Origin of the sequence: Cognatishimia sp. SS12 (assembly GCF_028369055.1) — a bacterium.
Taxonomy (GTDB): domain Bacteria; phylum Pseudomonadota; class Alphaproteobacteria; order Rhodobacterales; family Rhodobacteraceae; genus Cognatishimia.
Window position 1 is genome coordinate 788163 of the sequence record NZ_JAQNCZ010000001.1, and the last position, 56203, is coordinate 844365.

Here is a 56203-nt window from a genome sequence, read left to right on the forward strand (position 1 = left end):
GACCAGCCCAGATCCAACATCGGTTAGACCTTGTCTTTTTCATCGGCTGGCGTGACGTCTTTGGCGCCTGCGGCCATGTCGTCTTCCAGCTCTTTTGAGCCATCATCCACGCCTTTTTTGAATGCGGTGATGCCTTTGCCAACTTCGCCCATGAGCGAGCTGATTTTGCCGCGACCAAACAGCACCAGAACCACAACTGCAATCAAGAGAAGGCCCGGCAGGCCGATATTGTTAAACATGGTAGTCTCCCATCTTTGGGGCCAAAGCGGCCCGTAAATCGCATTTGGGCAAAGACTATGCCTTTGTGCGCCGGGCCGAAAGCAGCAAAGGGCGACCGTCACGGGGTTATCCATGCTTGTGCGAGTTCGTTACTGACATTAAACTGTCAGGAGTGAGTTGGCCGCCGCGCCCCGCCCCAAGTCAGAGATTCGAAATGCCGCAAAACCGACGTGCTGACCGCCAAAGCCGGCTCAGGTCCTTGATGGCCCTGCTGCAAGATGGCACATGCCACCGCGCCGAAGATCTGGCGGCGGTCAGCGGCGTGTCCGTGCGCACCATCTATCGCGATATGGAGCTGATGATGGCCAATGGCCTGCCGATCTCTGGCACGCCGGGCGAAGGCTACCGCGCCGCTGCGCGCGTGACGCTGCCGCCGATCCATCTGACCGAGCGCGAGCATGAGGCCTTACACATGGGTCTTGCGGCGATTGCCGCCAGCATGGAGGGACCGCTGGCGGCCGCGGCAGAAACATTGGCACAAAAACTCGACGATGCGCTGCCCGACAGCGCCGCAGGGCCGGCCGACGGGCTGTATGCCACCTATCCCTTTGCCGACACCGCAACCGGGTTTGCGCATCTGGCGTCGCTGCGCACGGCGCTGCGCGCCCGCCAACGGCTGCGCATCAGGGTTGCAGGCGATGCGCAATATGATGTCCGCCCACTCAAGCTTAGTTATTGGGGGCGGCTGTGGACGGTGATCTGCTATTGCGACACGCGCGAAGATTTTGTGGATCTGCGTGTGGATCAGATTGCGGATATCTCGATCCTGCCCGGCCTGTTTGTCGAAGAGCCGGGCAAGGATCTCGCAACTTATCAGCGCTCAAAAAGATGACTGAAGAGAGCGCCACAAAAGACTGAATTTCTTTGAAAAATCGCTCTGCCCTAAGGCGTTTTGAGCGACGCGATCTGGTTGTTTTTGCACCTGCGCCAAAAGCGGCGCGGCCTGCCATGTCAGCCGCAGCACCGCCGCCACATCCGGGCCCGCGCTGCGCAGGGTCTTGCGCGCCTGCATAAGGCCGCGCTGCGCCTCTGCCGCCATTTCTGCCAATCGTGCAGCGCGCCCATCCACCAGGGGAATGCGCTGCATCTCTTCCAGTTTCGGGATCGCCAGAAACCAGCGCGCCAAACCATCGGCATAGGCCATCTGGCGCAGGGCTGTTTCATCAGCGCCGCCCACCAGCGCCGTGGCCACCACCAAAAGATGCCCGGCCGTCTGATCAATATAACGTTTGAAATCGGCCTCATCTTCAAACGGGTCTTTGTAGATATCCCAACGCCGCGCCGCGACGCTTTCATCCAGCATCTGCGCTTGCGCTGGCGACAACAGCGCGGCGAGCGGCGTCACAACCTCATGGCGGCGCGGCTGTCGGCCCTCGGCAATCTCTTCGAGCGCATCGCGCCACCACTGCAGACGCATTTCGGCAATCATGCTTTCCTGCGTCACCCAGGGCGCGCGTGCCACTTCGACGTTGAAGGCGAGCAGCGGGAACAGTTTTTCCCGGATCGACACCGGGGCGGACATCACCGCCAAAAAGCGATCCGCATCCCCCCGCTCCACCAACCCAGCGCAGGCGGCGATATCGTCGTTCATCTTCAAATCCTTCAGCAGGGCGTCACGCCGTCATGCACCAGTTTCCACAGGGTCGCGTCCACCAGCGCCTCAAAGGACGCATCGACAATATTGGGCGACACGCCGACCGTCGACCAACGCCGCCCCTGGCTGTCCTCGCTGTCGATAATGACGCGGGTCACGGCCTCGGTGCCGCCTTGGGTGATGCGCACCTTGAAGTCCACCAGGCGCATGTCATCAATCACCTCTTGATAAGGGCCAAGATCCTTGGCCAGCGCTTTGGACAGGGCATTGACCGGCCCGCGATCTGAGCCACTGGCATCGACAGATTCACTGACCGACATGCGTTTTTCGCCGCCGACCTTCACGACAACCACAGCTTCGGACAGGCTGACCATCTTGTTACGCTTGTTCTTGCGCCGCTCCACCGTGACTTTGTAGCGCTTGACCTCAAAATAGCTCGGCAGCTGTCCCAACTCTTTGCGGGCCAGCAGCTCAAAGCTGGCCTGCGCCGTGTCAAAACTATAGCCCTCAGCCTCTTTTTCTTTGATCTTCTCAAGAATTCTGGCCAAGGCCGGATCGCCCTTTTCCACCGAAATACCCGCCTCAGACAGGCGGCGGCGCAGGTTGGATTGCCCGGCCTGATTGGACATGGGTATGATCCGCTCATTGCCCACGGTGGCCGGATCCACATGTTCATAGGTGCTTGGATCTTTTAAGATCGCGCTGGCGTGCAGCCCAGCTTTGTGGGCAAAGGCGCTGGCCCCGACAAAGGCGGCCTGTTTGGTGGGCACCCGGTTCAGAATGTCATCCAGCATCCGGCTCACGCGGGTCATCCCGGCCAGGGCCTCGGCATCAACGCCAATCTCAAACCGGCTGGCATAAGGTTCCTTAAGGGCCAGCATCGGGATCAGCGTTGTCAGATTGGCGTTGCCGCAGCGTTCGCCCAGCCCATTCAGGGTGCCCTGGATCTGCCGCGCCCCGGCGTCCACCGCCGCCAGCGAATTGGCCACGGCGTGTTCGGTGTCATTATGGGTGTGAATGCCGATGTGATCGCCCGGCACCCCGGCCGCAATCACCGCCTTGGTGGCGTCAAAGACTTCGCTGGGCAGCGCGCCGCCATTGGTATCACAGAGCACAACCCAACGCGCGCCCGCATCATAGGCGGCTTTGACCGCTTCAAGCGCATAGGCGGGATTGGATTTATAGCCGTCAAAGAAATGTTCCGCGTCAAACAGCGCCTCGCGCCCCTGCGCCACAAGATGCGAGATGGATTTGGCTATATTGTCGGTGTTTTCCGCAAGGCTGATGCCAAGCGCGGTTTCTACATGGAAATCATGGCTTTTGCCGACCAGACAGACCGCAGGCGTGCCCGCGTTCATCACGGCAGCTAGCACATCGTCGTTTTCCGCCGATAGCCCGGCGCGTTTGGTCATGCCAAAGGCGGTGAAGCGCGCTTTGGTGTCGGGCCGGTTTTCGAAAAACTCGCTGTCTGTTGGGTTTGCACCGGGCCAGCCGCCTTCGATGTAATCCAGCCCCAAAGCATCGAGCGTCTTGGCGATCTGGATTTTCTCCGCTGTTGCGAATTGCACGCCCTGGGTCTGCTGCCCGTCGCGCAGGGTGGTGTCGTAAAGGTATAGCCGCTCTTTGGTCATTTAAATGCCCCCCTTTGCCCGGCATCGCCGGGCCGCGCCCGACCCTCCCCACGGGAGGGCGCTTCGCCCCCTCCCAGGGTCAGACGCCGCCCTGAGGTTAGATCGTTTTTCATTGCAGCGCCTCCAGCTTGGCCGCATCAAAACCCGGCCCTGGCAAAAGCTCAACGCCCGCTTTGCTCATCCGCACCTCAACGCCCGCATTCAGCAGCGCTGTCTTGAGCCGGTCCACCTCGGAAAAATCTTTGGTTTCCATAGCGCGAGAGCGCGCATCGGCCAGCAAAACGGCATAGTGCGACAGATCCACATCCGGCGCGGCGGCCCATTCTGGCGCGACATCGCCCAACAAGCCCAACACCCGCAAGCCCGACGCCAAGGCTGCGCTGCTGCCTTCTGCCGCCAACTTGTGCAATGCGGTCAACGCCTTTGAGGTGTTCAGATCATCCGCCAAGGCCATCAGCACCGACGCTGGCACCTCTGCCGCCTCTGCGCCCACGGCCAGATGGTACCACTTGCGCAGCGTCGCTTCGGCCTCTTTCGCCTTTTTCTCGGTCCAATCCATCGGCTTGCCATAATGCGTGGACAGGAACACAAAGCGGATCACCTCGCCCGGCACGCCCTTGTCCAAAAGATCGCGCACGGTAAAGAAATTGCCCAAAGACTTGGACATTTTCTTGCCTTCAACCTGCAGCATTTCATTGTGCATCCAGACCTTGGCAAACTGCCCCTCGGGATGGGCGCAGCAGCTTTGGGCGATTTCATTTTCATGGTGCGGGAACATCAAATCATTGCCGCCGCCGTGAATATCAAAACTTGCGCCCAGAATGTCATGCGCCATGGCCGAGCATTCGATATGCCAGCCCGGACGCCCCCGGCCCCAAGGGCTCTCCCAACCGGGCAGATCATCGGTTGACGGTTTCCACAGCACAAAATCCATCGGGTCGCGTTTGTTATCTGCCACCTCAACCCGCGCACCGGCGATCATATCATCGACCGACCGCCCCGACAGCGCGCCATAGTTCTCATAGCTTTTCACCGAAAACAGCACATGGCCTGCCCCATCAGGATAGGCATGGCCTTTTTCAATCAGCACCTCAATCATCGCGATCATCTGCGCGATATAGGCGGTGGCGCGCGGCATATGATCGGGGCGCAAAGCCCCAAGCGCGCCCATGTCTTTGAGATACCAATCAATGGTCTCTTCGGTGCGCTCCTGCACCAAATCTTCCAGCGTGCCGGGTGCCCCGGCCTCTTTGCGCGCCAGCGCAGTCGCGTTGATTTTATCGTCAACGTCGGTGAAGTTGCGCACATATGTGACGTGATTTGGCCCATAGACATGGCGCAACAGACGGTTGAGAATGTCAAACACCACAACCGGGCGCGCATTGCCCAGATGTGCCCGATCATAGACCGTTGGCCCACAGACATACATGCGCACATTCTGTGGATCGATCGGCGCAAACAGCTCTTTTTTGCGGGTTTTTGAGTTATACAGCTTGATCTCGGTCATGGCTCGTCCCTACGCGGCGCTTTGGCAGCGGGCTTAGCAACTTCGCACATGATATGGAATAGAAGATCGGCCCGCGTGATGTCTCAGCAGGTAATGCAGCAAATAATAATGGTGCGTGTTGTCTTCATGGGGGCGACCATAGAAAGCCGCCCCCAATGGGTCAAGACCAGACAGAAGGACCTAAACCCGCAATTGACGCAAAGAGACCTTGGATTGCGCCAATATCGTCAGGGCGATGCCAACAAAAACCAGCGCGGCCCCCGCCCATGTCTGAAGCGCATAACGTTCGCCCATGAACAGTGTCACCGAAAACAGGCTGGTCGCTGCCGCCACATAGCCCGTCTGGCTGAGCAGCAATGGCCCGCCCAGATGCTGCAGCCGGAAATACGCTGGAAAGATCAGCGCCGCAGCGACAAGTTGAACCAGCGCGACAATGGGCACATCGCCAAGCGAGACCACCGGCAGGCTGCCGGTCAGCGAGAGCTGCACCAGGATCAACGCCAGCAGCGCGGCCCCCTGACTCCAGAAGGCAAGCGTCGCCGGATGAACCCCCTCGGGCCAATCAAGCGTGCGGTAGATATTGCCAACGGCCAACACCATCGGCAGCACGATGCCAAGCGCCGCCCAAGCGCTAAACCCTGCCAGCCCGCCATCGCGCCCCAAGGCCACGATGCAGGCCCCCAGCAGGCCAAATCCGATACCGATCACGCCCAATGGCGTCACGCCCTTTAGCCGGAAGGCCGCCGAAAGCGCCAGGGTGAACACCGGTGACAAGGCAAACATCAGCCCCACATGCCCCGCGCCGAGCTTTGGGATCAGCACAAAGATCAGCACATTCACCAACGCAAAGGACAGCAGCCCGGAAATCACGACATAGCGCAGCACCCGTCCCCGCGGCAGGGCAAAGTCGCGCCGCCGCCAAAGATCGGGGGCGATAAAAATCACCGCCCCTAGCGAAATCACCATCGCCCAGACAATCGGCGCAATCCCCGCCTGCGCCGCCAACTTGCCCAGGGGAAATGTCAGTCCAAACAGCCCACCTGTGTAGAGCAGCAGCAATCCGGGGCTGCCGTAGATCCGATCAAGCATAGCTGACCACCTCAAATTCGATGCCTTCGGGGCCATCAAAATAGAACCTTACACCGGGTTCATAATCCGCGTGGTTATGCGGTGTGTAACCGCTGTTGACCACACGCGCCTCGGTCGCTTTGATATCTGGGACAACCACGCCAATGTGGTTAAGTCCCGCTTGCGTGACATATGAACTTTCTAGTGATTTCAGATCCTTGCGCGGCGAATATAACGCAAGATACCCGTCATCATCGCCAACGTGCACGGTATAGCCGTTGTCCTTGGCGCTGCCTTCCCAGCGGATTTTCCAGTCAAATAGATCCATCAGGATCTGCGCCATATCCTTGGGGTCGTTCACGGTGATATTAACATGCTCCAGGTGCATAGTGATGCCTCATTACTGGTTGATCTACTTACCCATTCTTTCTAATTCTTGAAGTTAACTTTAACTCAAGCGAATAAAATCAATGCAAAACAAGGCAATACATCATCGCGGCCTGACCATCGGCCAGATTGCAACCCGCACAGGCCTCGCCCCCTCCGCCATTCGATTCTACGAAAGCGAAGGTCTGGTGCATCCGTTTCGTACCGATGGCGGTCAGCGGCAGTATCAGCGCGGCGACATTCGCCGCCTAAGCTTTGTGATGATTGCGCAAGGCTTGGGATTTGCGATCAAAGACATCAAAGCGGTGCTGGATCGTCTGCCGGAAAACCGCACCCCGACGCCCGCCGACTGGGCACGGATATCGCGCGATTTTCGCAAAACGCTGGAGGCGCGGATTGACCAGATGACTGCGCTGCGCGATCGGCTGGATGGCTGCATTGGCTGCGGCTGCCTGTCTTTGAAGACCTGCAAGCTCTATAACCCGGCTGATCGCATCAATCGCAACGGGGCTGGTCCGCGTTACCTGATGGGCGATCGCATAATCGAGGACGAATAAGCCAAAGAAAAAGGGGGCCGAGGCCCCCGAGGTTCGTTTCTCAAACTCACTTTAGTTTACTGCTCGTCATTTTATGCCTGCGGTCTGAGACCCGTTCAAAGGGGCGCACCCCTCTGGAAATCGTGGCGGGATATACCCCCCGCCGGGGGTGTCAGGCAGGCGATCAGACCGCCTGCCTCCCTTGGTTATTAACTGCAGCCAGAGGTTGCGCCGCAGGTGTTACACTTCATGCAGGTGCCATTGCGCACCAAGGTATAGTTGCCGCAATCGCCGCAGGGGTCGCCCTCATAGCCTTGCATCTTTGCTTTGACACGGGCGTCCATCTTGACGGTGCCGCTGGCCACCGCGGTGGTGGCTGCTACAGCCAGCCCGCCCTCGCCGGTTTCCGGCACCAAGGTGCGCAGCGCCATTTCAGGATCAGCGCCGCCGTTCAACACCAAGAGCTCCTGCGGCATACGTTTGCGCAGATAGCCGGTCGAGGAAATCTGCTTCAGCACTTCAAGCGATTTGCTGGCGGCATTTTCGCTCAGCTCCTTGACGTTGGACACGCCCTCAGCCTCGCCCTGCCCCAGATCATCAAAGGCGGCACCCTCTGGCTTCACATGGGCCAAATCTGTTCGATCCAGATAAGACACCGCCAGTTCCCGGAAGATATAATCCAGGATGGATGTTGCATTTTTGATAGAGTCATTACCCTGCACCATGCCCGCAGGCTCAAATTTGGTGAAGGTAAAGGCGTCGACGAACTCTTCCAGCGGCACGCCATATTGCAAGCCGACCGAGACCGCGATGGCGAAATTGTTCATCATCGCGCGGAAGCCAGCGCCTTCCTTGTGCATGTCGATGAAGATCTCGCCCAGCGACCCATCGGCATATTCGCCGGTCCGCAGATAAACCTTGTGCCCGCCAACAACGGCTTTTTGGGTATAGCCCTTGCGCCGCTCCGGCATTTTTTCGCGGTGCGATTTCACCAGCTCTTTGACGACAACTTTTTCGACGATCTTTTCGGCCAGCACCTGCGCTTTTTGCTGCGGTGTGCCGCTTTCAAAGATTTCTTCGGCCTCTTCGTCATCTTCGATCAGTGCCGCAGCCAGAGGTTGCGACAGCTTGGACCCATCACGATAAAGCGCATTGGCTTTGACGCCCAGCGACCAGCTGAGTTCATAGGCCTTCTGACAATCCTCAATCGTGGCATCGTTCGGCATGTTGATGGTCTTGGAGATCGCGCCGGAAATAAACGACTGCGCGGCTGCCATCATGGTGATGTGGCTGTCGACCGACAGATAGCGTTTGCCCTTCTTGCCGCAGGGGTTGGCGCAATCAAAGATCGGCAGGTGCGCCTCTTTCAGATGCGGGGCCCCTTCCAGGGTCATGGTGCCACAGACGTGATCATTGGCCGCGTCGATATCCGCCTTGGTAAAGCCCAGATGCGCCAGAAGGTTAAACTCCGGGTCATTCAGCTTCGCTGCTGGGATGCCCAGTGGCCCGGTGCAGAAAGCTTCGCCCAGCGTGAACTGGTTGAAAACAAACCGAATATCAAAGGCGGTTTCCAGCGCGGCTTCAATCTTGGTCAGCTCGGCCTCGGTAAAGCCATGCTGGATCAGCGTGGTGGGGTTAATCGCCGGCGCATTGCCCAGCGTGCCGTGGCCCACCGCGTAGGAAATGATCTCTTCGATCTGCGAAGATGGATAGCCCAGTTTTTCCAGCGCTGCCGGTACAGAACGGTTGATGATCTTGAAATATCCGCCGCCCGCGAGCTTTTTGAACTTCACCAGCGCAAAGTCCGGTTCAATCCCGGTGGTGTCACAATCCATCACCAGACCAATGGTGCCGGTTGGCGCAATCACCGAAACCTGCGCATTGCGATAGCCGTGTTTTTCGCCCAGCTCCAGCGCCTCGTCCCAAGCGGATTTGGCCAGCGCCACAAGGGTTTGATCCGGCACATTTGTCAGGTCCAGCGGCACGGGTTTCACCGCAAGCGCTTCGTATCCTTCGGTTTTTCCATAAGCGGCCGTGCGGTGGTTTCGGATCACACGCAGCATATGGTCAGCGTTTTTGGCATGGCCCGGGAAAGCGCCCAGTTCTGCCGCCATTTCGGCAGAAGTCGCATAAGACACGCCAGTCAGGATCGCGGTCAGCGCCGCGCCAAGCGCCCGACCCTCGTCGCTGTCATAGCTGTAACCCATGTTCATCAATAGGCCACCGATATTGGCGTACCCCAGACCCAGCGTGCGGAAATCACACGACCGCTGCGCAATTTCCTTGGAGGGGAACTGCGCCATCATGACCGAAATTTCCAGCGTGACGGTCCAAACGCGGATCGCATGCACGTAATCATCCGCCTGAAACACCCCGTCTTTGAGGAAAGTCAGCAGGTTCATGGACGCAAGGTTGCAGGCCGTATCATCCAGGAACATATATTCCGAACATGGGTTAGATCCGCGAATCTCGCCATCTTCCGGGCAGGTGTGCCAGGCATTGACGGTGTCGTGGAATTGAATCCCCGGGTCCGCGCAAGCCCAAGCCGCGTGGCCCACCTGTTCCCACAGATCGCGTGCCTTGATCGTCTTTGCGACCTTGCCATCGGTGCGCCGGATCAGTTCCCAATCTTTGTCCTCGCGCACCGCTTTTAGAAAGCTGTCGGTCACACGAATGGAGTTGTTGGAATTCTGACCCGACACCGAGGCATAGGCTTCACTGTCCCAGTCTGTGTTGTAGGTGGGGAATTCGATGCTGGTATACCCTTGTTTGGCGTAATCCAGCACGCGCTTGACGTAGGTCTCTGGAATAGCTGATTTTTTTGCGCCGCGAATGGCCGCTTTCAGCTGTGCATTGACCTTGGGATCCACCGCATCTTCGGTGCTGCCATCCCAGACACGAATGGCGCTGAAAATATCGTTCAGCTTCTCTTCGTGCATCTTAGAGCCCGCGACGATGGACGCCACTTTCTGCTCTTCCTTCACTTTCCAATTGATGAATTCTTCGATGTCCGGGTGGTCGGCATCACAGATCACCATCTTGGCTGCTCGACGGGTTGTCCCGCCTGATTTGATCGCGCCGGCGGCGCGATCCCCGATTTTCAGAAAGCCCATCAGGCCCGACGATTTGCCGCCGCCTGACAGCGCCTCGCCCTCAGCGCGCAGAGAGCTGAAATTGGTGCCCGTACCGGAGCCATATTTGAACAGCCGCGCTTCGCGCACCCAAAGATCCATGATGCCGCCGTCATTCACCAGATCGTCGGACACGGATTGAATAAAGCAGGCGTGCGGCTGCGGGTGTTCATAAGAGGATTTGGAGGCGGTCAGCTTGCCGGTTTTATAGTCGACATAATGGTGGCCCTGCGCCGGCCCGTCGATGCCATAGGCCCAGTGCAGGCCAGTGTTGAACCATTGCGGCGAATTGGGCGCGGCACGCTGCGTGGCCAGCATGTGGCGCATTTCGTCATAATAGGCGCGCGCATCTTCTTCGCTGCTGAAATAGCCGCCCTTCCAGCCCCAATAGGTCCAGGCCCCGGCCAGACGATCAAACACCTGCTTGGCGCTGATCTCGCCGCCCATGTCGGCCCCTTCGGCAGGCACCGAGCGGCAGAGAAACTCTGGCACGCCCTTTTCCTTGACCTTCTTCAGCGCGCTTGGCACCCCCGCCTTGCGAAAATATTTCTGCGCGATCACGTCAGAGGCGACCTGACTCCAGCTGGCGGGCACCTCAACGTTATCAAGCTTAAAGACAATCGACCCATCAGGGTTTCTGATTTCGGAGGTGGTGTGGACAAAATCCAGCGCCGCATAGGCGTCTTGTCCGGCTTTGGTAAATTTGCGCTCGATCTTCATTTTTGCCCCTGAAGCTTCGTCGTCCAAAATGTCGTGCGGATCGAGAGCCAGACTGCATGTACGCCAAAGCAAATCTTCCCCGCAGGGCTGCGGAAACCGCAGCCAATCATTCAGGCCAAGCCTGACGTAGGATGAAGATATTTTGTCCCTTTAGCGACCCGACACACAATATATGGTAGCTCATCAGATCCGCCTACACAATCTGGCGTATGCTGCCCGGGTTGGTCAACGAATTTTTTTTGTGTTTCCCCCGAGATAGAGGTTGACCGAACCTCTTGTGAAACACCGGCCCGGTGCACACGCGATTCCCCGAAACCTGGCCTTAATTTTCGTCCACAGCAGCGCAATTGAGCCTTGGGAGGGAAATGCCTCATTTATAATGAAAATTCTGTGTTCATCCCCACAGCCCGGAAGTTTTCCACAAGATATAGGTGTTAACAAAGGGTTAATAGGCCACATATGGTTAAATTTTGATCACTGCGATTTTTTTTAAGAAAATCCCTGCCCCCTAGAGATCCGGCAGCACATGGGGGCCAATCACGGCACAAAACGCAAACGCCGCAGCAGGGCAAACCATGCTGCGGCGTTTATGCGTTCACTTAGGTGAAATGGTCGGGGCGGCGAGATTCGAACTCACGACCCCCTGTACCCAAAACAGGTGCGCTACCAGACTGCGCTACGCCCCGGACCGTGCGCACCGTTTAACCATCACGCGCCGGAATGGAAAGAGGCAATCGTTAGATTTTTGTTCCGCTTGTCCGATTTTTCGACCGCGCAGATTTTGCACGGAACGCGCATCACACATGCACACCCTATCCGCCGGTCCGTCGACAAGTGATGAGCGACATGAAGGGTCTGCACAGAAGACCCGGTCATCGCGTTAACTATGTCAAAGGAAAATGGTCGGGGCGGCGAGATTCGAACTCACGACCCCCTGTACCCAAAACAGGTGCGCTACCAGACTGCGCTACGCCCCGGACCGTGGAACGCTGTTTAGTGCGCGCATCTGAAAATGAAAAGAGAAAAATCGCGCGTTAGAGCGCTTTTTCACGGCACGGCCAGGCCGCTGCCGTTTGCACCACGGACGGGTGGCGCAGCTCGGTGCCCACCGTGATCCCCAAGGCCTTGGCCAGCCCGCCGTTAACCTCAAGCACATAGCGCGCAGGGGCCCGGCTTGGCAGCGGTGTTTCGTCAAACGGCCGGGCGGAATGGTGGATATTCACCACAATGCCGTTCTGATCGAGAAAAATAATATCCAGCGGAATCAGGGTGTTCTTCATCCAAAAGGCCAGATCACCCGTACGATGATAGACAAAGAACATACCCGCGCTTTGCGGCATGGAGGGGCGTCCCATCAGCCCCTTGCTGCGCGCGGGGGCATTGTCGGCCACTTCGACGGTAAACCGCGCCTCGCCCCATTCGCCGCGCAGATGCACGGTATCGCGGCGGCACTCGGCCCAGGCTGGCAGCGCAAGACCAATCGCCAAAACGGCCGCTGCACCCCAAGTCAGATACCGGCCGATCCTGCGCATGGCTTACTCCTCGTTCAGGGCGGATTCCCAACTACAGACCTGGGTCGCCATCAGGCCGCGACGGCCATCAATGACACGCATAGCAAGCGCCTCACCGGGCTGCAACTCGGCCAGGCCACAGCGGCGCAGCACCTCGACATGCACAAAGACATCGTCCGGCTTGCCAAACACATTGGCAAAACCAAAGCCCTTGGCCTTGTCGAACCATTTCACCCGGCCCGGCAACAGCGGCAGCTGTGCCAGCTCTTCGCTATTGAGATCCTGAAAATCGGCCAAAGCCGCGGTGCTCTGGGTTTCCGGCGCTTCAATCGCCAGAACTTCGACAGCTTGTACACCCCGATCCGTGCTCTGCGCCAAAAGTTCAATATTGGCCCCATCCGCCACCGAACTCTGCCCAAAGTTGCGCAACACATTCGCGTGCAGCAGGATATCGGGTCCGCCATCAGATGAGACGACAAAACCGAATCCCTTGATCGGGTCAAACCACTTCACCTGCCCTTCGATTCTCTGGGCAGTATTCTTATCCATCAATTTTGCCTTACCTAACGTAACCCCATCCCCGAGGTCTGACATGTATTGCGATATATTATGCACAACGGCAAGAAATTTATAGTAGTTTTTTCATACACTTGCATTTTACGTCGCGCGAATGTCATGGGTTCAGGCGGGTAGTTTCCCAGTTTTCAGAAGGGGTTGCGCGCCGCCAGACAAAGCGATCATGCAGCCGGTAGGCCCCATCCGCCCAAAATTCAATTTCCGTCGGAATGATGCGAAAGCCGCCCCAGAACGGCGGCCGAGTCGGGGCCGTGCCATGCTGCGCCGTCACCTTGGCGACCTTGGCCATCAAGGCCCCGCGCGAAGACAGGGGCTGCGATTGATCACTCGCCCACGCGCCGAGCCGGCTTTTGAGGGACCGCGAGGCGTAATAAGCATCCGCCTGCGGCCCATCCTCGCGGCTGACGTGGCCCCGCACGCGCACTTGGCGGCGCAGGGATTTCCAATGCATGACAAAGGCGGCCTTTTGGCCTTGATCCAACTCCTGCGCCTTGGCCGACCCGTAGTTGGTGTAAAACACGAACCCCGCGTCCTCGATATCTTTCAGCAGCACCATGCGTGCATTTGGCATGCCGCTGGCGTCAACCGTCGCCAACGCAATGGCGTTGGGGTCGTTGGGTTCGCTTTTTTCAGCCTCTGCCAACCAGCTGCGGGCGATCACAAACGGATCATCCCCTGCAAATATTCCGTCGCGTTCTGCCATGTCGTCTCTCCAAAGCCATAGTTGTGGCATCAGGGGCGCTGTGGTCTTGAAGCAGAAACAGTGATCGCCTAAAGGTGCCTATAAAGGGAATTAGGGACGGAGTCCTCCGAATGTCAAATAATCTGATGGCTGGCAAACGCGGCCTGATCATGGGCCTAGCAAACGACAAATCCATTGCTTGGGGTATTGCCAAAGCTTGCGCCGATGCCGGTGCGGAGCTGGCGTTTTCCTATATGGGGGATGCGTTCAAGAAACGTGTGATCCCGCTGGCCGAGCAACTGAATGTCGATACGCTGATTGACTGCGACGTCTCCGACCCTGCCTCTGTTGATGCCGCCTTTGCCGCCATCGAAGAGAAATGGGGCAAGCTTGACTTCATCGTGCACGCCATTGGTTTTTCAGATAAAAACGAACTGCGTGGCCGCTATGTCGACACCAGCCGCGACAACTTCCTGATGACGATGGATATCTCCTGCTACAGCTTCACGGCTGTGATGCAGCGCGCCGAAAAACTGATGAAAGACGGCGGTTCGGCCCTGACGCTGACCTATTATGGCGCAGAGCAGGTCATGCCGCATTACAACGTCATGGGCGTGGCCAAAGCCGCGCTGGAAGCCTCGGTAAAATACTTGGCAGAAGATTTGGGCAAGGACGGTATTCGCGTTAACGCGATCTCGGCGGGCCCGATCAAGACGCTGGCCGCCTCGGGCATCGGCGATTTCCGCTATATCATGAAGTGGAACGAGCTGAACTCGCCGCTGCGCCGCAATGTCACCATCGAAGATGTGGGCAATTCTGCACTCTACCTGCTCTCTGATCTTGGCTCAGGTGTCACTGGCGAAAACCTGCACGTAGATGCCGGGTATCATGTGGTTGGCATGAAGGCTGTGGACGCGCCTGACATTGATGTTGTCACCGGCAAGAAATGACCCTGACCGCATTCTTGGCGTCCTGGCTTTTGTGTCTGGCCGCCGCAATGACCCCCGGGCCGGCTGTTCTTATGTCGGCCCGCATTGGTTTGCGCGAAGGTTTGGCAACCGGCACCGCGTTGGCGGCGGGGATTGGCGCGGGCGCGGTCTTTTGGGCCAGCACTGCACTGTTTGGCCTTTCCATCTTATTTGACTATGCGCCCTCGCTGTTGATCGCCCTCAAAGGCCTTGGGGCCGCTTATCTGTGTTATCTGGCCTACAAAAAGTGGCGTCACGCGGATGAGCCGATGCAAGCCGCGGACACATCTATCAAAGCGCGCAGCAAATGGGCGGCGTTTAAGCTGGGGGTTTTGACCCAGCTCTCCAACCCAAAAGGGCCCATTTTCTTTGGCGCAGTCTTTGCGGGCACCATCCCTGACAGCGCGCCGCTTTGGGTGCTGGCCTGCCTGCTGGGCCTGATCTTCACCGGGGAAACCCTGTGGAATATCGCTGTCGTGCGCATTTTCTCTTTTGAGAAAACCCGCAAGGGCTATACCAATCTAAAAGGCGTGTTTGATCGCGTCTTTGGGGGCGCGCTGGCAATACTGGGTCTGAAAATCGCCGCCACTTAAAACTGCGGGGGTTTATGGAACTGACACATATCATTGCATTTAACCTGACGTTGCTGGCGGCGATCGCCAGCCCCGGCCCTGCAATGCTGGTGTCAATCAAAGCCAGCCTGACCGGCGGGTTTCGCCAAGGCGTGATCACCGGCGCGGGCCTTGGGCTGATGGCCGCCGTTTGGACATCGCTGGCGCTATTGGGGCTTGGGGGGCTGCTTGCGCTCTTTCCTTGGGCCTATCTTGCGATGAAAATCGCGGGCGCGATCTATTTGATCTGGATTGCCGTTGGCATGTGGCGCACGGCGCGCGCGCCGCTGGCAACGACCAACGCTCAGGTGGCCGGGCGGCAAGCTTTTGTCACCGGACTTTCGGTCAACTTGGCCAATCCAAAATCGGTTTTGTTCGCCTCAGCCGTGCTATTGGTGATCTTTCCGCAGGATATTTCGCTCAGCGAAAAAGCCTTTGTTGTCGCAAATCATCTTGCAGTCGAACTGATTTGCTATACAGGTTTCGCCCTCTTACTTTCCACAGCCCCCGCGCGGGATGGCTATCTGCGACTCAAGCCGATCTTTGATCGCATCGCTGCGGCTGTCTTAGGGGCGCTGGGGTTACGTTTACTGCTTGACCGTTCTTAAGAAAGGACATCCGATGAATGATCGTTTGCCCCATGAAAAGGGATTTCACATCAGCTGGGATCAAATCCACCGCGATTCCCGTGCCTTGGCGTGGCGGCTGGACGGTCAGGGCCCCAATGATGGTGCATGGTCTGCGATTGTTGCGATCACACGCGGCGGCATGGCCCCGGCGATGATCATTGCGCGCGAATTGGACGTGCGCGTTGTCGACACCATCAGCGTCAAATCCTATCACAACCAAGATCGCGGTGAAGCGCAGGTGCTCAAAGCCCCAGATGCTGAGATCATGGGCAAAGATGGCGAAGGTGTTCTGATCATCGATGATCTGGTGGACAGCGGCAAAACGTTGGAACTGGTACGCGAGATGTATCCCAAGGCGCATTTCGCCACGGTCTACGCCAAGCCAAAGGGCCGCGCGCAGGTCGACAGCTTTATCACCGAAGTGTCGCAAGACACATGGATCTTTTTCCCATGGGATATGGCGCTGCAATATGTGCAGCCCTATCGCGGGTCCGACTGATACCTTTCCCCAAACGCCCCGAATTTCAGGCCATTTATGACATCTCATTCGCGCACAGCTGCCACGTTCCTGCCCCCCGTGATGGAGGCACGTCGTTGGATCGAGGGTGTGGCTTTCACCGATGACAAACCCCTGATCAACGTCAGCCAGGCCGCCCCGGTCGCCGCCCCGCCCGAAGGGCTGCGGCAGGCGATTGCCGAGGCGGCGCTGAACGATGTCAGCGCACATCTCTATGGTGCGGTTCTGGGGCTTGGGGCATTGCGCGCCGAGATCGCGGCGCAATGGTCGGCCAGCTATGGGGGCACCATAGTGCCTGAGCAGGTCGCCATCACCTCTGGCTGCAATCAAGCCTTTGCTGCAACATTGGCGGCCATCGCAGGCGAAGGCGATGAGTTGATCCTGCCAACCCCATGGTATTTCAATCATAAAATGTGGCTCGACATGCAAGGCGTCACAGCTGTGGCGCTGAAAACCGGCGCGGATCTTTTGCCAGATCCGACCAAAGCCGAGGCGCTGATCACGCCCCGCACCCGCGCAATCGCGCTGGTGACGCCCAATAATCCCGGCGGCGTTGAATACCCCGATCATCTGGTTGCGGACTTCTACGCGCTTGCGCGCAAACATGGGATCAAATTGATCCTGGATGAAACCTACCGCGACTTTGACTCCCGCAGCGGCGCGCCCCATGCGCTTTTTGCCGATCCGAACTGGGCGGACACGCTGATCCAGCTTTATTCTTTCTCCAAGGCCTACCGTCTGACGGGCCATCGTGTGGGCGCGATTATTTCCAGCGCCGCGCATCTGTCAGAGGCAGAAAAATTCCTCGACACCGTGACCATCTGCCCCAACCAACTGGGCCAGATCGGCGCGCTTTGGGGGATGCAGAACCTCGGTGACTGGGTCGCTGGCGAGCGGGCCGAGATCCTTGACCGCCGCGCCGCCATCGAAGAGTATTTCCCCAAGCTTGCCCAAAATGGTTGGCGGCTCTTGGGGCTGGGGGCGTATTTCGCCTATGTTGAGCACCCCTTTGCCATGGCGTCTGATGCGCTGGCGAAAGAGCTGGTGCGCCAATCCCATGTGCTGACCCTGCCGGGCACCATGTTTACCCCCGCCGATGATGCCAATGGCAAAACCCAACTGCGCCTGGCCTTTGCAAACGTCGATCGCGCGGAAATCCAAATGCTGTTTGACCGGCTTGCGGCTTTTGATGCGCCACGCCGCTAGACGCAGGCGCAGCGCGTGATCACGCCAAACCCCTGACAAGCGCGCGAAAACGCGCCCTTGCCCCTTGCCCCCCTCCCGGCGGCATCGTAGACATTCGCAACCTAGAATTCTGCGCCAGCCAAGGGGGCCGCATGTCCGAGAAAAGATCAATTTCCAAATCACTGATGTGGGTGCTGATGGGCCTGCTGATTTTCGGCCTTGGCGGCTTTGGCATCACCAATCTCGGCGGCGCGGTGCAAAGCGTCGGCAGCGTCGATGGCAAGGACATCGAAATTGATGCCTATTATCGCGCGGTGCAGGATCAACTGTCTGCGCTTCAGGCCCAAACCGGGCAGCGCATCACATTCACGCAGGCGCAGGCCTTTGGTCTGGATCGTCAAATTCTGGGCACTTTGGTGGCAGAACGCGCGCTGGACGCCGAAGCCGAACGGCTTGGCCTGTCGATGGGGGATGAAAACCTGCGACGCGAAGTGTTGTCGATCCCGGCCTTTCAATCGCTGGATGGCAGTTTTGACCGCGAAGCCTATCGGTTTGCGCTGCAAAATTCGGGTATGAACGAAACCGAATTTGAAAATTCCCTGCGCGAAGATGCGGCGCGCGGCTTGCTGCAAAGCGCGATTGTGGGCGGCGTTGAAATGCCACGCACCTACGCCAATGCCCTGCTGGCCTATCTGGGCGAGCAACGCAGTTTTACCATGGCAATCCTGGGCGAAGCGCAGCTGGAAACCGAAATCGGCACTGCGGATGAGGCCACGCTCAAGACCTTCTATGATGAAAATATCGAAGCTTTCATGCGTCCGGCCACCCGCGACATCACCTATGTGGCGCTGGTGCCGTCCATGCTGATTGACAGCGTTGAGATCGACGACGCCACGCTGAAGGCCGAATATGACGCACGCGATGCTGAATTCAACCAACCAGAGCGGCGGCTGGTCGAGCGCCTGGTGTTCGGAACCAGCGAAGAAGCGGCCAATGCCTTGGCGGATGTTACGGCCGGTGAAACCTCGTTTGAGGATCTGGTCGAGGCGCGCGGTCTGACCCTTGCGGATGTGGATCTGGGCGATCTTAGCGCCGACGAGCTGAGCGACGCGTCTGTGCCGGTCTTTGCTGCCGAAACTGGCGAAGTTGTCGGCCCGATCCAAACCGATCTTGGCCCGGCGCTGTTCCGGGTGAATGCGGTGCTGGAGGCGCAAAATGTCAGCTTCGAAGAGGCTCTGCCGCAGCTGCGTGACGCACTGGCACTGGATCGTGCGCGCCGTGTGATTGACGCGCAGATCAACGACATCGACGATCTCTTGGCCGGTGGTGCCTCGCTTGAGGACGTGGCCGCAGAAACCGACATGGAGCTGGGCACCATCAATTTCCACGCAGGATCGGACGAGGATATTGCCGGCTACGCGGGCTTCCGCCAAGTGGCGCAAACCGTGACCGAAGAGGATTTCCCGCAGATCGAACAGCTGGAAGATGGCGGTATCTATGCCCTGCGCCTTGATGGCACAACCGACGCGGCCCCTGCCCCCTTTGACGCGATCAAGGATGAGGTTCAGGCCGCTTGGCAGCAGGATGCGCTGAACGTGGCGCTGAGCGCGCAGGCAAATGCGATCGTGGCTGAAATGAACGCGGGCACCGACATCATTGCGCTGGGTCTGCCGGTCTTTACCGAACAGCAGCTGACGCGCGGCGGCTTTGTGCCGGACGCCCCCGAAGCCTTGCTCGACACCGTCTTTGAGATGACCGAGGGCGAGGTGCGCACGCTGAATGTCGATGGGCGTAGCTTTGTGATTGAGCTGGACGCGATTGCCCCAGCGGATATGGAAAACCCTGAAAACGCCACCCTGGCGAACCTTGTGGCGCAGCAAAGCGCGCAAGCGCTCGCGCAGGATATTTTCCAGGCCTATTCCAACCACATCCGCGCAGCGGCTGACATCGAAATTGACCAACACGCGCTGGCGGCTGTCCACGCGCAACTGCAGTAACCCGAAAGGCTGACCCGTGGCTTTGATCCCGTCTTTTGACGCCTTTGAAACCGCCTATGAGGCGGGCAAAAATCAGGTGGTTTACACCCGCTTGGCCGCTGATCTGGATACCCCTGTTTCCCTGATGCTGAAGCTGACCGGCGCAAAACGGGATGCCTTCATGCTTGAGTCTGTCACCGGCGGCGAAGTCCGCGGGCGGTATTCGATCATCGGGATGAAGCCTGACTTGATCTGGCAGTGCCATGACAAAGCCAGCCGCATCAATCGCAACGCACGTTTTGACAGCGAAAGCTTTGACGCGCAGCCGGGTGATCCGCTGGCCAACCTGCGCGCGCTCATCGAAGAAAGCAAAATTGACCTGCCCGATGATCTGCCGCAGGCCTCGGCCGGTCTGTTCGGGTTTCTGGGCTATGACATGATCCGCCTGGTTGAGCATCTGCCAAATGTGAACCCGGATCCCCTGGGCCTGCCGGACGCCTGCATGATGCGCCCGTCTGTGGTTGCCGTGTTGGACGGGGTCAAAGGCGAAGTGACCGTGGTCTCCCCCGCCTGGGTCACGGAGGGGCAATCCGCCCGCGCCGCCTATGCCCAGGCTGCTGAGCGGGTGATGGATGCTGTACGCGATCTGGAACGCGCCCTGCCGCAAGCGGCGCGCGAAATGGGTGATGCGAAATCGGTCGGCGAACCGGTGAGCAATTTCACCAAAGAAGGCTACAAAGCCGCCGTTGAAAAAGCCAAGGATTACATCCGCGCCGGCGATATCTTTCAGGTGGTCCCGGCGCAGCGCTGGACACATGATTTCCCGCTGCCGCCCTTTGCGCTTTATCGGTCGTTGCGGCGCACGAACCCGTCGCCCTTCATGTTCTATTTCAATTTTGGCGGCTATCAGGTGATTGGGGCCAGCCCGGAAATTCTGGTGCGTGTCTTTGGCAATGAAGTCACCATTCGCCCCATCGCAGGCACCCGCCCGCGCGGGGCCACTCCCGAAGAGGACCGCGCCAATGAAGCAGACCTGCTGGCCGACAAGAAAGAGCTGGCCGAGCACCTGATGCTGCTGGATCTGGGGCGCAATGACACTGGCAAGGTCAGCAAGATCGGCACGGTGCGCCCGACCGAAGAATTCGTGATCGAGCGCTACAGCCACGTCATGCACATCGTTTCCAATGTCGTGGGCGAGCTGGCCGAGGATCAAGATGCGCTGAGTGCGTTTTTCTCTGGCATGCCCGCAGGCACGGTATCCGGGGCCCCCAAGGTGCGCGCAATGGAAATCATCGACGAACTTGAGCCGGAAAAGCGCGGCGTTTATGGCGGCGGTGTCGGCTATTTCAGCGCCGGGGGCGACATGGATATGTGCATCGCCCTGCGCACCGCAATCGTCAAAGACGAAAAGCTTTATGTGCAGGCTGGCGGCGGCGTGGTCTATGACAGCGACCCAGAAGCCGAATACATGGAGACGGTGCATAAATCCAACGCCATCCGCCATGCCGCCGAAGACGCAGGACGTTTCGAAGATTTTGGCAACGGATAGCGGCCATATCTACGCAAGTATTAAAGGCGCGGCAGTATTCCCTGCCGCGCCTTTTCTTTTTTCCGTGTCAGTTCTCGCGCCGTGGCGGCTTAGTTGGAGTCCACCAGAATATTAGACGTCACGCCCGCCTCAAGCAGGGCGACCTGCATATCCTGGACCTCATCGACATCATCGGTGCTGTGAATCAGCACATCATTGACGATCAGCGAATAAAGCGGCGCGGCCGGGCGCTCAATCACGGGGCGCAGGCTGGCGGGGCGCACGCCCAGATAGTTGTCAGCGGCGCGGCGCGATTTGGGGCCCCATTTGCCATCCTGGGATACGCCGATGGTGTACTGCACGTCTTTGACCAGCTCTTTGCTGACCGAACGGCCCGCGTTCAGATCAAAGATCGCGTTTTCAAGCCGCGCGCGGTCGTTGATGCGCGCGGGGACATAGACGTTCTTGCAGGTCTCAACGTCCTTATAGCGCGTGACCGTGCGGCGGCTGTTCTCATGCCCCACAACGCCGCCAATCACGGCACCCGCAGCGGCCCCGGCGTTTTTGTCGGTGACAACTTTGCCGATGACGCCGCCAATCAGCGCACCGCCGATGACCTTTTCAGGTTGGCCGCCTTTTACGGTGGCCTGATAGGGCACCGAGGTGGTTGTGCAGCGCGTCTGATAGCTCCCCGCAAACGCCTGCGATGCGATCAGCAGCGATGCCGCTGCCGTTACCAGAATTTTCATGGTCTCATCCTTCATTCATTTTGATGCGGCGGCGTGTCTTGGCTGTGCCCCCCGCCGGTTTCACGCGCGGCAGATCTTTGTGATTCTGCGCAGCGCGTTTGGCCATTACCTGGGGTTCAGTTAGGCGAGAGTGGTCTTGATATTCAATATCATGGCCATTTTGGGCGCTTTTGACCCGGATCGCGGGCGGTTTTCTTCTTATGTCAGCCGCGGCTTGCCGCTCAGCCATGATACGGGCCTTGGGGGGCTGCCCGCGCAGCAGAAGCTAAGCTAGGCCCCTTCAACACATTCATCGACTTTGCGCGCCACCAAAAAGACCGAGCCGGGTTTCTCTGGTCGCCAGTCAGTTTCGATCCGAAACCCATGGGCAGTGATGTGGTCTTTCAATTGCGCGATGCGAAACGGATGGAGCTTGGGGATCAGGCCAGTGTGCCCCAGCGCAGGCCAGAACACCCGCCCAAGGCCACGCATTTCGCCAAGACAAACGGTGGAGGAAAAGAACAGCCCCCCTGATTTCAGCATCTGATTCACCCGCGTCAGCGTTTGGTTCACATCTTTCACCAGATGCAGGATCGACATGCCCAAGACCACATCATAGGCCGCGCCCGCATCTGGGATCGGCCAATCTTCGATGGCAGCGACCGCAAAATTCACCCTGCGGCAGCTTTGATCCCAGGCCTTTTCCTTGGCAATCGCGATCATCTCGCTGGAAAAATCAATGGCATCCACATGGGCCACGCGCGGCGCGTGGATCAGCGCTGTGGTGCCTGTGCCGCAGCCAAACTCCAGCAGGCGATCCGTGGGTTTCAGGTGGCTCGCGGTAACGGCAAGCTTGTGTTCATAAGCGGATTGATCCGCAACCGGGCTGCGCGCATAGCCGCGCGCCATTTTGTTCCAGAAAAACGTGGGAGACAGTAGCATGTCAAAGCTCCTAATTTTGGCAAATCTTTCCCGGGCACAGCCGCGCCATGCGCAAAACTGCGGTCTCGGGTAAATTGATCGGTAATCGGTGCGGCGGCGGTCAGTTAGGTGGCGTCTTGAATGTCAAACACCTCTTCCAGAGGTTTGTTGAACACCCGCGAAATCAGGATCGCCAGTTCCAGCGTCGGTGAATATTTCGCGTTTTCAATGGCCACGATGGTCTGGCGTGTCACCCCCACCCGCTCGGCCAGATCTTTTTGGGTCATCTCATCCGCATCAAACCGCAGGCGTCTGATCTGATTGGTGATTTTCAGTTTACCCATGTCTTAGTAGCCCCGGCGATAGCTGATGAACTTCACCATATCGGCCCCAAAAGAACCAAGCGCCATCGCAAAATAGATAATGTTAAAGCCGACAAGCGCCGTGCTGCCCATCGCCAGCGCAATCACCGAAGAGATAAACCCCACCCCGGCGCAAACGACAATCGCGAAAATCGCGCGGCGATCAAAGAGTTTGTCTCTTTCATCGACAACAAAACTGGGTTTGGCCGTGCCGGTGAAGATGGCCCAGAGAATGTTAAACACAATGGTGCCGACAATGGTTGCGGCAATGCTGATCGGGATCACCCAGATCACCATCCGCGCCCAGACATTCACCGCGTCCGGCCCGTCAAATTGACCAGCCGCGCTCATCTCTAGCAGGCGCAGGATGACATAGCTGCTGGTCAGCAAATTCACGAGGATCGAGACCACGTTATTTCGATCTTGGTAGGTCATTTTTAAGTTCCTTCACGGGGTGCCGCGGACGGCACGGGTGTCTGATAATTTCGACTCAAAGTAAGATTTATTATACCTAGTGTCAAATATTTCATACACACCAAGACGGCACAAAGATCTTTGCAAATGAAATCAACGACATGTGGCGGCGACCGCTTATCGTTGACGACTCAAATTCTCTGTAGGAAGCCCGCGCCGGTCGGCGGATCAGCCGTCTTGCTGTGCCAGCAGCAGCGCTGATACCGGCGCGATGGCCACCGTGCTGGCGCGATCCTGCAGCGCCCAGCTGGCCAGCGCCTGAATGGTGATCGGCTGAAGCCGCCCCATCATCACCACACCAGAACTTTGCCGCGCCTTAAACGCTGCCTGATCCAGAAAGCGGCGCATCACCACTTCGGTCTGCCCCTTGCTGTCAAAATCGCGAAACACCGTAAGCGCAGGCACGCCTTCGCGCACCGCAAGTTTCTGCGCGGTATTCAGCCCCTGCGGCTGCAAAACCAGCCCATGGCCACTTTGCCCGGCATAGGCAATCACCTGTTCTGCGACGGCGCGGCTTTCCTGTAGGCCAGTCTCAAGCCCCTCCAGCAGCCCCACCGCTTGGGGCACGGCAGCGAGCTGCCCGGCCAGGTTCACTTCGATCTCGCTGGCAGAAACACCCTGTGGCAGGTTCACAACGGAAAACACCTCAATGCCAAACCCGCGATAGGCCGCCGCGCGCGCCGCCGCCTCAGGGTGCAATGCATCAATGGCCACGCTCAGCGCGATGGGAAAATCCGCCAGCGTCGCCAGATCAACCAGACTGTCAGGGTCATCCAGCAGCAAGACCGACATCAAAGGTTTTTCGCCGTCATAATCAAAAGCCTGCGCAAAATCACGCAGGGGCATGGCCTCTGGCGCAGTCACAGCCTCAACAGCCTCTGTCTCGGGGGCATCCCCAATGCGGGGCAGCCGCGACGAGGTGCGCTGGGGGAACGCATCGCTCAGGTCTTGCGCCGGTTTCAGCAATGCGCCGCCCTCAAGCGCGGCAATCGCCTCTGGTGCAGTGGTATCCACTTCGGGCGCGGCATCTGCCGTAATCGGCGTATCCTGTTGCTTTGGCGCTGTGCCGCGCGCTGCTTCGCCCTCGCCGGTGGGGGCACGGGGCGCAGGCGTCGGCTCGGGCGCACCAAAACCGGCAGTTTCCGGTGTTGCCGGGCTCTGCGGTTGGGCCGGGTCGACAGAAATCGAAGGTTCATTTTCCGCGCCGGGTGCGGTGATCGGCTGGGCCTGCGGGCTGGGCAACACAGGCACGTCATCTTGTACCGTGGCCGGGGCCTCGCCAATGGGTGCGGGCGTCAAGGCCCCCGCCTCGGGCGCACCGGGCTGCGGTTTGGGCGCAGGGGCACGATCAGCATTCGGGGCAGAATCACGCCCTGTGGCCGGCGCTGGTGCCTGCGCCACAACGTCTGCCTCAACCGGGGCATCGGTTTGCGAGCCGCCGGGCACATCAACGTTTGCGGGCGCTGCAGGTTGGCTTGCTGAGGGGCTTTCTGCCAGTGGCCGTTCCAACGTGGCGGGCAAAGGGGATAACAAAGACAGGACCGCCGCAACCACAAGCCCCACCACTCCGCCAAAGATCAACCCGGTCAAAATTCCACGTAGCATGCTCTTGCCCTCAGATTTCAGCGTTGCGCTGGCCTTTTTTCGTCTGGCGGCTGCCCCCGCCTCTTGACCCTCTGGGCCAAGCCTGTCCATGTATACCGCGACCATGGGCGGGGTTAATACCCTGTTCTTACGATGACAACATAAAGTGTGGTGCCATGCTGCTTCTGATCGATAATTACGACAGCTTTACCTATAACCTCGTGCATTATTTGGGCGAGCTGGGGGCCGACGTGAAGGTCTGGCGCAATGACGCCCTGACCACGCAGGACGCCATGGGCCTGAAACCCGAGGGGATTCTGCTGTCCCCCGGTCCCTGCACACCAAATGAAGCCGGCATCTGCCTGTCATTGATCGAAGCCGCCGCCGAAACCAAGACCCCGCTGATGGGCGTCTGCCTTGGGCATCAGTCCATCGGCCAGGCCTTTGGCGGCAATGTGGTGCGTTGCCATGAGGTTGTGCATGGCAAGATGGGCACCATGCATCACCACGGCAAAGGCCTCTTCAAAGGCCTGCCGACACCGTTTGAGGCGACGCGCTATCATTCGCTGATTGTCGAGCGTGAGACACTGCCCGACTGCCTTGAGATCACCGCCGAGCTTGAGGACGGCACCATCATGGGGCTGCAACACAAAGAACTGCCCATCCAAGGCTGCCAATTCCACCCGGAATCCATTGCCTCAGAACATGGGCACGCGATGCTGAAAAACTTCCTTGATCTGATGAAGGTGCCAGCATGAGCGACGCGCTGAAACCGCTGATTGATGCCGCCGCCAAAGGCCCGCTGAGCCGGGCAGAGGCCGGTGAAGCCTTTGAGATTCTGTTCAACGGCGATGCAACCCCCAGCCAGATTGGCGGTTTTCTGATGGCACTGCGCACGCGCGGTGAAACCGTGGATGAATATGCCGCGGCGGCGGCCGTGATGCGCGCCAAATGTGTGCCGGTGAAAGCGCCTGCAGGCGCGATTGATATCGTTGGCACTGGCGGGTCGGGCAAACACACGCTGAATATTTCCACCGCGTCGATCTTTACGGTCGCGGGCGCCGGCGTGCCGGTGGCCAAACATGGCAACCGCAAGGCCAGCAGCAAATCCGGCACCGCCGATGTGCAAAGCGAACTGGGCATCAATGTCATGGTCGGGGCTGAGGTTGTGGAACAGGCACTCACTGACTGCGGCGTGGGCTTCATGATGGCCCCGATGCACCACCCGGCGATCAAACATGTGATGCCCACCCGGCTTGAGCTGGGCACCCGCACAATTTTCAACATCCTTGGCCCGCTGACCAACCCAGCGGGCGTCAAACGGCAACTGACAGGCGCATTTTCACGCGAATTGATCAGGCCCATGGCCGAAACCCTGGGCCAGCTTGGGTCGGAACGTGCGTGGCTGGTGCATGGCTCAGACGGTACTGATGAGCTGACGATCACCGGCGTCAGCTATGTCTCGGCCTTGGAAACAGACGGCAGCGTGCATGATTTTGAACTGCACCCCGAAGAGGCTGGCCTGCCGGTGCACCCGTTTGACGAGACGGTGGGCGGCACGCCCGAACATAACGCCAAAGCTTTGCGCGCTGTGCTCGATGGGGCCGAAGGGGCCTATCGCGACGCGGTACTGCTCAACTCGGCCGCCGCGCTGGTTGTGGCTGATGCCGCGCCGGATCTGAAAACCGGGGTGGAAATCGCCAAGGACAGCATCGCCTCTGGCAAAGCCAAGGCCAAGCTTGCGTGCCTGGCTAAGATCACCTGCAGCGCCGCCTGATTGGCAGGTCGCTTTATGATCCCTGAGGCTTGGGCGCATCTGCCGTTCTTTGACACCAATTGGCCCGCGATCCAAGCCGCGCTGGCCGCAGACCGCCGCGATATTCTGCCGCCTGCGCCCCACCGTTTTGCCGCGCTTGCGGCCTGCCCACCCGATCAAACCCGCGTGGTGATCTTGGGCCAAGACCCCTATCCAACACCGGGCCATGCCCATGGTCTGGCGTTTTCGGTGGCCCCGGATGTGACGCCATTGCCCCGCAGCCTTGGCAATATATTCAAGGAACTGCAGGACGATCTTGGCGCGGTGCCCAAAACCGGGGACCTGCGCGGATGGGCTCGTCAGGGGGTGCTGCTGCTTAACACCGTGTTGACCGTGCCGGCGGGCGAAGCCAATGGACATAAGGCGCTGGGATGGCAGGCCTTGGCGCATCAGGTGCTTGCCGCCACGTCAAAACGGCCAACGGCTTATGTTCTTTGGGGAAAACAAGCACAGAGTCTTGCCAAGCATATTCACCCGGGCAATCATTTGATGATAGAAACGGCCCATCCGTCACCGCTTTCGGCGCGGCGGGGCTTTTTCGGGTCGCGCCCGTTTTCACGTATTAATAATTGGCTCGCCGCCCGTGGCCAGCCGCAAATCGACTGGACCGCACAATGACCGCCACCGTTCTGGACAAAATCAAAGCCTATAAGCTGGAAGAGGTTGCCGCCGACAAAGCCGCCAAACCCTATAGCGAAGTCGAAGCAGAGGCCCAGGCTGCCAGCCCGACGCGCGGTTTTGCCGATGCGATGATGAAAGCCAGCCGCGAAGGCTATGGCCTGATCGCCGAGGTCAAAAAAGCCAGCCCCTCCAAAGGGCTTATTCGCGAAGATTTCAATCCGCCCGAATTGGCGAAAGCCTATGAAGATGGTGGCGCGACCTGTCTGTCGGTCCTGACAGACACCCCCAGCTTTCAGGGGGCCAAAGAGTTTTTGGTACAGGCGCGCGAGGCCACTGCGCTGCCCGCCCTGCGCAAGGATTTCATGTATGACACCTATCAGGTCGCCGAAGCGCGCGCGCTTGGGGCCGATTGCATTTTGATTATCATGGCTTCGGTGTCCGACGCGCAGGCCCAAGAGCTGGAAAGCGCCGCGTTTGAATGGGGTATGGATGTGCTGCTTGAGGTGCATGACGCCGAAGAGCTGGCGCGCGCAAGCCGCCTCAAATCACCGCTGATGGGCATCAACAACCGCAACCTCAAGACCTTTGAAACCACGCTGGACACCACGCGCACGCTGTCAAAACAAGTGCCCGCCGATCGTCTGATTGTCTGCGAAAGCGGGCTCAGCACTCCGGCGGATCTGGCGGATATGGCCCGCTACGGCGCGCGCAGTTTCCTGATCGGCGAAAGCCTGATGCGCCAAGAGGATGTCACCGCTGCCACCCGCGCACTGCTGGCTGATCCGCTGATGCCGGGTGGCATGTAATGGCCGAGAAAACGCCCAGCCCCAGCGATCTGACGCATTTTGACGCCAAGGGTGAAGCGCATATGGTCGACGTGTCCGAAAAGGCGGTCACAGCGCGTATCGCCACCGCCGAAGGCCACATTAAGATGGCGCAACAAACCTTTGATATCATTTCCGAAGGCCGCGCCAAAAAGGGCGACGTTCTGGCCGTGGCGCAGTTGGCCGGGATCATGGGGGCCAAACAGTGCAGCACGCTGATCCCCCTGTGCCATCCGTTGCCGATCACAAAAGTTTCGGTTGATCTGACGCTCGATGCAGATCTGCCGGGCGTGCGCATTTCTGCAACCGTCAAGACCACCGGCCAGACCGGGGTTGAGATGGAGGCGCTGACCGCCGTGAATGTCGCCGCCCTGACCGTCTATGACATGACAAAAGCTGTCGACAAACATATGGAGATCGGCGGCATTCGCGTCACTTTGAAAGACGGCGGCAAATCCGGCCGATTTGAAGCGTCATGATTCCTGTCAGCGCCGCGCTGGATCAGCTCTTTCAGCTTGTCACCACGGTGGGCACCGAAGAGGTGCCCCTTGCCAAGGCCAATGGCCGGGTGCTGCGTGCCGACGCTGTGGCGCGGCGTGATCAACCGCCCTTTGATGGCTCTGCCATGGATGGCTATGCGGTCAAAAATGCAGAGGCCGTGCCCGGCGCGCGCCTGACAGTGATCGGCGAAAGCGCGGCAGGGCATGGTTTCGCCGACACCGTTGGCGCAGGGCAAGCCGTGCGAATTTTCACCGGCGCGCCGGTGCCCGCAGGGACGGACCGGGTGATCATCCAAGAAGATGTCAGCCGCGATGGCGACACCATCACCCTCGGCGACACTCTGGATCAGGGCCACCACATCCGTCCGCGCGGCGTTGATTTTGCCGATGGCAGCGCATTGACCGCGCCGCGCCTGTTGCGCCCGGCTGATATCGCTCTGCTCGCCGCGATGAACATTCCGGCCGTCACCGTATCGCGGCGGCCCACTGTGGCGCTGATCTCAACCGGCGATGAACTGGTGATGCCCGGCGGCACCCCAGGCCCGGATCAGATCATGGTGTCCAACACCTTTGGGCTCGCCGCGTTGCTTCGTGATCTGGGCGCTGCGCCGCGCATGTTGCCGATTGCCCGCGACACGCAGCCCAGCCTAGAGATGGCATTTGAATTGGCCGCTGATGCGGATCTGGTTGTGACCATCGGCGGTGCATCGGTTGGCGATCATGATCTGGTGGGCAAAGTCGCAGCAGATCTTGGGATGGCGCGCAGTTTTTACAAGGTGGCCATGCGCCCCGGCAAACCCCTGATGGCCGGTCGGCTGAAAAGCGGCGCGATGATGGTGGGACTGCCGGGCAATCCGGTCTCAGCCATGGTTTGTGGCCATGTGTTCCTCGCCCCGGTGCTGCGCGGCTTCCTTGGCCTGCCGATGGGCCCCGCCCCCCGCCGCCGCGCGCCGCTGGCGGCCGATCTCGCGGCCAATGGCCCGCGCGAGCATTACATGCGCGGCACGCTGACAGAGGGCGCCGTGTCTCTCGCCGCCCAGCAGGACAGCTCTTTGCTCAGTGTTTTGTCCTCGGCCAATGTTCTGGTCATCCGCCCCCCTTCGGCACCCGCCGTCCCGGCCGGGACCATGGTGGATTACATCGAAATTTAACGATGAATTTGGGGAACAAACCCCAAACAGTTGACACAAAACAAGAACAAGACTAGAACAAAGCCAGAGTTATTGGCGGAGGCGAGCAGATGCTGACCAAGAAACAGCGCGACCTTTTGGCGTTTATCCACACCCGTTTGCAAAAGGACGGGGTGCCCCCGAGTTTTGATGAAATGAAAGATGCGCTCGATCTGCGCTCCAAATCTGGCATTCATCGCCTGATCACCGCTTTGGAAGAACGCGGATTTATCCGCCGCCTTGCCCACCGGGCCCGCGCGATTGAGATCGTCAAATTGCCTGAGGGCATGGGCGCCGCCCCGGCCAAACCCATGGGCGGCTTTGCGCCCAAGGTGATTGATGGGCCGCACCCCTCGCCCGCGAAACCGGCCAATGTCACCCCGGAAGAGGTGCAGGTCTATGCCCGCGAATTGCCGGTCATGGGCCGCATTGCTGCCGGCGTTCCGATTGAGGCGATCAGCCATGTCCATCACCATGTGGCGGTGCCCGGCCAAATGTTGTCTGGCGGCAAGCCGCATTACGCGCTTGAGGTCAAAGGCGATTCGATGATCGAAGCGGGCATCAACGATGGCGATGTGGTGATTATTCGCGAAACCCAGACCGCGCAGAATGGCGATATCGTTGTTGCGCTGATCGAGGATGAGGAAGCGACCTTGAAAACCTTCCGTCGCAATGGCTCCTCCATCGCGCTGGAGGCGGCGAACCCCGCTTATGAAACCCGCGTTTTTCCCGATGACCTGGTCAAGGTGCAAGGTCGTCTGGTTGGTTTGATTCGCAGCTATTAAGGCTGATGCCAGCGCCGGGCGCTGCGACTCTGCCGGATGATATAGGGCGTGGGATACCGCCCGCCTGCCCCATCGGCGCGCAGCCACTCGGCTTTTTCGGGTGATCTGATGCTGACCGAAAGAGCCCCGGTGCGCGCCAGGCTGTCTGCGTCAAATATCCGGCACTTTGCAAGGGATCTGGCCAGCGCAGGATCTGCGCCCCTCCCAAACGGCAGCGCCGAAACGATGATATCCCCCGGGCGGCAGCCCTCGCGGGCGAGCATTTCCAACATAATCGCAAGCTCTGCCTTGTTGCTCACATGCCAAAGCAGCGCGTGCCCATGGCGCGGGGCCGCGTGATCTGCGGGCTGGGCGAGGGAATGTGCAGGCTGCATGATGGGGAGTGGGACCACATAAATATCATCGCGCAAAGAGGTCAGCCGCGCGGCGGCGACCTCTTGGTGCGCAGCATCACCGTCATTTTGCAGCCAGGCCGCGGCAATAAAACCCTGCCCCCGGCTACGGCTCAGCGCGCGACCTTCCGGGGTCATCAGCCCCACGAGGCGACCATTTTCAGCTATCAGCAGATCGGGACGCGGGCTATTGGCCCAAACGACCAGGGCCATCAAAAGCACCCCGCCCCCAAGCCAACGGCCACGCCCCTGCCAGAGTAGCAGTACCAGAAAACCAAAGCACAGCGCCAGCATCGCCGCAGCTGGCGGCGCGGGCACGTGCCGCAGCCCGCCCTCCAGACCGGACACCCAATGGGCGACCCCCAAAATCCAGCGCAGCCCAAGCCCCATGACCCAGAACCCAACAAAGGACAGCCCCAAGGGCCACAGCAAGAGCGCCGCCAAAGCGGCCGGCATCACCAAAAGCCCCATCATTGGCACCGCCAAGAGGTTGGCAAGAAGCCCAAAGGGCACCAGAATATTGAAGCTCGCCGCCGAAAACGGCGCCGTGGCCAACCCGGCAACCGCCGAAGACACGACCACCCCGGCGGCCCAGCGAAACACCCAATGGGCGCGCTGCAACGGCAGATGACGCAGCGCCTCAAACACCGCAATCAAAGCGCCGGTCGCGGCAAAGGACATTTGAAAGCCCACGCTGAGCAGGCTTTCTGGGCGCACACCCAATACGATCAGCGCTGCCACCGCAAGGGCGCGCATCGAAAACGCCTGCCGCTCAAGCAGGACCGCCACCAGCGCAACAAGCGCCATAATATAGGCGCGCTGCGTGGCAATGCTGGCCCCGGAGAGCAACAGATAGCCCGTGGCCACCATCAGCGCGACAATCGCCGCATAGCGTTTTACCGGGTGGCGCAGCGCCACGCCGGACATAAGGCAAAGCCCAAAGCGCGCGGCCGCAAAGCTGACAGCGGCCAGCAACCCCATATGAAGGCCCGAAATCGCCAGCAAATGCGCCAGGTTGCTGCGCCGCAACGCGCGCAGATCCTTGGGCAGAATGCCGCTGCGATCCCCGGTCATCAACGCCGCCGCCACCCCGCCAAGCCGCGGCGCAAGCTGGGTCAGAATATGGTCCGTAATGCCCTGCCGCAGCCCGGCGACCGAGGGGCCGGCGCGCGGCGCGCGCAGCGCCAAGACCGGCACGCGGCTATATCCCGTCGCGCCAATCCGCGAAAAATAGGCATGGCGCTGAAAATCAAAACCGCCCGGCTCCACCGCGCCACTGGGCGGGGCCATCCAGACCGTCGCGCTCACAAATTGCCCGGCACGGGGCGACAGAAACGATTGCGCCGCTTGCATGGAAAACCGCAGCCTGTGTGGTGTTTGCGCCGGGGGCTGCCCGGCCATCACCGGATTTTCTAGAGTCAGGCGCAGCGTGCCCGCGGCGCTGCGATCCACCAAAACCACCCGCCCACTGACCGCGCCATAATAAGGTTTGGCAAGACGCGGCGCGTTCACATAATCGCTGCGCAAATCCATCCAGAGAAACCCGGCCAGGCCAATGGCACAGGCAAGCGCAAACCAGCGCGCCACATGCAGCCGCCACGCCAGAACGATGCAAGCCATCAAAAGCAGGCTCAGTGCCGCGCGGGCGGTGCCACTCGGCGGCGCATCCAGTGCAAAAAACACGCCAATTCCGCACCCAAAGGCAACAGGCACCCAAGGGAATAACGCGCCATCCTGGGCCAGAATGGCAGATTTCAAACCGGCGGATATGTGCAAGCCTTGTTCTCTTTCAGAGGGGCCGCTAGACAGGCGGCAACATTAGCTCAATTCTCGTTACCGAAAGGTTATGCCCGCAATGCCCGGCACCGTTGTCACCCGTTTCGCCCCTTCGCCCACCGGATTTCTGCACATCGGTGGCGCGCGCACCGCGCTGTTCAACTGGCTTTATGCCCGCGGGCGCGGCGGCAAGTTCCTGCTGCGTATCGAGGACACGGACCGCGAGCGCTCCACCCCTGAGGCAACAGCCGCGATCCTGCAGGGCATGGAATGGCTTGGCCTGGATTTTGATGGCGATGTGATCAGCCAATTTGACGGCGCGGCGCGCCATGCCGAGGTGGCGCAGCAGCTTCTGGCAGACGGCAAAGCCTATAAATGTTTTGCCACGCAAGAGGAAATCGCGGCCTTCCGCGAGGCCGCGCGCGCCGAGGGCAAATCAACGCTTTATCGCAGCCCATGGCGCGATGCGGCCCCTGAAACCCATCCTGACGCGCCTTATGTGGTGCGCATCAAGGCCCCGCTTGAGGGTGAAACCGTGATCAAGGATCAGGTGCAGGGGGATGTGCGCATCCGAAATGATCAGCTGGATGACATGGTACTGCTGCGCTCTGATGGCACGCCGGTTTATATGCTGGCTGTGGTTGTGGATGACCACGATATGGGCGTCACCCATGTCATTCGTGGCGATGACCACCTGAACAACGCGGCGCGGCAGATGATGATCTATGACGCCATGGGCTGGGATGTGCCGGTTTGGGCGCATATCCCGCTGATTTTCGGGCCGGATGGCAAGAAACTGTCCAAACGCCACGGGGCCACGGGCGCGCAGGAATATCAGGCGATGGGCTATCCGGCTGCGGGCATGCGCAACTACCTTGCGCGCCTGGGCTGGAGCCATGGCGATGACGAATTTTTCAACGATGCACAGGCGCAAGAGTGGTTTGACCTGGACGGGATCGGCAAAGCCCCGGCGCGGTTTGACTTTAAAAAGCTGGAAAATATCTGCGGGCAGCATATCGCTGTTATGGACGATGCCGCACTGCTGCATGAATTGCAGGGCTATCTGGCGGCAAGTGGCCAAATTGCGCTGGATGACGCCACGGCGAGCAAAATGCTTGAGGGGATGTATTGCCTAAAAGATCGCGCAAAGACATTCCCGCAACTTCTTGAAAAAGCGGAATTTATCACAGCATCTCGCCCAATTGAGCCTGACGAGAAAGCCGCAAAAAATCTTGACGATGTATCCCGTGGTATACTGAAAGAATTGACGCCGCAGCTGCAAAATGCTAGCTGGACGCGAGACGGGCTTGAGGCTGTCACCAACTCTTTCGCAGATGAGAGGGAGATCAAATTCGGCAAGATGGCTGGCCCGCTTCGGGCCGCGCTTGCCGGGCGAGCGGTGACGCCAAGTGTATTTGACATGATGCTGGTTCTCGGCCGCGAGGAATCCCTCGCCCGGCTTGAGGAGGCAGCGCAAACTTCATAGGGATCTGGGCAGTTTTGCCCTTTTTCCTATGGCACTGACACGTGCCAGCGGCGACCTGTGCCCACGGCAATTAGAGGAAGGGAAACTTATGACCGACAGTACCAAATCTGCGACGCTCTCCATTGATGGCGCCACCTATGAACTGCCGATCTTCTCGCCCACAGCCGGGCCTGATGTTGTTGATATCCGCAAGCTTTATGCGCAGGCGGGCGTGTTCACCTATGACCCCGGCTTTACCTCGACCGCGTCCTGCGATTCGACCATCACCTTTATTGATGGCAACAAAGGCGAGCTGCTGCACCGCGGCTATCCGATTGACCAGTTGGCGTCCCAATCCCATTACCTCGAAGTGTGCTATCTGCTGCTTTATGGCGAACTGCCAACAGCGGCCCAGCTCGAAGATTTCGAAACCCGCGTGACCCGTCACACGATGGTGCATGAGCAAATGCACAACTTCTTCCGCGGGTTCCGCCGCGACGCGCACCCAATGGCCACCCTCGTGGGTGTGGTTGGCGCGATGTCGGCCTTCTATCACGACTCCACTGACATCAGTGACCCATGGCAGCGCGAAGTGGCTGCGATCCGCCTGATTGCAAAACTGCCGACCATCGCGGCAATGGCCTATAAATATTCGATCGGTCAGCCGTTTGTGTATCCGCGCAATGATTTGGATTATGCCGCGAACTTCCTGCACATGTGTTTCTCTGTGCCTGCCGAAGATTACCAAGTGAACCCAATCCTGTCGCGCGCGATGGACCGCATCTTTACGCTGCATGCGGACCACGAGCAAAACGCCTCGACGTCGACTGTTCGTCTGGCGTCCTCCTCTGGCGCGAACCCATTTGCTTGTATCGCTGCGGGCATCGCCTGCCTTTGGGGTCCGGCACATGGCGGCGCAAACCAGGCTTGCCTCGAAATGCTGAAAGAGATCGGCACACCAGATCGCATCCCGGAATTCATCGCCCGCGCCAAGGACAAGAACGATCCGTTCCGCCTGATGGGCTTTGGCCACCGCGTCTATAAAAACACCGACCCGCGCGCCAAAGTTCTGAAGCAATCCGCCGACGAAGTGCTGGAGCTGCTGGGCGTTGAAGACAACCCGCTGCTGCAGGTCGCCAAAGAGCTGGAGCAAACCGCGCTCAATGATCCGTATTTCGTGGAAAAGAAACTGTTCCCGAATGTGGATTTCTATTCCGGGATCATCCTGGAAGCGATGGGTTTCCCGACCTCTATGTTCACACCGATCTTTGCGCTGAGCCGCACGGTCGGCTGGGTCTCGCAGTGGAAAGAGATGATCGGCGATCCGCAAAACAAAATCGGTCGCCCGCGTCAGCTGTACCTTGGCTCGACCGAGCGCAACTATGTGAATATCGAAGACCGGTAAGCCGGCTTTCATACCCAATTTTCAAACGCATCCGGCCTGCGCCGGGTGCGTTTTTTGTTTCCACTTTAGCGCCAAACTGTTGCCAGCCCTTTTTTCGGCCCTCTCAACCTTGACCTGCATGGCACAACCACGACAGATCAAAGGACCACTTCGCAACGGGTTGGGCCTGAATGGAATTTCTGCTTTTGCTTTTGCTGCCGGCCTTCGCCTATCTGGCGGGGGATTTTGGCATGCACCAAGCCGAAAGCGAAGATGAAGACCATGCGGAGGATGACCCGCTTGAACGGCTTGACTTTGCCCCGCTGAGCGACACGCAAACCGCAGAGGCCCATCAGGAAATCGCAGATCTTTTCCCGGACCTTATCCCGGCAGAGGCGCTGCAGGGCGCCGAGGGCCCCGAAGCTGCCTTTCACGAGGTCTGGGGCGATCACGCGCTGCAGACCGCGGCTGCAGGTACGCTGGGTCTGGCGTGGGGCGGCAGTTACAGCGTGCGCAATTTCAAAGGGCGGCAGTCCGCGCCGGGGTTTGACACCCTGGCTGAAATGGACAGCGCCGAGGTGCTGACACCGCCGCAAAGCCACCTTGCCCCGATCCCAGTCGAAGATTTCCGGTTGGGGCGCGAAATGCTGCTGATTGAGGCGCGCGAGGATAGCGGCGTCATTTCTATCCTGCCGATGTCAAACGGCGATGCGCTGGTGCTGATGGGCGAACATCAGGTGCTGCGCGTGAAGGATGCCGGCGGCTATCTCATCGCTGACGACATCCGCCGCATTACCCCCGCGCGCAGACCATCTGCGGCTTAGCGGCCTTCGTATTTCGCAGGCCGCTTTTCAAGAAACGCAACGACGCCCTCCTGAAAATCGCGGGTCTTGCCGCAGGCCCCCTGCAGCTTGGCCTCATGGGCCAGTTGGCTGTCCAGATTGTTGTTCCAGCTGGCGCGCATGGCTTCTTTGATCCGCGCATAGGTGGCGGTCGGCCCTGCCGCCAGATGCGCGGCGCGGGCGCGCCAGTGGTCCGCAAATTTGTCAGTGGGCACATGTTCATAAATCATGCCCCAGTCATCGGCCTGTTTGGCGCTGATCGTATCGGCGAACAGGGCTGCGCCCATTGCCTTGGCCATGCCAATCTGACGCGGCAGCAAATAGGTGCCACCCGCGTCGGGAATAAGGCCAATGCGGGCAAAAGCCTGAATGAACACCGCGTCCGAGCTGGCAATCGCCACATCGGCGCTAAGCGCGAGATTGGCCCCCGCCCCCGCCGCCGCGCCGTTGACGGCAGCGATGGTGGGCAGCGGACACTCCATAATCGCGCGGATCATGGGCGTATACTCATCGCGCAATGTGCGCTCCAGATCCAGCGTCGCGGCATTGCCGCCATCCCCAAGATCCTGACCCGAGCAAAACGCAGCACCTGCGCCAGTGATCACCAGCACACGGACACCAGCCGCTTGCCCATGCAAGGACATATCGCGCACCGCATGGGTGATTTCCGCCCGCATCTGCGCATTCAGCGCATTCATTTTTTCTGGGCGGTTCAGCGTTATCACTGCAACGCCGTCGTTCACATCCAATGTGATCGCTTGATAGTCCATAGGGGCCTCACATGTTGTTGGCGTCAAGATAAGCGCTCTGCGCGCCATGTGAAGGGCAACCGCGCGTCAATCTTTCAAGATTTCGGCGAGCCGCTCTTTTTCTGCTTCCGTCAGGGTTGCTTCGGTCTGGGCCGGGGCCTTGGCACGGCGGCGCAGATAGCCCCCCCCCACCCCAAGGGCCACGATCAGCATCGCTGGACCCGCAGCCCACAAAAGCAGGTTGCTGCCCCCCGTGGCCGGGCGCAAAAGCACGTATTCGCCATAGCCCGCAAATTCGCCGGGGATGCCGTAAACAATATAGTCAATCACATCGGTGTCGCTGTCGCCCGCCAGCAGCCGCTCGCGCACCAATAGGCGCAGGTCGCGGGCGATATCGGCGTTGCTTTCATCGATGTTCTCGTTGCGGCACACCAGACAGCGCAGGTTCTTGGAAATCTCTCTCGCGCGCAGCTCAAGCAACGGATCATCCAGCACTTCGTCCGGTTGCACCGCATAGGCTGGCGTCACAAGCAGCAGCAGGATCAGGGCAAGGCGTTTCATTCTGCGGCCACCCCATCGGCGGCAGCGGCTTTGCGCGCCCCCGCCGCGACACGATAGCGGCGATCCAAAAGGCTCAAGACCCCGCCGAGCGCCATCAGCGTACAGCCGATCCAGATCCAATTGGTCAGCGGCTTGATATAGGTGCGCACCGTATGGCCGCCACCGGCCTGCGCATCGCCAATCACCACATAGACATCGCGCCACAGGCGATAATCAATCGCGGCCTCGGTGGTGGGCATGCCGGCAACCGGATAGACCCGTTTTTCGGGATTAAGCCGCGTGATGAACCGCGTGCCTTTCAACAGATCGACATCGGCCGTTGTGGTCAGGTAATTGGGTCCCTGCGCCTCGCGCACGTCCTTCAACACAAAGGTATAGGCCCCCAGCTGATAAGGCTGATCAATATAGGCCACGCGAATATCTTCCTGCTCCCAGGCCGTAAGCCCCGCGACCCCCAGCATCGTGATGCCGAGGCCCGCATGGGCGACCGCCTTGCCCCAATCGGCCCCCGGCAGGCGGCGTAGCCGTGCCAGCCGCGCGGGCAAAGCCCCCCGCCCAGTGCGGCCCATCAGGTCGATCCCAGCGCCCATGACCACCCAGGCTCCAAGCGCCAGACCAATCGGCCCCAAGAGGCTGCGCCCGCTTTGCATCGCCCAGATCAGCCCCAATACCGCCAGCGCCAGCAGCGCCGCCGGCCAAAGCTTGCGGGCCATCCGGCCCAATGCGGCGCGTTTCCACGGCAACATGGCCCCCAGCGGCAGGATCACCCCGAGCGCCACCATGAAGGGCGTGAAGGCAAGGTTGAAAAACGGCGGCCCCACGCTGAGTTTGCGGTCAAACGCCAGCTCGGCCACCAGCGGCCAGATCGTGCCCACAAAGACCACAAAGCAGCTGACTGCCAACAGGATATTGTTCAGGATCAACGCGGTTTCGCGACTGACCATGCTGAAAATGCCCTTGGCCTCCATCGCGCCAGCGCGCAGCGAAAACAGTATCAGCGCCCCGCCCATAAAGATCGCAAGAATGGCCAGAATAAACACGCCACGCTCCGGATCATTAGCAAAGGCATGCACCGAGGTGATCACACCGGAGCGGACAATAAAGGTGCCAATCAGCGAAAACCCAAAGGCCAGGATGGCCAGCAGAATGGTCCAGCTTTTCAGGCTTTCGCGTTTCTCCACCACAATGGCCGAATGCAGCAGCGCCGCCGCCAAAAGCCAAGGCATAAAGCTGGCGTTTTCCACCGGGTCCCAGAACCAGAAACCGCCCCAGCCCAATTCGTAATAGGCCCACCAAGAGCCAAGCGCGATGCCGATGGTCAGGAAAATCCACGCCGCCAGCGTCCAAGGACGCACCCAGCGGCCCCAGGCGGCGTCCACGCGCCCTTCGATCAGGGCGGCAACAGCAAAGGAAAAGGACAGGCTCAGCCCGACATAACCAAGGTAGAGAAACGGCGGATGAAAGGCGAGGCCCGGATCCTGCAGCAGCGGGTTCAGCCCCTGCCCGTCAAACGGCACATCCTGCATGCGCACAAATGGGTTTGAGGTCAGCAAGATAAAAGCGAAAAACGCCACCGCGACGCTGGATTGCACCGCCAATGCCCGCGCGCGCAGGCTGGGCGGCAAGGCCCCGCCAAACCACGCCAGACAGGCCCCGAACAACGTCAGGATCAGCACCCAAAGCAGCATCGAGCCCTCGTGATTGCCCCAGACGCCGCTGACCTTGTAGAGCATCGGTTTTAACGTATGCGAATTCAAATACACCAGCTGCAGCGAAAAATCTGACACCACAAAGGCATGGGTCAGCGCGCCAAAGGCAAAGGCGGTCAGCAGAAATTGCGTGATGGCCGCAGGCTCGGCCAGAGCCATCCAGCCTGCCCAGCGTTTCTGGGCACCAATCAAGGGGACAATCGCTTGCACCACGGCGGTGAAAGCGGCAAGGATCAGGGCGAAATGGCCAAGCTCGTTTAACATGGTCCAGCTATACGCCGGGCGCGCGGCAAGGCCAATTCAAATCGTTGTGCGGTTGCGGCACGTTTTGTCGCGCCCTAGGGCGCGTCGCGCTGTCTTTGCCAATCCATCAGCGCAGCGTTGTCTTCGATGATGATCGGGGCCTCGGTGCGCGGGACAAAAGCCGCAGAGCGCCGCAGGCTTTCTGCCATGGCGCGCTGAAACTCCTGCCCTTTCATCTGATGCCGCGCGCCGAAATAAAAACTGACAATCACCCCGAGAAGCCACCAAAGCGGCTCGGGCACCAGCGCGATACCCTGCATCCGGGCCGCAAACCACACCGGGTCCACCATGGCGGCTACAAACAGCCCCAAGCACCCCAGCGCCATCAAGGGGCGTGGCAGGCGGTTGATCGCATCCATCAACCGATCAAACCGCCCGCGCGGTCCCGGCGCGACGGGGGTGAACTCTGCGCCAAACTGCGCCATCGCAGCGGCCGCGCGCGCCTGTTCTCGTACCGCGCCTGCCTCGGCGTTTTCCACAAAAACCTCGGCGGTGTCGCGTAGCACATTGCGCCCGCCGCCAAAGACCCATTCGACAACGCGCGCGATCAGCCCCATGCCGCCACCCGCGTCTTAAATTCAGCCTCCGACAGATGATAGCGCTGTGACATGAAGCTTTCGGCGCGCTTGATCCAGCCGCCCTTGCCCCCCGCACGGGTGCGGGCAAATTTACGCAAAGGCGCGCGCTGATCCGCCAGGCGCAGATAATAATTGCGCCGCGCAATGGCATAGGCATCCACCAGATGATGCGGCGCAAGGGCGGCAGCCTCAGCCGCCGCGCGGGCCGTCTGCGGGCCGATGACCCCATCAACCGCAACGCTTTGGCCCATCTGCCCCAGCAGGCGCTGCAGGATTTTCACCGCATTGCGCCCGGCATTGACATACATGTCAAAGACGCTGGGCTGCAGTGGCTCGGGCAGGATCGCAATACCCGGCGCGGTGTAATAATGCTGAATGAAAATCTCAATCGCCTGCGCTTTGCTCAAGCGGCGCAGCGCCGCCACGCCCAGACTGTCATCCCCGCGCACGGCGCGCAGTGTCGCAAGCGTGACGCCATATTTGGTCGGCCCGCCCGGATCATCCGGATCATTCACATAGCCGCCCTCACGGGCGAGGATCTCTGTTGCGATGGCTTGAATTCTGTCCATATGCCCTCCGGCCTCGCTGCAGTTTTGCTGAGGTCAGAAGGCTCGCGCCTGGGTCTTAAGGCAGGGCCAGCGCAGCGCACGCGCCAGGTGCAACAGAGCCGCCCGTCAACTGGCGTCTTCGCCTTCGGGCGCAACATAAACGCCCTGCTCCTTGAGGGCATCAATCACCTCTTTAGGCATATATGTCTCATCATGTTTGGCAAGAATTTCAGAAGCTTGAAAAACGCCACTGACGTAACGACCGGTGCCGACCATACCTTGATTTTCTTCAAAAAGATCGGGCAGCACCCCGGTAAAGGCCACCGGCACGCTTGCGCCGCCATCGGTGACATTGAAGGTCACGGTTTCACCTTGCCCGCGCTGTAGGCTGCCCTCTTCCACCAGGCCGCCGATGCGGAAGGTTTCATTTGGGGCGGGCGGCTCCGCGATCACTTGGCTGGGGGAGCGAAAGAAATTGATGCCGTCGCGCATGGCATACCCAATCAGCGCCGTGGACAGTGCAAGCGCCACTGCGGCAACCATGATCACCTGAATGCGACGTTTCTTTTTGAGGCCCTTCATGTGCCCGCTCCTTGTTTTGTGGCCACCGCCCTTACGGGAAACAGGGCGCCAGCATCAGCCCTTCGGTCTCGGGCAGGCCCAGCATCAGGTTGGCGTTTTGCAACGCCTGCCCGCTGGAGCCTTTGGTCAGATTATCCAGCGCCGCCACCACGATGGCGCGCCCTTCGATCCGGTCTTTGACCACGCCGATGTGGCAGAAATTGCTGCCGCGCACGTGGCGCGTGCTGGGGGTCTGGCCAACAGGCAGCATCTCGATGAACGGTTCGGCCTCATAGGCGCTGCTCAGCGTCTGGTGGATCACCTCGGCATCGCCCTGCACATAGACCGTCGCCAGAATGCCCCGGTTGGCAGGCACCAAATGCGGCGTGAATTGCACTTTGACAGGGCGGCCCGCTAAGGCACTGAATTCCTGATCAAATTCGCCCAGATGCCGATGGGTGCCACCGACCGCATAAGGATGATAGCCTTCGCTCAGCTCGGCGTGGAGCAGGTTCTCCTTAAGCGAGCGGCCAGCGCCGGAGACGGCACATTTCAGATCCAGAATGATCTGGTCAAGGTCAATCACCCCAGCCGAAATCAGCGGGCGCAGCGCATATTGGCCGGTGGCGGCATTACAGCCGGTGCCCGCCACTAGCCGCGCGGATTTGATCTCATCCCGGTAAAATTCGGTGAGGCCATAGACCGCCTCGGCCTGCTCTTCCAGCGCGTCGTGCTGCCCGCCGTACCATTTGACGTATTCTTCAGGATCGCGCAGCCGGAAATCAGCCGAGAGATCAACGACTTTCACGGTTTTGGGCAGAGCACGGATCACCTTTTGACTGGTCGCATGTGGCAGGCCGCAAAACACCAGATCGACATTGGCAAAATCTATCTGATCAATGGTGACCAGATCCGGCAGATCCAGATGGCGCAGATGCGGGAACACATCGGCCATGGCCATGCCCGCTTTGGAGTTGGCGGCCAGCGCGACAATCTCCATCGACGGATGGGTCGCGATCAGGCGCACCAGTTCGGCGCCGGTATAGCCACTGGCCCCGAGGATTGCGATCTTATGGGTCATGCTTTGACCTTTCTATTCCTTGGCTCCTGCCGGACATGCGCCGCAGAGCTTGGCCCAAGACCGGGCCGCATAGTGTTTCAGAGGATTTAAGGCGCTTTGCGCCAATCATCAAGCAGCGATGAACTCGACTTTTCGTCGCAGAAACTGCGTCGCGCGGTCGCTGACGCGCGCCGGATCGCCCGTGGTCAGGAACATGCTGTCGGTGCCGCTGCCAATCATCGTGGGGTGGCGGCGCAGGTAGTCGCCCAGACTGTCGGCCACCAGATTGGCTTGGCTATAGACTTTGACATCCTCGCCAAGCGCCGCCTGAAAGGCCTCTTCCATCCACGGATAATGGGTGCAGCCCAAAATCGCCGCCTCAGGATGGGGCATTTTGCGTTTCAGCGCGTCAACATGGCTGCGCACCAGTGCCTCGGCCAAGATCACGTCGCCATCTTCGATGGCGTCCACCACGCCGCCGCACGCCTGCGCCTCAACGTCAACGCCAATGGCGCGAAACGCCAGCTCGCGTTGAAAGGCGCGGCTGGACACGGTCGCAGGGGTCGCAAACAGCGCCACATGTTTGACGGCCACTTCGCGCGGCGGGCTGTTGTCGCCCCAACGCCGTTCTGTCAGCGCCTCAATCAACGGCACAAACACCCCAAGCACCCGCTTGTTTTCAGGCAGAAAGCTTTCCTGCATCCGGCGCAGGGCGGCGGCGCTGGCGGTGTTGCAGGCAAGGATCACCAGATCGCAGCCCGCGTCCCAAAGACGTTCCACCGATTTGGTGGTCAGATCATAGATGTCATCGGCATCACGCACCCCATAAGGCGCATGGGCATTGTCGCCAAAATAGACCAGCGGCACATCCGGCAGACGCTTGCTGACCGCATCATAAACGGTCAATCCACCCAACCCACTATCAAAGATCCCGACTGCCATGGCGCATCCACCTTTATTGAGACTTAGTATCTCGGTATTTCTGTTCAAATTCAAACCCATATGACGATGAGTCAAGGGGTGTCGGAGACAAAGCATATGTTTGCGCGCGCAGGAAGTCCATCAGCGCTTTGCTGTCAGACTGACGCGCCTGAATTTCGGCGCGCGCAATGGGCTTGCCGACGACAATGCGCACAGGCTGATCAACCCGCTTGCGAAATTCACGGATCAGGAAGCTCATGCGCAGGGTATAATGCAGATGGCTCGCCAATTGAAAAAACCGCGTTGTGCTGCCGTCAAAGAAGAGCGGCACAACAGCGGCCTCTGATTTGGCAACCATCCGCGCCGTGAACCCGCGCCACACAGGATCAAGCGGCACCCCTAACGGCGTGGCGGCAGTACTGACGGTGCCGCCCGGAAAAATGCCAATCGCCCCACCGTCCCGAAGATACGACACAGCGGTTTTGCGCGTGGATAGGTTAAGCTGCATGGCGGCTTTGGTTTCGGAAAAATCAATCGGCAGCACCACCCGGTTGATGTCATCGGCTTTGCGAAACACCTGATGCGCCAGAATGCGGAAATCCCCGCGCAGCTCACTGAGGAGCTGGCCCATCATCAGGCCATCCAGAATGCCATAGGGGTGATTGGCAATCAGCAAAAGCGGCCCCGTGCGCGGGATCAGATCAAGGCTGCCCCCCACCACCTCTAGCGTCAGCCCATAGCGGCGGCGCATCACATCCCAGAAATCGGCCCCAGCCGCGACCTCGGCCTCATAGCCTTTGGCGCGGCGGATCAGCCCGGGCCGCCCGGTCAGGTTTTCAAAGCTGCGGATCACAAATCGCCCCGCCGCCGTTTGGGCGGAATGGGCATAGCTGATATCCCGAACAATGGCGCGCTGCGAGGTCATGCTGCCTTTTTAGAGGCGCGCACAAAAAGACACAGCCCCGCAATGGGGGCTGTGCGTTGTTTCAACATTGCTGTGATCAGAAGATCACGGGCTGATTATTCCGCCGCGCGGGGCAGATCAGATGCCGGGGTGCGCAGCACCGCCAGCAGCTCTTCGCGGCGTTTGGCGGCCTTGGCTTCGTTGGCCGCTTTGACAGGACCATAGCCTTTGATCTGCATCGGCAGCTCGGCCAGGGCAATTGCCGCGTCATGGGCCGCGTCACCCTGTTGTGGCAACACCTCTGCCATGTCGTTTTCATACTGCTTGATCAGCGCGCGCTCCATCTTGCGCTCTTCGGTATAGCCAAAGACATCCAACGGCGTGCCGCGCAGGGATTTCAGCTTGGCCAACAGTTTGAACCAACGCAGCATGCCTTCGCCAAATTCGCGTTTCTGCGGGTGCCCACCCGGCCCCATTTTGCTGAGCATCGGCGGCGCGAGGTGGAATTTCATTTTGAAATCCCCGCTGAATTGCTTGGCCGCTTTTTCGCGGGTTTCCAGATGCATCCGCGCCACTTCGTATTCATCTTTGTAAGCCAGCAGTTTGAAATAGCCTTTGGCCACGGCTTCTTTCAGGCGCGCATCCGCAATCGGGTCCACCAACGCGCGGTATTTCTTAGCCAGACCTTTGCCCTGGTATTTTACCAGTTGATCTGCGCGGAAGGCGATTTTTTCCTCCAGCGATTTTGGCAGCGCAACAATACCTGGTGCCAGCAGTTTCTCGGCCTCAGCCGGATAAAGCGCCGCCCAGCGACCCAGTTCAAAGGCGCGTTTGTTTTCATCGACCTTTGCGCCATTCAGCGTGATCGCATGCATAATCGCCTCATGGCTGACCGGGATCTGGCCCATTTGCCAGCTCGCGCCAAAGATCATCATGTTGGAATAGATCGAATCTCCCATGGTGACGCGCGCCAGTTCCGACGCATCAAACAGCAAGAGCCCGTCTTGCAAACGCGCCTGCAATTGCAGCGCAAGGCGGTCGCCCGGGATGGTGAATTCGGTATTCCGCGTAAATTCGCCAGTGATGATTTCATGGCTGTTCACCACCGCGCCGGTGCGGCCCATGGTTGTCAGACCCAGCGTCTTGGCCCCGGCGCTGACCACCAGATCGCCGCCAATCAGCGCATCACATTCGCCGGTGGCGACGCGGATGGCGCTGATGTCATCGGGGGTTTCCGCCAGACGGCAGTGGATATGCACGGCCCCGCCCTTTTGCGCGAGACCTGCCATTTCCATCATGCCAGCGGCTTTGCCATCAATCTGTGCAGCCTGCGCCAGAACCGCGCCAATGGTCACGATGCCGGTGCCGCCCACGCCGGTCATCACCACATTGTGGGTGCCGGTGATGGGTTTGATTTCAGGCTGTGGCATGTCGGGCAATTCCAGACTGGCCGAGGCTTCCTTGCGGATCTTCGCGCCAGACAGCGTGACAAAGGACGGGCAGAAGCCGCTGAGACAGCTAAAGTCTTTGTTGCAGCTGGATTGGTCGATGCCGCGTTTGCGGCCCAGCTCTGTTTCAACCGGCACAATCGAGACGCAGTTGGATTGCACCCCGCAATCGCCGCAGCCTTCGCAGACATCGGTGTTGATAAACACGCGCTTGTCCGGATCAGGGAAAGCCCCGCGCTTACGGCGGCGGCGTTTTTCATTGGCGCAGGTCTGCACGTAAAGGATCGCCGAAACGCCGGCGATGGTTTTCATCTTGTCCTGCACATCCATGAATTCGGCACGTTCATGCACCATCAACCCGGATGGGAAGGCCTTAAGGTCGATGTCTTCTTTCTCGTCATAGACCAGCGCGATGTTTTTCACGCCCATGGCCTGCAATTCGCGCGCGATTTGCGGCGCGTCGATACCGCCATCAATGGGCTGACCGCCGGTCATCGCAACCGCGTCGTTATAGAGGATTTTATAGGTGATATTGGTGCCGGCCGCCAAAGCCGCTCGGATCGCAAGCGAGCCAGAGTGCGTATAGGTGCCATCCCCAAGATTCTGGAAAATATGCTCGCGCTTAGAGAACGGCGCTTCGCCCACCCAGTTGACGCCTTCGCCGCCCATCTGGGTAAAGCCCACCGAATTGCGATCCATCCATTGCACCATGTAATGGCAGCCAATGCCGGCACCGCCGCGGCTGCCATCCGGCACGCGGGTCGAGGTATTGTGCGGACAGCCCGAGCAATAATGCGGCACGCGGTTGGCCAGATCTTCAGCGTTGTCGGCCTTTTTGGCCTCCATCAGCGCGCTCAGCCCGGCTTTGATGCCATCGGTGCCCCGGCCCTCTTCGATCAGGATATCACCGATCTTTTCGGCAATCATGATCGGGTCCAGCGCGCCACGTGTCGGGAACAGCTCTTCGCGGTGCATGCTGCCCGCGCCGCCCTTGTACCAGCCATAGACGCGGCGGCCCTGACGATCATCAAAGATCGCTTCTTTCACCTGCACTTCGATCAGCTTGCGTTTTTCTTCGACGATCACGATCAGATCAAGATCTTCGGCCCAGTCGTGAAAACCTTTCATATCCAGCGGGAAGGTTTGGCCAATCTTATAGGTGGTCAGGCCCAGGCGCTCTGCCTCTGCCTCGTCAATGTTCAGCAGCGACATCGCATGGGTCAAATCAAGCCAGTTCTTACCGGCCGCCGCAAAACCGATTTTCGCGCCGGGTTTGCCCCAGACCCGTTTATCCATCTTGTTGGCGTGGGAAAACGCCTCTGCGGCGTAGCGCTTGTAATCGATCATGCGCACTTCTTGGTCGTGCGGCGTGTCAGGGGTGCGAATATTCAAGCCGCCCGCAGGCATCTGAAACTCCGGGGTGACAACATTGACCCGGTCAACACTGCCGTCAATGACAGCGGTGGCTTCGATCGTGTCCTTCATGGTTTTCAGACCCACCCAGACACCGGCAAAGCGCGAGAGCGCGAGGCCATAAAGACCATAGTCGATGATTTCCTGCACACCGGCAGGAGACACAACAGGCATGTAGGCATCCACCAAAGCCCATTCAGATTGGTGCAAGACGGTCGAGCTTTCGCCGGTGTGGTCATCGCCAAGCGCCATCAGAACGCCGCCGTGTTGGGAGGTGCCCGCCATATTGGCGTGGCGCATCACATCGCCGGTGCGATCCACGCCCGGTCCCTTGCCGTACCAGAGGCCAAAGACACCATCGTATTTGCCTTCGCCGCGCATCTCTGCCTGCTGCGTGCCCCAAAGCGCCGTGGCTGCCAGATCTTCGTTCAGACCCGATTGAAAGGTCACATTGGCCGGCTCCAGATGTTTCTTGGCGCGCGTCATCACACTGTCAACCGCCCCAAGCGGAGAGCCACGATACCCAGAAACAAAGCCTGCCGTGTTCAGCCCCGCCGCTTCGTCGCGCGCCTTTTGCGTCAGCATCAAGCGGACAAGCGCCTGCGTGCCGTTCAGCAAAACCTGCTTTTTGGTCAGATCAAATTTATCGCTCAGCGATACTTTCTGGATGCTCATCTGGCGTCTCCCCTCGGCTCGATGACACTGTTAGTATAGCGCATATATTAGGTCACCAATTCTGACCCAACCAAGGGGTTTATGTGACATTTCGAATAAAACCTCGCGTCACATATTTTGTTTTTTCCTAATTTCTTGTATGTGGCGAATGGGTTAGCGAAAGTTGCGCATATGGACTGGGATAAGCTTAGAATCTTTCACGCTGTTGCGGATGCGGGCAGCCTCACACATGCGGGCGATGCGCTGCATCTGTCGCAATCGGCGGTCAGTCGCCAGGTGCGCGCCCTCGAAGAGAGCCTGAACACCACGCTGTTTCACCGCCACGCGCGCGGACTGATTCTTACTGAACAGGGGGAATTGCTGTTTGACGCGACCCGCGCCATGTCCAAGCGGCTGGATGCCGCTTCGGCCCGCATTCGCGACAGCGAAGAAGAGGTCTTTGGCGAATTGCGCGTGACCACCACGCTGGGCTTTGGCACCCTCTGGCTCGCCCCACGGCTGCATAAGCTTTATGAAAAATACCCGGACCTCAATATCGACCTGATGCTTGAGGAAAAGGTGCTCGACCTGCCCATGCGCGAGGCTGATGCCGCGATCCGCATGAAAGAACCCAGTCAGGCCGATCTGATCCGCAAACGCCTGATGAGTGTGCGCATGCGGCTTTATGCGACGCAGGATTATCTGGATCGCCAAGGCACGCCGGAAACCATGGACGATCTGGTAGACCATCGCCTGATTTGCCAGAACATCGACGCCACGCAGGTCAGCGCCAGCTCTGCCTTGACGCAATCGATCCTGACCCATGACATTCCGTCGCGACTTATGGTGAACAATTACTTTGGCGTCTTACAGGCGGTGCTGCACGATCTGGGCATTGGCATCCTGCCCGATTATGTGGTCGAAGAATCCCCGGATCTGGTGCGCGTCTTCCCTGACACGGAAAGCAGCGAAGTGCCGGTCTATCTGGCCTACCCCGAAGAATTGCGCCAATCCAAACGCATTCAGGCGTTCCGCGATTTCATTCAGGAAGAGATCCAGCTTCACCGCAAATTGCTGAAAGAACAGGGCAACGTGTGAGCCATGCGCCACATGCATATCGGCTTTGACGCTTTCGGCGTCAGATTATCTTGAAAGTTTTCAAACTGACCACTATTTCACCTCTCGAAGGCGATGATTGCTGAAAAGCGCATCATCTTCATACCTCCCTGTTGGACTTCGGCCGAGCTATTCGCTCGGCCTTTTTTTTGGCTGCATTGTTTTTTGCCGACAAGGCCCCATGTTGCCAATGCGAGGAAACAGGAGCCGAAAAATATGACCGCGCGACGCAACTTTTTAAAACTGACAGCCGCCACCGGCCTGATGGCCGCGACCCCAGCAATGGCAGCCGTTGTCACCCCCAAAGCCACTGAAGGGCCTTATTACCCAAAGCCCGGCATGCGGTTTGACGATATCGACAATGACCTGGTGAAAATCGCCAGCAAAGTGATCGAAGCCGGGGGCGAGGTCATCCGCCTGACCGGACAGGTCATGACCAAGGACGGCACAACAATCGAAGGCGCGCGTGTCGAAATCTGGCAAACGGATGCCAATGGCCGCTATCTGCACACGGGCGAGCGCAGCGCACAGCCGCGCGATGCTGCCTTTCAGGGCTTCGGTCACGACATCACCGGCCCCGACGGCCGCTACAGCTTTCGCACCATCAAGCCGGTGGCCTACCCCGGACGCACGCCCCACATCCACGTAAAGGCGTTTGTGGGCAGAACAGAGCTGACAACGCAATTCTATCTGGATGACGACGCGCAGAATGGCGCTGACCGGATCTACAGCCGCATGACACCCGCAGAACGCGAAGCCGTGACCATGCGCTTTTCCGTGGTCGACGGGCTGCCACAGGCCACGGTCGACATCGTGCTTTAACGCGCCCATTCCCCGGCGCAAAAGTTGATGCAATCAGGCGCGCGGCAGGGCTTTCCCTGCCCGCGGATTTGCCTTATGAGGGCGCCAAGATTGCCTTAGGGGACATGAGCAGATGCAAGATCCAGAAATCACCGAAGACGTCATTGCAGCACACGGGTTCACCCCCGAGGAATATGCAGAGGTGATCAACATTCTGGGCCGCGACCCGACATTCACCGAAATGGGTATTTTTTCGGCGATGTGGAACGAACATTGTTCCTACAAATCCTCCAAGAAATGGCTACGCACCCTGCCCACCGAAGGCCCGCAGGTGATCTGCGGCCCCGGTGAAAACGCCGGCATCGTTGATATTGGCGACGGTCAGGCTGTGGTCTTCAAAATGGAAAGCCACAACCACCCATCGTATATCGAACCTTACCAAGGTGCGGCCACAGGCGTGGGCGGCATTCTGCGTGACGTGTTTACCATGGGCGCGCGCCCCATTGCGGCAATGAACTCTCTGTCCTTTGGTGAAACTTCACATCCGAAAACCAAACAATTGGTCAACGGCGTGGTCGAAGGCATCGGCGGCTATGGCAATTGCTTTGGCGTTCCGACCGTCGGCGGCGAAGTCCGTTTTCACCCGGCCTATAATGGCAACTGTCTGGTCAACGCCTTTGCTGCCGGTTTGGCGGACAGTGACAAGATTTTCTACTCGGCGGCTTCGGGCGTCGGTATGCCTGTTGTGTATCTCGGCGCAAAAACCGGGCGCGATGGCGTCGGCGGGGCGACCATGGCCTCCGCAGAGTTTGACGACACCATCGAAGAAAAGCGCCCCACCGTTCAGGTGGGCGACCCCTTCACCGAAAAACGCCTGATGGAAGCCACGCTGGAGCTGATGCAGACCGGCGCTGTGATTTCGATCCAGGATATGGGCGCAGCAGGTCTGACCTGCTCAGCTGTGGAAATGGGTGACAAAGGCGGTCTGGGCGTACGCCTTGATCTTGAAAACGTGCCGCAGCGCGAAGAGAACATGACCGCCTATGAAATGATGCTGTCTGAATCACAAGAACGCATGCTGATGGTTCTGAAACCAGAGCTGGAAGAAGAAGCGCGCGCGGTCTTTGTGAAATGGGATCTGGATTTTGCCATCGTCGGTGAAACCATCGCCGAAGACCGCTTTTTGATCATGCACAACGGCGAAGTCAAAGCAGACCTGCCACTGTCCAAACTCTCCTCCACCGCGCCAGAATATGACCGCCCCTGGGTGGCCACCCCGGCGGCCGAAGAATTGGCCGACGTGCCTGAGATTGACGCGATTGACGGGCTGAAGGCGCTGATTTCCTCGCCCAACTATGCGGGCAAACAATGGGTCTATGACCAGTATGACTCCATGGTGATGGCCGACACCGCGCGCGGCCCTGGCAAGGGCTCTGGTCTGTTGCGGGTGCATGGCACCGGCAAGAAACTGGCCTTCACCTCTGATGTGACCCCGCGCTATGTCAAAGCCAACCCGGTTGAAGGCGGCAAGCAGGCCGTTGCCGAGGCCTATCGCAACCTCACTGCTGTGGGGGCAAAGCCGCTGGCCACCACCGACAACATGAATTTTGGCAACCCTGAAAAGCCCGAGATCATGGGGCAATTCGTTGGGGCCATTCAGGGCATCGGCGAAGCGGTCAAAGCGCTGGATATGCCCATCGTGTCGGGCAACGTCTCGCTTTACAATGAAACCGACGGCAAAGGCATTCTGCCAACGCCAACCATCGGGGCCGTGGGCCTGATTGCCGCAAATGAAGAGCCAATTGATGGCGAGGTCCGCGAAGGCCATGTTGCCCTGCTGATCGGCGAGACCATCGGGCATCTGGGGCAATCCGCCCTGCTGGCCGAAGTGTTCAACCGCGAAGAAGGCGACGCGCCTGCGGTGGATCTGGCGGCCGAAAAGCTGAATGGCGAATTCATCCGCAACAACCGCGACATGATCAAAGCGTGTACCGATCTGGCCGACGGTGGCCTGGCGCTGGCCGCGTTTGAGCTGGCCGAACAGGCGGGCGTTGGCGTGGTGCTGGATGCCGCAGACACCGCTGCATTGTTTGGCGAAGATCAGGCGCGTTACCTGGTGGCCTGTAACTTTGATCAAGCCGAAGAGCTGATGACCCGCGCCGCCGCTGCAGGCGTGGCGATCCAGTCGGTGGGCAAATTCACCGGCGATGTGGTGCGCTTTGGCAATTCCGAAGCCGCGCTGGCAGAGCTGGCGCAGATCTTCCGCAGCAGTTTCGCTGCCGCGGTCGCCTAAACAATGTTGGGGCAGACCGCGCTCTTCCCCGATTTCACCGCTGATTGCACAAGATGCGCCGCGCTCTGTTGCGTGGCGCTTCATTTTGACAAGGGCGATGCCTTCGCCTTTGACAAACCCGCAGGCACACCCTGCCCCAACCTCGCCCCTGACAGTTTTGGCTGCCGTATCCACGCCGACCTGATGAACAAGGGCTTTGGTGGCTGCGTGAAATTTGACTGCCGCGGTGCAGGCCAGCGCGTCACCCAAGAGGTTTTTGCAGGCATCACATGGCGCGACGCGCCGGATCAGATGCGCCAGATGATCGATGCGTTTCGCATGATGCGCCGCCTGCATGAAACGCTTGAGGCCATCGCCCTGCTGCAACGCTATCCCCTCAGCCCGCCGCAAAGCCAGCAGCTTGATGCCTTTCTAGCAGAGCTGACGGCCCCCGAAAGCGGCTGGACCGTCAGCAGCCTGACCGCGCTGGACGCCAGCGACGTGTTTGACCGATTTAAGGCCGCCCTGCCCGCGTTTCGCAGCGCCGTGTCGCGCGCCTAAACGGTTGCGGCCCCCGTTACTCCCGCCTAGGCTGAAGTGAACGAACTTTTTTCAACGGACCCGATTTCGCAAGGCGAATTGATGACGAAACATCTGATCTTCATGATCGGCGCGCATAAGACCGCCTCCACCCATTTTCAGCGCTCGATGAGTCAAAACGCCGCCCTGATGGCAGAGCATGACGTTGCGGTGATTGCGCCGCAAATCATTGGCAGCAACCTTTTCCCACTGGCCAATCTACTGCGCGAGCGTATTGATCCGCGTCTGACCGCGGGTGCGGGCGACGCTTTTCTAGAGCATTACGTTGGCGAGGCCGGTACCGCCCTTCTGATGAATGAAAACATCTCAGGCAATCTACGCCCCAATATGCTGATGGAAGGCGATCGCTTTTACCGCTTTGCGCCAAAACGCATGGCGCGGCTGGCGCAGCTATTTCCCGGTCAACGCCACACCATTTCGCTGGCGATTCGCAACCCGGCGCGGTTTCTCGTGTCGGCTTGGCAGGAGAACATGAAAGGTCATGCCTTCAACAGCTTTGACAGCTACGTCAGCGGCATTGATTTGACCGCGCTCAGTTGGTCCAACCTGATCTTCCGCCTGCGCAAGACCATTGATGGGCCGGTGGACTTCATGGTTTGGCGCTATGAGGATTATGAAACCGCGCGCCAAGAGTTGATCACGGAGATCGCCGGGGAGGCCTGCGCCGCGCAGATCGCTTGGTTGGATCGGGCCGCCAATCAGGGTCTGTCAGCGCAGGGGCTGGCCTATCTTGAGGCGCTCGGCGAGGACATCACAGCAGAAAACCGCGCCGCCGCAGAGAAGCTTTTCCCGCGTGGGCCGGATTTTCCGGGGTTTGCGCCCTATTCAGACAAGGCCCTCGCCGATCTGACTGCGCGCTATGACGCCGACTGGGAGGTGATCCAGCAGATGCCGCATTGCCGGACATTTCCAGCGTAGCCCCAGTAAAACAACGTGCAGGCACCCTTGCGCTCGCTGCGGCGCGCACATAAGTTGACAGAAAATATCAAGGATATCTTCATGGCCATCACCGCATCTGAAATCGAGCATTTGCTCCGTGACGCTTTTCCCGGCGGCAAAATCACCGTGCAGGGCGACGACGGCGCGCATTTCGCCGCTGAGGTGATCGACAAAAGCTTTCGTGGCATGAACCGGGTGCAGCAACAGCGCGCCGTCTATGCCGCCCTCAAAGGCAAGATGGATGGCTCCAATGGTGAGCTGCACGCCCTGGCCCTGACCACCAAGGCCCCTGAATAAACCAGACAATTGCCAGCCGCGCGCTGGCCCGATGCCGCCCGATCAAGGCATCACAACAAAGGATGACGCAATGAGCGACGCAAAAACCCGTATCGAGGAAACCGTCAACGCCCATGATGTGGTGCTGTACATGAAAGGCACCAAGGAAATGCCGCAATGCGGGTTCTCCAGCCGCGTGGCCGGTGTTCTGAACTACATGGGCGTGGAATACACCGATGTGAACGTCTTGGCCGATGAAGACATTCGCCAAGGCATCAAGGATTATTCCGACTGGCCAACCATCCCGCAACTCTACGTCAAAGGTGAATTTGTTGGCGGCTGCGATATCGTCACCGAAATGACCCTCTCCGGTGAGCTGGACACCATGTTTGACAACAAGGGCGTCACCTACAGCAAAGAGATGGCCGAAAAAATCCGCGAAGCCAACGCCTAAGCGCAGCTGGCGCAGATCACATTCGGAAAAGGCGGCTCATAGAGGCCGCCTTTTCTTATTCAACAACAGTACTTTACCAATTTTAAGACGCGGCTTTTTCTTCCACCGTGGTTGCCAGCGCTTCGGCACGGGCGGCAAGCTCTGCCAGGCTGTCCTTGACGGATGAGGGCACCACCGGCACCTCAACCTTGTCCGGCACGGGCGCGGGGGCGTTCTTGATCCGCTCCACCTCGGCGGTCTGCTCCGCCAGTTTGGCTTCGAGCTCGCGCATGCGATCTTCCATCCCGGCCGATTTATCCGCCAGCATCAGCCCCGCCATCAACAGCATCCGCGCTTCGGGGATACGGCCAATCTGGCTGGTCAGCACCCGCGCCTCATCGTCCAGCATCTTGGCCGCCGATTGCAGAAAATGCTGCTCGCCCTCTTGGCAGGCCACTTCGAAGGCGCGCCCGCCAATGCTGATTTCTACTTCTGGCATCAGACCGTTTCCTCCAGCTCGTCAAACTCAGCTGCCTCGCCCAACAGCGGTTGCAGGGTTTTCAGGATCACATCAGTTTCGGCGCGCTCCAGCTCATGGGCGGCGCGCTCTGCGTCAAGTTCCGTTTGCAGCGACTGGTTGATCACCTCTGCATCCACGACCTTTTCGGCAGCGGCCTGCCTGAGGGCGACGGTATTGCTGCGCAGCTGTTTGTTTGATCGGCGCATACGCACCACACGGCTGTTCAGCCCTTCCCAAGCTTCGCGTTCTGCCACCGCAGCCGCGCGCAACTGGGCGATTTCGGCGGCATGCGTCTCTTTTAGGGCCGCAATATCAGAATCTTCTCCCGTCGCGGCAGGTGTGGCCGCCGGCAAGGGCGATGGTTCAGACAAGCGTTTGAGGTCCGAAATTTCCGACAAGAGCGCCTTTTTGTCGTCACGCTCCGCCTCAAGCGCCGCTTTGAGCGCCGCGATTTCGCTCTGTGCCGCAGCAAGCGCCTCGGCCCCGTCAGCCCCCGATTCGCCGTTGTTGCCAGTGTCGATGTGATCCAAGCCGCGCGCAATGCGATCCAGCGCTGCGGACAGCCTGTTTTCAAGATCTGCGATCTCGCTCATTCGCCTCGTCCTTTCATCCCTCACGTCCCCGATGCGGCCCAATGGTGCCCAATGCAGCGCGCATCCCAACAGCCGCTGCGCGAATCGCGCAATCAGCTGGCTTTCAGCGATTTTACCCAAAGGTCTGACAAAATGCGCCCCCTTTAACATCAAAGACTTGCAGCCTGTGCTTAAACCTGCCGACACGCCGGTTCTTGATCTTATGGGCCAGCCTGCTATTGAGCGCATAACAAGCGATAATTTAAAGGACGTTGCCCGTGGACATCGCCGCTCTGAAAGCCAAAAATCCGGATCATTGGATGAAAGCCACCGCCATTCGCGCCCTGGCGCTGGATGCGGTTGCCGCCGCAAATTCCGGCCACACCGGCATGCCCATTGGCATGGCGGACGTGGCCACCGTGCTGTTTGAAAAGCACCTGAAATTTGATGCGGCCAATCCGCAGTGGCCAGATCGCGATCGCTTTATCCTGTCGGCGGGACATGGCTCCATGCTGATCTATGCGCTGCTCTACCTGTCGGGCGACAAGCAAGTCACCCTCGATCAGATCAAGAATTTCCGCCAACT

At 59.4% G+C, this 56203-nt stretch carries 56 protein-coding genes and 2 tRNA genes (2 of these 58 only partly in view); 27 read left to right on the plus strand and 31 right to left on the minus strand.

The window, feature by feature from the left end; translation table 11 throughout:
- Both tatB and N6L24_RS03920 read right to left on the minus strand, forming a co-directional pair.
- Positions 1-20, minus strand: the start of a protein-coding gene (tatB, locus tag N6L24_RS03915) for a Sec-independent protein translocase protein TatB (RefSeq protein ID WP_442872572.1). 340 nt of this gene lie to the left of the window's left edge; the window shows 20 of its 360 coding nt (coding positions 1-20); the start codon lies at positions 18-20; the stop codon falls past the left edge of the window.
- Positions 21-23: 3 nt separating this feature from the next.
- Positions 24-239 (minus strand): twin-arginine translocase TatA/TatE family subunit, encoded by a 216-nt coding sequence (locus tag N6L24_RS03920; protein WP_271843324.1) that lies wholly within the window; start codon positions 237-239, stop codon positions 24-26.
- A gap of 194 nt (positions 240-433) precedes the next feature.
- On the opposite strand from N6L24_RS03920, the gene N6L24_RS03925 reads away from it, so the two are divergent.
- The gene (locus N6L24_RS03925; protein ID WP_271843325.1) at positions 434-1111 is read left to right on the plus strand and encodes a helix-turn-helix transcriptional regulator; all 678 of its coding nucleotides are present in this window, start codon (positions 434-436) and stop codon (positions 1109-1111) included.
- Here the strand turns inward: N6L24_RS03925 and N6L24_RS03930 are convergent.
- The 5 genes from N6L24_RS03930 to N6L24_RS03950 form a co-directional block, all read right to left on the minus strand.
- Positions 1100-1870 (minus strand): squalene/phytoene synthase family protein, encoded by a 771-nt coding sequence (locus N6L24_RS03930; RefSeq protein WP_334312309.1) that lies wholly within the window; start codon positions 1868-1870, stop codon positions 1100-1102. The two genes, N6L24_RS03925 and N6L24_RS03930, sit on opposite strands and share 12 nt — an antisense overlap.
- 11 nt (positions 1871-1881) lie before the next feature.
- Positions 1882-3504 carry a citramalate synthase gene (gene cimA, locus N6L24_RS03935; protein WP_271843327.1) on the minus strand — a complete coding sequence of 541 codons (1623 nt, stop codon included), beginning with the start codon at positions 3502-3504 and terminating at the stop codon, positions 1882-1884.
- 109 nt (positions 3505-3613) lie between these two features.
- Positions 3614-5011: a cysteine--tRNA ligase gene (gene cysS, locus N6L24_RS03940; protein ID WP_271843328.1), complete on the minus strand. Its 1398-nt coding sequence runs from the start codon at positions 5009-5011 to the stop codon at positions 3614-3616.
- Between the two features lie 180 nt (positions 5012-5191).
- Complete coding sequence (locus N6L24_RS03945) at positions 5192-6100, minus strand: DMT family transporter (RefSeq protein WP_271843329.1); 909 nt, start codon at positions 6098-6100, stop codon at positions 5192-5194.
- Positions 6093-6467: a VOC family protein gene (locus N6L24_RS03950; RefSeq protein ID WP_442872573.1), complete on the minus strand. Its 375-nt coding sequence runs from the start codon at positions 6465-6467 to the stop codon at positions 6093-6095. Before N6L24_RS03950 ends, N6L24_RS03945 begins: the two co-directional genes overlap by 8 nt.
- Positions 6468-6549: 82 nt before the next feature.
- Here N6L24_RS03950 and soxR point away from each other — a divergent pair, with 82 nt between their 5' ends.
- Positions 6550-7023 (plus strand): redox-sensitive transcriptional activator SoxR, encoded by a 474-nt coding sequence (gene soxR / locus N6L24_RS03955; RefSeq protein WP_271843330.1) that lies wholly within the window; start codon positions 6550-6552, stop codon positions 7021-7023.
- A gap of 188 nt (positions 7024-7211) precedes the next feature.
- On the opposite strand, the gene N6L24_RS03960 is transcribed toward soxR, so the two are convergent.
- The 6 genes from N6L24_RS03960 to pdxH all read right to left on the minus strand — a co-directional run bounded on the left by N6L24_RS03960 (position 7212) and on the right by pdxH (position 13643).
- The gene (locus tag N6L24_RS03960) at positions 7212-10853 is read right to left on the minus strand and encodes a vitamin B12-dependent ribonucleotide reductase (RefSeq protein ID WP_271843331.1); all 3642 of its coding nucleotides are present in this window, start codon (positions 10851-10853) and stop codon (positions 7212-7214) included.
- A gap of 609 nt (positions 10854-11462) precedes the next feature.
- Positions 11463-11539 (minus strand) — tRNA-Pro (locus N6L24_RS03965).
- A 214-nt stretch (positions 11540-11753) separates the two neighbouring features.
- A tRNA-Pro gene (locus tag N6L24_RS03970) sits at positions 11754-11830 on the minus strand.
- Between the two features lie 57 nt (positions 11831-11887).
- Positions 11888-12385, minus strand: coding sequence for a DUF192 domain-containing protein (locus N6L24_RS03975; protein WP_271843332.1), 498 nt, complete (start codon positions 12383-12385; stop codon positions 11888-11890).
- Between the two features lie 3 nt (positions 12386-12388).
- Positions 12389-12913 carry a cold-shock protein gene (locus tag N6L24_RS03980; RefSeq protein ID WP_271843333.1) on the minus strand — a complete coding sequence of 175 codons (525 nt, stop codon included), beginning with the start codon at positions 12911-12913 and terminating at the stop codon, positions 12389-12391.
- Between the two features lie 124 nt (positions 12914-13037).
- A complete protein-coding gene (gene pdxH, locus N6L24_RS03985; protein ID WP_271843334.1) occupies positions 13038-13643 on the minus strand; it encodes a pyridoxamine 5'-phosphate oxidase in 606 nt (201 codons plus the stop codon).
- A 110-nt stretch (positions 13644-13753) separates the two neighbouring features.
- On the opposite strand from pdxH, the gene fabI reads away from it, so the two are divergent.
- The 7 genes from fabI to trpE all read left to right on the plus strand — a co-directional run bounded on the left by fabI (position 13754) and on the right by trpE (position 21057).
- Positions 13754-14572: an enoyl-ACP reductase FabI gene (gene fabI / locus N6L24_RS03990; RefSeq protein WP_271843335.1), complete on the plus strand. Its 819-nt coding sequence runs from the start codon at positions 13754-13756 to the stop codon at positions 14570-14572.
- Complete coding sequence (locus tag N6L24_RS03995; RefSeq protein ID WP_271843336.1) at positions 14569-15183, plus strand: LysE family translocator; 615 nt, start codon at positions 14569-14571, stop codon at positions 15181-15183. The genes fabI and N6L24_RS03995 overlap by 4 nt, the downstream gene beginning before the upstream one ends.
- Positions 15184-15197: 14 nt before the next feature.
- Positions 15198-15809, plus strand: a complete 612-nt coding sequence (locus N6L24_RS04000; RefSeq protein WP_271843337.1) for a LysE family translocator — start codon at positions 15198-15200, stop codon at positions 15807-15809.
- Positions 15810-15822: 13 nt separating this feature from the next.
- The gene (gene gpt / locus N6L24_RS04005) at positions 15823-16329 is read left to right on the plus strand and encodes a xanthine phosphoribosyltransferase (RefSeq protein ID WP_271843338.1); all 507 of its coding nucleotides are present in this window, start codon (positions 15823-15825) and stop codon (positions 16327-16329) included.
- Positions 16330-16365: 36 nt separating this feature from the next.
- On the plus strand, positions 16366-17553 hold the full coding sequence (locus N6L24_RS04010; protein ID WP_271843339.1) for an aminotransferase: 1188 nt from the start codon (positions 16366-16368) through the stop codon (positions 17551-17553).
- Positions 17554-17684: 131 nt separating this feature from the next.
- Positions 17685-19529 carry a peptidylprolyl isomerase gene (locus N6L24_RS04015; RefSeq protein ID WP_271843340.1) on the plus strand — a complete coding sequence of 615 codons (1845 nt, stop codon included), beginning with the start codon at positions 17685-17687 and terminating at the stop codon, positions 19527-19529.
- 16 nt (positions 19530-19545) lie between these two features.
- On the plus strand, positions 19546-21057 hold the full coding sequence (gene trpE, locus N6L24_RS04020; RefSeq protein WP_271843341.1) for an anthranilate synthase component I: 1512 nt from the start codon (positions 19546-19548) through the stop codon (positions 21055-21057).
- Between the two features lie 89 nt (positions 21058-21146).
- Here the strand turns inward: trpE and N6L24_RS04025 are convergent, their stop codons facing one another.
- The 5 genes from N6L24_RS04025 to N6L24_RS04045 all read right to left on the minus strand — a co-directional run bounded on the left by N6L24_RS04025 (position 21147) and on the right by N6L24_RS04045 (position 25126).
- Positions 21147-21785: a hypothetical protein gene (locus N6L24_RS04025; protein ID WP_271843342.1), complete on the minus strand. Its 639-nt coding sequence runs from the start codon at positions 21783-21785 to the stop codon at positions 21147-21149.
- Between the two features lie 270 nt (positions 21786-22055).
- Complete coding sequence (locus tag N6L24_RS04030; protein WP_271843343.1) at positions 22056-22706, minus strand: class I SAM-dependent methyltransferase; 651 nt, start codon at positions 22704-22706, stop codon at positions 22056-22058.
- Between the two features lie 104 nt (positions 22707-22810).
- Positions 22811-23029 carry a helix-turn-helix transcriptional regulator gene (locus tag N6L24_RS04035; RefSeq protein WP_271843344.1) on the minus strand — a complete coding sequence of 73 codons (219 nt, stop codon included), beginning with the start codon at positions 23027-23029 and terminating at the stop codon, positions 22811-22813.
- A gap of 3 nt (positions 23030-23032) precedes the next feature.
- The gene (locus N6L24_RS04040) at positions 23033-23482 is read right to left on the minus strand and encodes a hypothetical protein (RefSeq protein ID WP_271843345.1); all 450 of its coding nucleotides are present in this window, start codon (positions 23480-23482) and stop codon (positions 23033-23035) included.
- A 207-nt stretch (positions 23483-23689) separates the two neighbouring features.
- Positions 23690-25126: a polysaccharide deacteylase family 2 protein gene (locus N6L24_RS04045; protein ID WP_271843346.1), complete on the minus strand. Its 1437-nt coding sequence runs from the start codon at positions 25124-25126 to the stop codon at positions 23690-23692.
- A 155-nt stretch (positions 25127-25281) separates the two neighbouring features.
- Between N6L24_RS04045 and N6L24_RS04050 the strand changes: the two genes are divergently transcribed.
- The 7 genes from N6L24_RS04050 to lexA all read left to right on the plus strand — a co-directional run bounded on the left by N6L24_RS04050 (position 25282) and on the right by lexA (position 30820).
- Positions 25282-25863, plus strand: coding sequence for an anthranilate synthase component II (locus N6L24_RS04050; protein ID WP_271843347.1), 582 nt, complete (start codon positions 25282-25284; stop codon positions 25861-25863).
- Positions 25860-26882 (plus strand): anthranilate phosphoribosyltransferase, encoded by a 1023-nt coding sequence (gene trpD / locus N6L24_RS04055; protein WP_271843348.1) that lies wholly within the window; start codon positions 25860-25862, stop codon positions 26880-26882. Before N6L24_RS04050 ends, trpD begins: the two co-directional genes overlap by 4 nt.
- Positions 26883-26897: 15 nt before the next feature.
- Positions 26898-27539: a uracil-DNA glycosylase gene (locus tag N6L24_RS04060; protein ID WP_271843349.1), complete on the plus strand. Its 642-nt coding sequence runs from the start codon at positions 26898-26900 to the stop codon at positions 27537-27539.
- Positions 27536-28348 carry an indole-3-glycerol phosphate synthase TrpC gene (trpC, locus tag N6L24_RS04065; protein ID WP_271843350.1) on the plus strand — a complete coding sequence of 271 codons (813 nt, stop codon included), beginning with the start codon at positions 27536-27538 and terminating at the stop codon, positions 28346-28348. Before N6L24_RS04060 ends, trpC begins: the two co-directional genes overlap by 4 nt.
- The gene (gene moaC / locus N6L24_RS04070) at positions 28348-28845 is read left to right on the plus strand and encodes a cyclic pyranopterin monophosphate synthase MoaC (protein WP_271843351.1); all 498 of its coding nucleotides are present in this window, start codon (positions 28348-28350) and stop codon (positions 28843-28845) included. The genes trpC and moaC overlap by 1 nt, the downstream gene beginning before the upstream one ends.
- Positions 28842-30017 carry a molybdopterin molybdotransferase MoeA gene (locus N6L24_RS04075; protein WP_271843352.1) on the plus strand — a complete coding sequence of 392 codons (1176 nt, stop codon included), beginning with the start codon at positions 28842-28844 and terminating at the stop codon, positions 30015-30017. The genes moaC and N6L24_RS04075 overlap by 4 nt, the downstream gene beginning before the upstream one ends.
- Before the next feature lie 89 nt (positions 30018-30106).
- Positions 30107-30820, plus strand: a complete 714-nt coding sequence (gene lexA, locus N6L24_RS04080; RefSeq protein WP_271843353.1) for a transcriptional repressor LexA — start codon at positions 30107-30109, stop codon at positions 30818-30820.
- Here the strand turns inward: lexA and N6L24_RS04085 are convergent.
- The gene (locus tag N6L24_RS04085) at positions 30817-32988 is read right to left on the minus strand and encodes a ComEC/Rec2 family competence protein (protein ID WP_271843354.1); all 2172 of its coding nucleotides are present in this window, start codon (positions 32986-32988) and stop codon (positions 30817-30819) included. The two genes, lexA and N6L24_RS04085, sit on opposite strands and share 4 nt — an antisense overlap.
- A 79-nt stretch (positions 32989-33067) precedes the next feature.
- Here N6L24_RS04085 and gltX point away from each other — a divergent pair, with 79 nt between their 5' ends.
- The 3 genes from gltX to N6L24_RS04100 all read left to right on the plus strand — a co-directional run bounded on the left by gltX (position 33068) and on the right by N6L24_RS04100 (position 36661).
- The gene (gltX, locus tag N6L24_RS04090; protein WP_271843355.1) at positions 33068-34474 is read left to right on the plus strand and encodes a glutamate--tRNA ligase; all 1407 of its coding nucleotides are present in this window, start codon (positions 33068-33070) and stop codon (positions 34472-34474) included.
- Between the two features lie 88 nt (positions 34475-34562).
- Positions 34563-35858 (plus strand): citrate synthase, encoded by a 1296-nt coding sequence (gene gltA, locus N6L24_RS04095; RefSeq protein WP_271843356.1) that lies wholly within the window; start codon positions 34563-34565, stop codon positions 35856-35858.
- Positions 35859-36028: 170 nt separating this feature from the next.
- A complete protein-coding gene (locus tag N6L24_RS04100) occupies positions 36029-36661 on the plus strand; it encodes a hypothetical protein (RefSeq protein WP_271843357.1) in 633 nt (210 codons plus the stop codon).
- Here the strand turns inward: N6L24_RS04100 and N6L24_RS04105 are convergent.
- From N6L24_RS04105 to N6L24_RS04150, 10 genes are all read right to left on the minus strand, one after another.
- A complete protein-coding gene (locus N6L24_RS04105; RefSeq protein WP_271843358.1) occupies positions 36658-37449 on the minus strand; it encodes an enoyl-CoA hydratase-related protein in 792 nt (263 codons plus the stop codon). The genes N6L24_RS04100 and N6L24_RS04105 overlap by 4 nt on opposite strands.
- Positions 37450-37515: 66 nt before the next feature.
- Positions 37516-37989: a cytochrome c-type biogenesis protein gene (locus tag N6L24_RS04110; RefSeq protein WP_271843359.1), complete on the minus strand. Its 474-nt coding sequence runs from the start codon at positions 37987-37989 to the stop codon at positions 37516-37518.
- A complete protein-coding gene (locus tag N6L24_RS04115) occupies positions 37986-39962 on the minus strand; it encodes a heme lyase CcmF/NrfE family subunit (RefSeq protein ID WP_271843360.1) in 1977 nt (658 codons plus the stop codon). Before N6L24_RS04115 ends, N6L24_RS04110 begins: the two co-directional genes overlap by 4 nt.
- Positions 39963-40036: 74 nt before the next feature.
- Positions 40037-40558: a holin family protein gene (locus tag N6L24_RS04120; RefSeq protein WP_271843361.1), complete on the minus strand. Its 522-nt coding sequence runs from the start codon at positions 40556-40558 to the stop codon at positions 40037-40039.
- Positions 40549-41148, minus strand: a complete 600-nt coding sequence (locus N6L24_RS04125) for a holin-associated N-acetylmuramidase (protein ID WP_271843362.1) — start codon at positions 41146-41148, stop codon at positions 40549-40551. Before N6L24_RS04125 ends, N6L24_RS04120 begins: the two co-directional genes overlap by 10 nt.
- Positions 41149-41253: 105 nt before the next feature.
- Positions 41254-41709: a cytochrome c maturation protein CcmE gene (gene ccmE / locus N6L24_RS04130; RefSeq protein ID WP_271843363.1), complete on the minus strand. Its 456-nt coding sequence runs from the start codon at positions 41707-41709 to the stop codon at positions 41254-41256.
- A gap of 31 nt (positions 41710-41740) precedes the next feature.
- Entirely contained in the window at positions 41741-42769 is a 1029-nt protein-coding gene (argC, locus tag N6L24_RS04135) for an N-acetyl-gamma-glutamyl-phosphate reductase (protein WP_271843364.1), read from the minus strand.
- Positions 42770-42877: 108 nt separating this feature from the next.
- Complete coding sequence (locus N6L24_RS04140) at positions 42878-43690, minus strand: glutamate racemase (RefSeq protein ID WP_271843365.1); 813 nt, start codon at positions 43688-43690, stop codon at positions 42878-42880.
- A gap of 13 nt (positions 43691-43703) precedes the next feature.
- Positions 43704-44594: a lysophospholipid acyltransferase family protein gene (locus N6L24_RS04145; RefSeq protein WP_271843366.1), complete on the minus strand. Its 891-nt coding sequence runs from the start codon at positions 44592-44594 to the stop codon at positions 43704-43706.
- A gap of 95 nt (positions 44595-44689) precedes the next feature.
- Entirely contained in the window at positions 44690-48109 is a 3420-nt protein-coding gene (locus N6L24_RS04150; RefSeq protein WP_271843367.1) for an indolepyruvate ferredoxin oxidoreductase family protein, read from the minus strand.
- Between the two features lie 171 nt (positions 48110-48280).
- On the opposite strand from N6L24_RS04150, the gene N6L24_RS04155 reads away from it, so the two are divergent.
- The 7 genes from N6L24_RS04155 to grxD all read left to right on the plus strand — a co-directional run bounded on the left by N6L24_RS04155 (position 48281) and on the right by grxD (position 54546).
- On the plus strand, positions 48281-49186 hold the full coding sequence (locus tag N6L24_RS04155; protein ID WP_271843368.1) for a LysR family transcriptional regulator: 906 nt from the start codon (positions 48281-48283) through the stop codon (positions 49184-49186).
- A gap of 234 nt (positions 49187-49420) precedes the next feature.
- Positions 49421-50026 (plus strand): dioxygenase family protein, encoded by a 606-nt coding sequence (locus N6L24_RS04160; protein ID WP_271843369.1) that lies wholly within the window; start codon positions 49421-49423, stop codon positions 50024-50026.
- A gap of 112 nt (positions 50027-50138) precedes the next feature.
- Complete coding sequence (gene purL / locus N6L24_RS04165; RefSeq protein ID WP_271843370.1) at positions 50139-52298, plus strand: phosphoribosylformylglycinamidine synthase subunit PurL; 2160 nt, start codon at positions 50139-50141, stop codon at positions 52296-52298.
- A 72-nt stretch (positions 52299-52370) separates the two neighbouring features.
- Complete coding sequence (locus N6L24_RS04170) at positions 52371-52838, plus strand: hypothetical protein (protein WP_271843371.1); 468 nt, start codon at positions 52371-52373, stop codon at positions 52836-52838.
- 81 nt (positions 52839-52919) lie between these two features.
- A complete protein-coding gene (locus N6L24_RS04175; protein WP_271843372.1) occupies positions 52920-53795 on the plus strand; it encodes a hypothetical protein in 876 nt (291 codons plus the stop codon).
- Positions 53796-53876: 81 nt separating this feature from the next.
- On the plus strand, positions 53877-54113 hold the full coding sequence (locus N6L24_RS04180) for a BolA/IbaG family iron-sulfur metabolism protein (RefSeq protein WP_271843373.1): 237 nt from the start codon (positions 53877-53879) through the stop codon (positions 54111-54113).
- 70 nt (positions 54114-54183) lie between these two features.
- Positions 54184-54546 (plus strand): Grx4 family monothiol glutaredoxin, encoded by a 363-nt coding sequence (gene grxD / locus N6L24_RS04185; RefSeq protein ID WP_271843374.1) that lies wholly within the window; start codon positions 54184-54186, stop codon positions 54544-54546.
- Between the two features lie 82 nt (positions 54547-54628).
- Here grxD and N6L24_RS04190 read toward each other — a convergent pair whose 3' ends face one another.
- Positions 54629-55024, minus strand: coding sequence for a cell division protein ZapA (locus tag N6L24_RS04190; protein WP_271843375.1), 396 nt, complete (start codon positions 55022-55024; stop codon positions 54629-54631).
- The gene (locus N6L24_RS04195) at positions 55024-55638 is read right to left on the minus strand and encodes a hypothetical protein (RefSeq protein WP_271843376.1); all 615 of its coding nucleotides are present in this window, start codon (positions 55636-55638) and stop codon (positions 55024-55026) included. Before N6L24_RS04195 ends, N6L24_RS04190 begins: the two co-directional genes overlap by 1 nt.
- A gap of 299 nt (positions 55639-55937) precedes the next feature.
- Between N6L24_RS04195 and tkt the strand changes: the two genes are divergently transcribed.
- On the plus strand, positions 55938-56203 hold the 5' end (the start) of the coding sequence (tkt, locus tag N6L24_RS04200) for a transketolase (protein WP_442872580.1). Its footprint extends 1708 nt past the window's final position; the window shows 266 of its 1974 coding nt (coding positions 1-266); the start codon lies at positions 55938-55940; the stop codon falls past the right edge of the window.

Excerpts from the sequence above, each read along its gene's own strand:
- moaC (WP_271843351.1), top strand. The coding sequence starts at position 28,348 with ATGGCCGAGAAAACGCCCAGCCCCAGCGATCTGACGCATTTTGACGCC.
- trpC (WP_271843350.1), top strand. The coding sequence starts at position 27,536 with ATGACCGCCACCGTTCTGGACAAAATCAAAGCCTATAAGCTGGAAGAG.
- N6L24_RS04010 (WP_271843339.1), top strand. The coding sequence starts at position 16,366 with ATGACATCTCATTCGCGCACAGCTGCCACGTTCCTGCCCCCCGTGATG.
- N6L24_RS04120 (WP_271843361.1), bottom strand. The coding sequence starts at position 40,558 with ATGGGGCTGATCGCGCGCGTTGTCGAATGGGTCTTTGGCGGCGGGCGC.
- trpD (WP_271843348.1), top strand. The coding sequence starts at position 25,860 with ATGAGCGACGCGCTGAAACCGCTGATTGATGCCGCCGCCAAAGGCCCG.
- N6L24_RS04160 (WP_271843369.1), top strand. The coding sequence starts at position 49,421 with ATGACCGCGCGACGCAACTTTTTAAAACTGACAGCCGCCACCGGCCTG.
- N6L24_RS03945 (WP_271843329.1), bottom strand. The coding sequence starts at position 6,100 with ATGCTTGATCGGATCTACGGCAGCCCCGGATTGCTGCTGCTCTACACA.
- N6L24_RS04050 (WP_271843347.1), top strand. The coding sequence starts at position 25,282 with ATGCTGCTTCTGATCGATAATTACGACAGCTTTACCTATAACCTCGTG.
- N6L24_RS04140 (WP_271843365.1), bottom strand. The coding sequence starts at position 43,690 with ATGGCAGTCGGGATCTTTGATAGTGGGTTGGGTGGATTGACCGTTTAT.
- N6L24_RS04045 (WP_271843346.1), bottom strand. The coding sequence starts at position 25,126 with ATGCTACGTGGAATTTTGACCGGGTTGATCTTTGGCGGAGTGGTGGGG.
- pdxH (WP_271843334.1), bottom strand. The coding sequence starts at position 13,643 with ATGGCAGAACGCGACGGAATATTTGCAGGGGATGATCCGTTTGTGATC.
- grxD (WP_271843374.1), top strand. The coding sequence starts at position 54,184 with ATGAGCGACGCAAAAACCCGTATCGAGGAAACCGTCAACGCCCATGAT.
- N6L24_RS04060 (WP_271843349.1), top strand. The coding sequence starts at position 26,898 with ATGATCCCTGAGGCTTGGGCGCATCTGCCGTTCTTTGACACCAATTGG.
- N6L24_RS03995 (WP_271843336.1), top strand. The coding sequence starts at position 14,569 with ATGACCCTGACCGCATTCTTGGCGTCCTGGCTTTTGTGTCTGGCCGCC.
- N6L24_RS03930 (WP_334312309.1), bottom strand. The coding sequence starts at position 1,870 with ATGAACGACGATATCGCCGCCTGCGCTGGGTTGGTGGAGCGGGGGGAT.
- N6L24_RS03950 (WP_442872573.1), bottom strand. The coding sequence starts at position 6,467 with ATGCACCTGGAGCATGTTAATATCACCGTGAACGACCCCAAGGATATG.
- N6L24_RS04075 (WP_271843352.1), top strand. The coding sequence starts at position 28,842 with ATGATTCCTGTCAGCGCCGCGCTGGATCAGCTCTTTCAGCTTGTCACC.
- N6L24_RS04040 (WP_271843345.1), bottom strand. The coding sequence starts at position 23,482 with ATGACCTACCAAGATCGAAATAACGTGGTCTCGATCCTCGTGAATTTG.
- N6L24_RS03925 (WP_271843325.1), top strand. The coding sequence starts at position 434 with ATGCCGCAAAACCGACGTGCTGACCGCCAAAGCCGGCTCAGGTCCTTG.
- N6L24_RS03975 (WP_271843332.1), bottom strand. The coding sequence starts at position 12,385 with ATGCGCAGGATCGGCCGGTATCTGACTTGGGGTGCAGCGGCCGTTTTG.
- gpt (WP_271843338.1), top strand. The coding sequence starts at position 15,823 with ATGAATGATCGTTTGCCCCATGAAAAGGGATTTCACATCAGCTGGGAT.
- N6L24_RS04180 (WP_271843373.1), top strand. The coding sequence starts at position 53,877 with ATGGCCATCACCGCATCTGAAATCGAGCATTTGCTCCGTGACGCTTTT.
- gltX (WP_271843355.1), top strand. The coding sequence starts at position 33,068 with ATGCCCGGCACCGTTGTCACCCGTTTCGCCCCTTCGCCCACCGGATTT.
- fabI (WP_271843335.1), top strand. The coding sequence starts at position 13,754 with ATGTCAAATAATCTGATGGCTGGCAAACGCGGCCTGATCATGGGCCTA.
- N6L24_RS04035 (WP_271843344.1), bottom strand. The coding sequence starts at position 23,029 with ATGGGTAAACTGAAAATCACCAATCAGATCAGACGCCTGCGGTTTGAT.
- N6L24_RS04030 (WP_271843343.1), bottom strand. The coding sequence starts at position 22,706 with ATGCTACTGTCTCCCACGTTTTTCTGGAACAAAATGGCGCGCGGCTAT.
- N6L24_RS03920 (WP_271843324.1), bottom strand. The coding sequence starts at position 239 with ATGTTTAACAATATCGGCCTGCCGGGCCTTCTCTTGATTGCAGTTGTG.
- soxR (WP_271843330.1), top strand. The coding sequence starts at position 6,550 with ATGCAAAACAAGGCAATACATCATCGCGGCCTGACCATCGGCCAGATT.
- purL (WP_271843370.1), top strand. The coding sequence starts at position 50,139 with ATGCAAGATCCAGAAATCACCGAAGACGTCATTGCAGCACACGGGTTC.
- N6L24_RS04175 (WP_271843372.1), top strand. The coding sequence starts at position 52,920 with ATGACGAAACATCTGATCTTCATGATCGGCGCGCATAAGACCGCCTCC.
- N6L24_RS04195 (WP_271843376.1), bottom strand. The coding sequence starts at position 55,638 with ATGAGCGAGATCGCAGATCTTGAAAACAGGCTGTCCGCAGCGCTGGAT.
- N6L24_RS04145 (WP_271843366.1), bottom strand. The coding sequence starts at position 44,594 with ATGACCTCGCAGCGCGCCATTGTTCGGGATATCAGCTATGCCCATTCC.
- lexA (WP_271843353.1), top strand. The coding sequence starts at position 30,107 with ATGCTGACCAAGAAACAGCGCGACCTTTTGGCGTTTATCCACACCCGT.
- N6L24_RS04110 (WP_271843359.1), bottom strand. The coding sequence starts at position 37,989 with ATGAAACGCCTTGCCCTGATCCTGCTGCTGCTTGTGACGCCAGCCTAT.
- N6L24_RS04015 (WP_271843340.1), top strand. The coding sequence starts at position 17,685 with ATGTCCGAGAAAAGATCAATTTCCAAATCACTGATGTGGGTGCTGATG.
- cimA (WP_271843327.1), bottom strand. The coding sequence starts at position 3,504 with ATGACCAAAGAGCGGCTATACCTTTACGACACCACCCTGCGCGACGGG.
- argC (WP_271843364.1), bottom strand. The coding sequence starts at position 42,769 with ATGACCCATAAGATCGCAATCCTCGGGGCCAGTGGCTATACCGGCGCC.
- N6L24_RS04000 (WP_271843337.1), top strand. The coding sequence starts at position 15,198 with ATGGAACTGACACATATCATTGCATTTAACCTGACGTTGCTGGCGGCG.
- gltA (WP_271843356.1), top strand. The coding sequence starts at position 34,563 with ATGACCGACAGTACCAAATCTGCGACGCTCTCCATTGATGGCGCCACC.
- cysS (WP_271843328.1), bottom strand. The coding sequence starts at position 5,011 with ATGACCGAGATCAAGCTGTATAACTCAAAAACCCGCAAAAAAGAGCTG.
- N6L24_RS04100 (WP_271843357.1), top strand. The coding sequence starts at position 36,029 with ATGGAATTTCTGCTTTTGCTTTTGCTGCCGGCCTTCGCCTATCTGGCG.
- N6L24_RS04115 (WP_271843360.1), bottom strand. The coding sequence starts at position 39,962 with ATGTTAAACGAGCTTGGCCATTTCGCCCTGATCCTTGCCGCTTTCACC.
- N6L24_RS04150 (WP_271843367.1), bottom strand. The coding sequence starts at position 48,109 with ATGAGCATCCAGAAAGTATCGCTGAGCGATAAATTTGATCTGACCAAA.
- N6L24_RS04105 (WP_271843358.1), bottom strand. The coding sequence starts at position 37,449 with ATGGACTATCAAGCGATCACATTGGATGTGAACGACGGCGTTGCAGTG.
- N6L24_RS04125 (WP_271843362.1), bottom strand. The coding sequence starts at position 41,148 with ATGGACAGAATTCAAGCCATCGCAACAGAGATCCTCGCCCGTGAGGGC.
- N6L24_RS03980 (WP_271843333.1), bottom strand. The coding sequence starts at position 12,913 with ATGGATAAGAATACTGCCCAGAGAATCGAAGGGCAGGTGAAGTGGTTT.
- N6L24_RS04025 (WP_271843342.1), bottom strand. The coding sequence starts at position 21,785 with ATGAAAATTCTGGTAACGGCAGCGGCATCGCTGCTGATCGCATCGCAG.
- N6L24_RS04190 (WP_271843375.1), bottom strand. The coding sequence starts at position 55,024 with ATGCCAGAAGTAGAAATCAGCATTGGCGGGCGCGCCTTCGAAGTGGCC.
- N6L24_RS04155 (WP_271843368.1), top strand. The coding sequence starts at position 48,281 with ATGGACTGGGATAAGCTTAGAATCTTTCACGCTGTTGCGGATGCGGGC.
- N6L24_RS03960 (WP_271843331.1), bottom strand. The coding sequence starts at position 10,853 with ATGAAGATCGAGCGCAAATTTACCAAAGCCGGACAAGACGCCTATGCG.
- ccmE (WP_271843363.1), bottom strand. The coding sequence starts at position 41,709 with ATGAAGGGCCTCAAAAAGAAACGTCGCATTCAGGTGATCATGGTTGCC.